The sequence below is a fragment of the Alistipes muris genome (assembly GCF_943193205.1).
In the GTDB taxonomy this organism is placed as follows: domain Bacteria; phylum Bacteroidota; class Bacteroidia; order Bacteroidales; family Rikenellaceae; genus Alistipes; species Alistipes muris.
Genome location: NZ_CALPDD010000006.1, coordinates 57,672 through 115,342 on the forward strand (window position 1 = coordinate 57,672; position 57,671 = coordinate 115,342).

The following is a 57,671-nucleotide window of genomic DNA, read 5'->3' on the forward strand; positions in this document are numbered from 1 at the left end:
CTGTCTTATGACCCTCTGTAATTTCGAGGTCGATTAGCCGTTGGATGTCGTCCTTGTCGATTGCTCGCTTGCGTGTTTTGGCCCACAAACTGCCTACTTGGAATAACGTGAACGGATTCTGTTTTACAGCGACCTTGCCCTCTTTAACTGCCTTGTTGTAGATGGCCTTGAAGATGGCGAACCTTGTAGCTATGCTGTTGTCCTTGTTGCCCCGTTGGCGCAGGTACAATTCCAACCCTTTCAGATAGTCGAGGTCGATAGCCTCTAATGCGGTTTTGACCGATTTGTAGCCATCCAACACTTGCAGGGCATATTTGTGTTTGGTGGCCGAGTTGATTTTGCCGAGCGATTCCAAACGCTCAATTTCTGCTTTGAAACCGTCCTCTATGGTAATCCCTGCATGGCGGCTCTTGTTGGTCTCGAAAAGCGTGTCGAATGTTATGGGAATATCCAACGCTTCCAACCACTGGATTTTCTTGTTGTATTCCTTGATTTTGGCTGTTATCTGAAACTGGATATTGTCCCTGTCGGGGCAGTCATCCGTTACTTTTTGAGCCTCTGCATTCCAATATTCATGGGCTATGGAGATGCCTAAACCAATGGTTTTCTTACGTCCGTCATGAAGAAATTGAATGCATAGGGGAGAATTGTTGTTTTTATAGATTACGTCTTTGCGTATTATTGCTTTGAATGTCATTGTGTTGCATCGATTTGATGCAGGGGGTTGGCAGACTTTTCTATGGGAAGTTCAATGGGAAGTTTATGGGAAGTCAGGGCTGTGAAAAGCCCGTTTCAACCCCTTTTTCCACCGTACAGAAACGAAAAAAGCCAGCAGTTACATTTCTGTAAGTTGCTGACTTTCAGAGCCGAAACCGAGATTTGAACTCGGGACCCCTTCATTACGAGTGAAGTGCTCTACCGCTGAGCTATTTCGGCCTTGGAAGACACGAGGTCTTCGGTTGGGATTGCAAATATCCGAAAAAAAAATATTTCTCGCAACAATTTGACCGAAAATATCGCTTTTGTTGCTATATTCGCGCTGAAACGGCCAGGCGTCCACCTGGCGAGTATAGCCGCAGACCGTTGCGCAACATGATTTTCAATATTCGCTACGATGCAGAAAGCATATCTCAATCCCACTCCCGACCAGACGTTCGAGGTCGTCGGCGAGGGGGCATATAATTTCGTCAGGGTCTTGGCGCACAGCCGCGAATTGCAGGCTTCGGGCGCTGTGGAGCAGGCTTGCGACGAGCGGTTCCAGGCGTTCCAGCGGCTGGCCGGGCTGATTCCCGACGACGAGGAGGTGATTCTGGAGTGGAACCACCGCAATTCGCGGGCGGCGCTCGAACTGGTCCACGCTTCGGCGGTCGATCATTTCCTTATCAACGATTTCGAGCTGTCGGCGGCACTGCTCGAAATGTTGCTCGACCTCGACCCCGAGGACCATCTGGAGGGGAGCGAGCTGCTCGCGTTCGATTATCTGGCGATGGACGAAACCGAATTGTTCGACGAGGTCATCAACGACCTTTCGGACAAGAGCGCCAGCCGGGAGCTGCTGTTGCTGTGGGCGGCATTCCGGCGTGACGGGCGGCTTCCGGAGGGTGAGCTGAAACGTTTCAAGACCCGTTTCGCGCCCTTTTTCGCCGAGTTCACGGCGGCGGAGCATCCGGCCGATGCCGCCTACCTGCGCGACATCGAGAGCGAGCGCCCCTCGTTGCAGGCGCAGGCCCGCGAGCTTTGGCTTCGGACCGAAAATTTGTGGGTGCTGTGGCCGCGGTTTATCGAAGCGTTGCAGTCGGCCGCGAAATAAGGACCTGCCAACCATAAAAAAGCACCCTGACAGCAGGGTGCTTTTTTGTTTGGGCGCCAGCCGCGTTTCTATTCTGCGCAGGCCGCGGTCGGTTCTGCGATTCCATCTGCCGTGGCGCGTTCTTCCATGCGTTTAATGCGAACGTCCAGGTCGGGGTGGGTCGAGAACAGCTGGTTGATTTTGCTGTTTTTCTGTGCGCCGGCTTCTTCCTGCATCGCTTTCAGACGCCGGAACGAGTAGGCCATGGCCCACGGGTTTTTGCCGCCTTTCTGAAGGAATTCATAGCCGTAGTCGTCGGCGTCGCGTTCCTGCTTCTGCGAGTAGGTCGCATTGGCAAGCGCTTCGCCTAAGTCGCCCAGCTGCGATTCGGAGAGCTGCGCCGCCTTGCCGCCGTTGGACGAAATGCCGTCGCGCAGGGCCGAAGCCAGCAGCGCGGTGCGGAATCCTTTCTTGGAATCGCGGTGGGCGATGTGGCCCACTTCATGGCCGATGACGCCCAGGAGTTCTTCGTCGGTCATGATGTCCATCAGCGACGAGAAGACGCGGATACTGCCGTCGGCGCAGGCGAACGCGTTGACGTCGATGACATAGTAGACCTTGAAGTTCAGCGCGATGCCGTCGGCGTCGGTCAGTCCTTCGGTCAGCCGGTTGAGCCGGAGCGTGTAGGGGTCGTCATCGGCGCAGACCGGGTTGTGTTCGTCCATCCAGTCGATATACTCCTTGACGTAGGCGGCCATCTGTTCGTCGGTCAGCGTGGCGGCCTGCGTTACCTTGGCGGCGCCGCTGATTGCTTTTTTCAGATTGAACTGCGCCTGTGCAGGCATCGCGGCGGCCAGGCACAGAAGTGCGGCCGCCCATTTTGCAAACGAATTTTTCATAACGTGTTTCTTGTGTTGAAATCGGAGTACAAAAGTAGTTATTTCCCGGGGATATGCAATTCGTCGTCGTCCTTGAAAAGGGTCGTTTTGAGCCTTTGATAGAGGAACGACAATAGCAGGAGCGTGACGCCCAGCAGGATAAAAACAACAATCCGGCCGAGCGTGGGCCATTGCCACAGGTCGTGCAGCACCAGTTTGAGCAGCACCAGTCCGAAGACGAAAAGCGAAAAGATGCGCAGAATTTTCTGGCGGCGGAGCATGCCCAGCCCCATCTGTACGCTTCCCGCCGTTATCAGTCCCAGCGAGAGTCCCGTACTGAAATTGCGGTCGATGCCCAGCAGCGTCAGCAGGCGGCAGAAGACGCTAATCCAGACCAGCGTGGCCATGATGTTGAGCACGATGGTGAAAGTTCTGCGCCGCGCCTCTTCCGTTGCGCCGCGGTAGAATCGGCATGCCATGTTCGTCAGCGAATAGATGACTGCCGCTACTGAGAGCCACGAGAATACGGCGCATGCTGTGCTGCTTTGGCCGGGCGTAGAGAACATAATCAACAGCAGCACGGCAATCCCGTTGGCTGTCAGATGAAGACGGGTGTTTTTCGCGGCCGGGAAATGTTCGCCCAGCAGCCGCAGAAGCCCGGAAATCGTCGCTACGCTCGTGAACAGCCATGCTTGCAGCCGCATGCCGCCCGAAAGATGGCGGAAGAATTCGACGTTCAGCATGAAATACAGCAGCCCTGCCGTGAGGACGACCCACACAACGTAGACGGCCGGATAGACCAGGAGCTTTGCCTGCCCGAATACCTCCCGTTTGCAGCGCATGAACCCAGCTCCGCAGGCGAACATCGCCACAGCGGACAGGGCGGTCAGAAATTCGCTGCTGCGGAAAATTCCGGCGTCGCTGTCGCCTGTGAGAAGTTGCGCCATAACATTCAGCGCTGTAGCTAAGTAGAGTGCAACGGCGCTTGCTTCGTAAATGCGGCGGCGCGTATGGACGTAAAGCCCGAGCGCCACGACCGTTTCAGCGGCCCAGCATAGGGTTGTGGTCTCGGCCCGGAACTGAATTGGGGCGGCCAGCGTAAGGAACAGGGCGGTCAGTCCCAGCAGCAGGTTTTGCAGATGCGGGAGTTGCCCGGAGTGCCGGCGGGTCAGCCGCAGGATGGCGACGTTCGCAGCCGCGATGGCCAGCGGTACGATGCCTGCGTAGCTTGCGGCGGATTTCATGTGGCCCAGGAACAGCAGTCCGAAGTGCAGGAACAGAAAATTGTTGAGGCTCACCAGCCCCGCCAATATCCAATAGAAGCGGCGGTTGTCGCGGGCTTGAATGACCGAGAGTATGGCCGCGGCAAAAAGTAGATAGAAAAGCGCCGCGAATCCCAGCATGTTGCGGGCGAAAGCCGGTTCGTCGAACGAATGGGCGGTGTATGCTACGAAGACGGCCAGAATCGCATAGGTCGCTGCGAACGAGATGACGGGCAGTTCCCACCACTTTTTGCGTAGCGAGAGCACGAACATGCCGCTGTGCAGAATCGTCAGATAGCCGAACAGCATCAGGTGGTTGCCGTTGCTGCTCGCCGTGATGAACGGCGCCACCAACCCGCCGGCCAAGGCGACTACGGCCAATTCGCGACGGTCGTAGCCCAGGGCGATGGCCGTCATCAGCAGGGTGGTGATTGTCAGTAACCCGAATGCCCAGCCCTGCGAAAAGAGTTCATAATAGTGGTAGGCTACGGCGACCGTCACATAGTATACCGCAAATGCTCCGCCCGCCAGCAGCGAGCCGAACCAGCGGTAGCGCTTTTGCAGCAGGGCGGCCAGAGCCAGCAGGGCGGAGCCGCTGGCGAAGCCCAGCCCGGTGCGCATCCTCTCGTCGAGCCAGTCGTTGTTGATGGCGTATTTGATGAAGAAGCCGATGCCGACAATCAGCACGAAGATGCCGATGGCGGCGAAAAGTTGGGTGCCGATGAACTTTTCGTAGTTTTTCCGGCGGCGGGGCGGGGTCTGTGCGCCCTTCCGCTCCGGAGCGTGCGAAAATTCCGGGCCGGGCGAAGATTCCGGGGCAGGCAGCAGCTCGGGCGACGGCTGCGGGGATTCCGCCAAGGCGGCGGTTTTTTCGGCTTCCCGATTGAGGGCCGGGCTCTCCGCCGTGCAGGCTTCGGCACTTGCGGCCGGGGACTGCGGTTGTTCCGGACGGGGGTCTTCGGTCGGCTGCGGAGACGCCTGCCTGTCGCGTTCGAGAAGTTGGTGCAGTCGGAATACTCTGGTTTCCAGGGAGCCCAGTTTGTTGAGGATAAGGATGCACAGCCCAGCAACAACGTAAAGCAGTATGTAGTCGAAAGTGTCCATAGGCAGACGGATTTGGTCGCCGGAAGTCTCTCCCCGGCGGGGTTATTCTCTCTTTTCGCGCACCAGTTCCTTGAAGCAGTGGCGGCAGATGGGTTCGTAGGTGTCCTGCGCACCCAGCATCACCTGCTTGTCGTCGCTCGTCAGACGGTGGGAGTGGTGGGCCAGGTTGCCGCAGCGGACACAGATGGCGTGCACCTTGGTGACATATTCGGCCGTGGCCATGAGCGCGGGCATCGGGCCGAACGGTTTGCCCGTGTAGTCCATGTCGAGCCCCGCGACGATGACCCGCACCCCGTTGTCGGCCAGCCGGCGGCATACTTCGACGATGCTTTCGTCGAAGAACTGCGCTTCGTCGATGCCCACCACGTCGACGCCCGCCGACATGAGCAGGATGTTCTGCGGCGAATCGACCGGGGTCGAGCGGATGGCGTTGGCGTCGTGCGAAACGACCTCTTCCTCCGAGTAGCGCACGTCGACGCGCGGTTTGAATATCTCGACCCGCTGGTGGGCGAACTGGGCCCGTTTCAGACGGCGGATCAGTTCTTCGGTCTTGCCCGAAAACATCGAGCCGCAGACCACTTCGATCCAGCCCTTGCGGCTGGCGTTTTCCAAAAACATTTCGGTAAGGTGAGAAAGGTGAAAAGTTACAGGTGCAAGGCGGTGTCGCGCGGGCCTCGGCCCGTTATTCTTCGATTCGTGTAATCTTGGCGCCCAAGGCGTTGAGACGCGTGTCGATTTCCTTGTAGCCGCGGTCTATCTGGTCGATGTTCTGAATCGTCGACGTCCCTTCGGCCGACATGGCGGCGATGAGCAGCGCCACGCCCGCGCGTATGTCGGGCGAGGTCATGCGCGTGGCCCGCAGGCGGATGCGGTGGTCGTGGCCGATGACCGTCGCACGGTGCGGGTCGCAGAGGATGATTTGCGCACCCATGTCTATCAGTTTGTCGACGAAGAACAGGCGGCTCTCGAACATCTTCTGGTGAATCAGCACCGAGCCTTTGGCCTGCGTCGCAACCACCAGGAATATCGACAGCAGGTCGGGCGTCAGTCCCGGCCACGGCGCATCGGCGATGTTCATGATCGAGCCGTCCAGAAAACTCTCGATGCTGTAATGGTCTTGCTGGGGTATGTAGATGTCGTCGTCGCGTTGTTCGAGCTGGATACCCAGGCGTTTGAACTGCGCCGGGATGATGCCCAAGTTGTCGTACGATACGTTCTTGATGGTCAGTTCCGAACGGTTCATGGCCGCCATGCCGATGAAGCTGCCCACTTCGATCATGTCGGGCAGCAGCGTGTGCTTCGTGCCGCCCAGCAGGTCGACGCCCTCGATGGTCAGCAGGTTCGAGGCGATGCCCGAAATGCGGGCTCCCATGCGGTTGAGCATCCGGCAGAGCTGTTGGATATAGGGTTCGCACGCGGCGTTGTAGATCGTCGTCGTGCCCCGTGCCATGACAGCCGCCATGATGATGTTGGCCGTTCCCGTCACCGACGCCTCGTCCAGCAGCATGTAGGTGCCTTTCAGATGGCGTCCTTCGACCGTGAAGAATTCTTCCGACGCATCGAAATCGAACTTGGCGCCCAGTTTCTGAAACCCGAGGAAGTGGGTGTCGAGCCTGCGGCGGCCGATTTTGTCGCCGCCGGGTTTGGGTATATAGCCCACACCGAAGCGCGCCAGCATCGGGCCTATCAGCATCACCGAGCCGCGCAGACGCGCACAGCGCTGGCGGTAGTCGTCGCTGCGGAGGTAGTCGAAGTCGATTTCCCGCGCCCGGAACGCATAGGTGTCGTCGGCAAGCCGGTCGACTTCCACGCCCATGTGCCGCAGCAGTTCGATCAGCTGCATGACGTCGAGAATCTGGGGTACGTTGTAGACCGTCACCCGCTCGGCGGTGAGCAGCGTGGCGCAGATGATTTGCAGCGCCTCGTTCTTGGCGCCCTGGGGGGTGATGCTTCCGCTCAGGCGGTGTCCGCCTTCGACTTTGAATACTGCCATAGTGGTGTAGTTTGGGGCCCGGCCGCACCGGAGCTGTTGCAAAGATACGAATAAATAAGGTAAAAGTTGAAAGATGAAACGTGAAAGGTATTTCCGTCTGCATGTTTAGAACAAAGCTAAAGCGACGAAAAGTCGGGCGATTTCGGGGCCTTTTGAAATATTTTCGCCGAAAATTTTTGCGAATCGCTTTTTTGTTGTACTTTTGCAATCCGTAAAAATGTCTGAAACGATAAAAATTAGATAGCTATGGCAATGAAGAGAACTTACCAGCCCTCGCGCCGGAAGAGAATCAACAAGCACGGTTTCCGCGCTCGTATGGCTACGGCGAACGGTCGCAAGGTGCTGGCAGCACGTCGTGCCAAGGGTCGCAAGAAGCTGACCGTATCGGACGAATCGACGTTCAAGTACGCTTAATTTTCCTCGGAGAGGAGAGTTTGCGGGCCGGCTGGAAAGCCGGCCTTTTTCGTGCGTGCCGTGGGGGCTGGGCCGGGTCTTTCCTGGGTCTCGTTGCTGGAAAACCGGCCTTTTTCGTGCGTGTTAGTGTGGCGGGGGATGCGCCGTGGCAAAAAAAATCCCGGGGAGAAAACCTCGGGAAGCAAGGGCCGTCCGGTTGGGCGGCTTATTCGTTGTCTTTGTAAAGGTCGATTTCGCCACGCTCGACCTTGCCGTACATGGCGGCCAGTTCGGCGATGACGGGCGACACAAGGTCTATCGTGTCGGCCACGGCGGGGCGGTCGCCCTGCCCCTTGATTCGGTAGAGCATCACCGCATACAGCGCCCGGAAGCAGAGTTCCGTGTCGCTCATCCCCGGATTGCCCACCACCGACCGCAGGCGCGGCAGTTCGCTTTCGAGCCGGGCGAAGGTCTTGCGGTAGTGCTCGCCGACCGGGAGTTTGAGTAGTTGCAGATGGAGGTCGTGCAGGTCCTGAATCAGATGCAGCGTGTGCTCCAGATGTCCTTTTTCCTCCTTGCCTTCCTGGCGCAGCAGCCCCGCAATGTCGAGGTACCACATCAGGAATGCGGGCTTCTGTTCCTCGGTCAGTTCGGTCCGCGGGGCAATCAGCTGCGAGTAAATCGCTTCGGGGCTGAATTGCAGGGCCCGCAGCAGGTCTTCTATCTGCCACAGATAGAGTATGTATTCGGCTATGTTCTCCCGCCGGCGGGCTTGTGCGATGTCCACTTGTTCTGAGGTTAAAAGTGAAAAGTGAAAAGTGAAGTGTTTTTCCGAGAACGCCGCATGCAAATGAATGTTTTTGCAACTGCTTTTTACCTTTCACCTTTTACTTGTCTCCTTGTTATTTAATCCACTTTTTCTCGGTCCGGTGCTTCAGAAAGTATTGCTGCGACTTGAGCAGGTTGCGCGACTGGAGCACCATGTTCTTGGTTTCGGTCAGAATCGTCAGATAGAGCATCGACGCCTTGGTGTTCGACTTGGCTTCGTTGATGCGCGTGAGTTCCGACTTGATGGCTTCGGCTATCGACTCGAAGAGCTGGTCGCGCAGCGAGAGCACCAGTTCGATGTCCGTGAAGTCGCCGTCGCGCAGCATCAGGTTGATACGGCGGTAGATTGCCTCCACGTCGTCGTTGATGGCCATCAGGTCACGGGTCTGTTCGACCGAAAGCCCTTCGTGGTTGTTGTCGATGTGCTCGAACGCCGGGCGCGTAATGTGGACCAGCGCCTTGGTCATCTCGTTCAGATAGTCCACCACCTGGACATAGTAGTGCGCCGTGTTGACGTCGCCGCTTTGCAGGCGTTTGAGCGTCGGCAGCAGCGCGTACTTGCGGTCGCGCGACTGGTAGAACAGGTCGTTCGATTCCTTGACCATGTCGCGCAGCACCTTGCGGTTTTCTTTCAGCACGGCTATCAGCGTGCGGTCGTAAATCTTCGTCGCGCTCTCCATCGTGCGGCCTACGTCACTGCGCAGTGTGGCTATGATGTCGTTGTTGGTTTCGGCTTTCGCTTCGGTTTCGCCGGGTTTGTTCTTTTTCGGGAAGCAGTTGCGGAACACTATCCAGCCGCACAGCACCGTCACCACGATGACGGTGACCGTCCCGCCGTAGATAAGCACCAGCCCCACGATGAACGAAATCAAGAATCCGCCCAGCGCCGTCACGAACCAGCCCGCAATGACCGTCATGACGCCCGAAATCCGGTATACGGCGCTTTCGCGGCCCCATGCACGGTCGGCCAGCGAGGAGCCCATCGCCACCATGAAGCAGACGTAGGTGGTCGAGAGCGGCAGTTTGAGCGACGTGGCCAGCGAAATCAGCAGGGCCGAGGTCGTCAGATTGACCGTCGCGCGAATCATGTCGTAGGGGGCTCCGCTGTGTTCGACGTCTTCGTACTCGAAGCGTTTGCCCACCGCCGCACGGACCTTGGCCGGTACGATGCGTTCGATGCCGTTGTTGATGTTCAGCGCTATGCGGACCAGCGTGCGCGAGAATACCGACGAGGCGTACTGTTCCTGCCCGTCGTCGCCCTGCGCCGAGAGCGAAAGTTCGGTCTGGGTCACACGCAGCACCGCTTCTTTCGATGCCCACAGCGCCACAATCATGATTATGCCTGCCATCAGCAGAATCGACAGGTTCGCCGGTACGTTTTCGGCCAGCGGTGTCATCAGCATCTGCGGGTCTCCGGTGGTTCGGGCGAACGAGTAGGCGTCGAATCCGGCTACCGGCACACCGATGAAGTTCACCAGGTCGTTGCCCGCAAAGGCCAGCGACAGGGCGAAGACGCCCGACAGAATCGTGATGCGCAGGATGTTGACCTTGAAGCGTTGGATGAAGAACAGCAGCAGCGAGCAGATGATCCAGCAGACGGTCAGCGACAGCAGCAGATGTTTTTCGATCAGTTGGACGAACGCATAGCCCGACAGCAACGACCGCAGTCCTTTGAAGACGGCGAAATAGACCACGGCCGTGAGCGAAATGCCGCACCACAGCGATCCGAAGCGCCGGAACAGGGTCGTATAGCGGAACGAGAAAATCAGTCGCGAAACGTACATCAGTATCGAGCCGCAGGTAAATGCGATGACCACCGAGAGCAGGATGGCCGACACCACGCCCATTGCGCGCGAGGAGTTGATGTATTCGCTCAGCGACCCGACGCCCACGGCCGGGTCGTTCGAGATTTTGTAGACCGATACGGCGACGGCCGAGCCCAGCAGGCAGAATATCAGCGACACGGTGGTCGACGTGGGCAGTCCCCACGAGTTGTAGAGCCCCAGCAGAATGACGTTGGCGAACATGACGCCTAAGTAGAGCATCATCACTTCGTGGAACGTGAAAAGTTGGGGGTTGAACATGCCGCTGCGGGCCACTTCCATCATGCCGCTCGACGTCACTACGCCGATGACGATTCCCACCGACGCCACCAGCAGGATGGTGCGCATCGAGGCGGCTTTGGAGCCGAGTGCCGAGTTGAGGAAGTTGACTGCGTCGTTGGTAACGCCGACGAAAAGACCGGAGACGGCAAGGATGCCCAGGATGCCGACAATGACGGTGTAGATTTCGCTCATGTTGAGGTTCGAGTGCAATTTCTGAACAAATGTAAGCCATTTTTCGGCACGTTTGCGTCTTTTGCGTCATTGTTAACGTTAATTTAATACAGACCCTCGGGAATGAAACGTTCGGGCCGTCCTGCCATGAGCAGGACGGCCCGATGCGAGAGTGGGAGAGCGGAGGGTTACGGTAACATTTCCTGGGTCGGAATGATGCTCTTGCGAACCAGCGGTCCGTAGTTGCCTTCGGCATCCACCGCTATGGCGTAGAACGTGCGTTCATTGCCTATCTTGCAATAGCCTTCGGCGGTCAGTGCGTCTTTGGTCACAGAGATGCCGGAGCCCGGAGAGGTGAGGGCCGTGATGATTTCCGTGTCGGTCAGAGGTTCGCCGCTGAATGCGTTGCAGGCTGCGCCGTCGATGCTGTTGAAATGGGTGACGTACCAGTGCGCCGCCTTATCGTTGACCTGGACTTTGGCTTCGAGCAGTACGTAGTTGACTGCATTGGGGTCGGGGTCGGGTCCCGTCACTTCGATGCTCAGGATTTCGATTTCGGCTTGGCCGCTCACGTTGTAGTCGCCCGTCGAGAAGGGTACGATTTTGGGCGCGGGCGTGGTGATGCCTCCCGCATAGCCGAATGCGAAGAAGATGTATTCGGTGTCGGCCAGCAGGGCGTTGGTGCGGTCGATGAGCTGCGTTCCTTCGAGCAGTGTCACGTTGCCGTTGGCCACTACGTATTCCATGAACCGCGTGTCGTCGCCCTCGAACTTGTCGTATTCCGCCTTGCGGATGCAGCCCGCCATGTAGGTCTTGTCCGGGTAGGAGGGGGTGACCTGGATTTTCACTCCGTTGATCGCCGTCTCCACAATGTCGACATCGAAAGTCATGTCGGTGATTTCGACCGGTGCCGTGTGGGCGATTTTATGGGCGACTTCCGTCGTGCGTTCGCCCAGGGCGCTTACACCGAAAGCCAGCACCGCATAGTCCGTGTCGGCTTGCAGGTCGCTCAGCTCCAGGTCTTTGAATGTGTGGAGGGTGCAGGGGCCCGTGCGCAGGGCGTCGTGGGCGCCCCAGTTGATTTCGTAGCTCTCGGCCCGTTGGATGAACTGCGAGGCGATTTCTTCGGGCGTGGATTCCTGGAGTGCGGCTCCGTCGATGAAGCCCAGGTAGTAGCGCGTGTTGTCGTTGTCGGGCGTTATCGAAATCTTGAATTCCACTTGTTTCACGTCGGTGAATTCGATTTCAAACTTGCAGGGGTCGACAACCTGGAACGCCGGGGTGGTGAACGTGTAGGTCTCCACGCCGGTGGTGGCTTTGCGTTCGGGGCTCACGCCGAAAGCATAGAGGGTGTATTCGGTCTGGGGTTTGAGTACGTTGATGCGGCGCGTGTCGGCGATGCGCGAAAGGATGTCGGTGAACGTGCCGTTCGGGTCGACATAGGCCTTGTAGTCGGGCAGTTGGTTTTCGACGAGGTCTTGCAGTTCGGCGGCAATCAGTTCTTCGGACGATTTGTAGTGGGCCTTGAAGTCGGCGCTCGACATGAGGTTCCACGTGAAATAGGCTCCTTCGTCCGGTGCCTTGTATTGGATGCGGAACGTCACGCCCGAGGAGGTCAGGTCGGCGGTCGAGACGCTGAAATGTTTTTCGTCGGTGCCGAATGCCGCCTGCGTCACGGTAAGCGATGCGCTGTTGGCACTTGCTTTGGAGAGCGTCACGTTGGTCGTGCGTTCGGCTCCTTCGTTGGGGTCGGCCGTGAAGGTCACGATGCCTTCTTGCGAACAGTCGAAGTCGTGCAGCCAGGCGTCATCGGCAGAGGCGGCAACAATTCCCCCCCCCTCCGCAGCGGGTACGATGCGATAGGCGATTTGCAGCGTGCCGCCCGCCGCAGGGGCGGCAATCGGCTGCGTGGTGATTTCGATGGCCGCAGCGGCCGGATTGTCGGTGGCGTCGTCCTTGCAGGAGACGGCTCCCGCAAGCAGTCCGATGCAGAGGCTCAGAAAGGGGAGGTAACGGTTTTTCATAGGTAAAAAGGTTTGAGTAAGATAAGAAAGCTGTCGGGACAAAGTTAGTAAAAAGCGTGTACGATATTCCCATTTCGTAAAATTTTTTAATAGTTGTAACAATCTGATTTATAATGCAGTAAATCTGCTTTCGATTAGTCGTTTCGGGCAATATTTTCGGTGTTAAACCGTAAGCGGTTCGGGCCATAAAAGGGGTATTCAATAGTTTTATTCGTCAGAAAATACGTTCTGAAAAGTTGCTTTTCTGAGAAATTCGGACACAATCCGGGTTGTTTCGGCCAAAAAAACACCTCTGCCGAACGGTTTTTCGGCAGAGGTGGAATCAAAAACAGCGTTGTCTGAAAGCCCCCGTTTCTGCAGGGCTTTCCCTACGCTCCGGCGGTTATTCTTCGTCGGTGTCGGTGTAGGCTTTGAGCAGTTTGTCCTGCACGTCGGCGGGGACCTGTTCGTAGCTGGCGAATTTCATCGTGTAGGTCGCCGAGCCCGAGGTCAGCGACGAAAGGGTGGTCGAGTAGCGGTAGAGTTCGGCCAAGGGTACCGCGGCGTTCAGGCGGTCGAATCCCTTGTCCGATTCCATGCCCATGATCATCGCACGGCGGTTTTGCAGGTCGCTCATCACGGCGCCCATGTATTCGCTCGGCACCAGCACCTCTACATTATATATCGGTTCCATGATTTTGGGCCCGGCGTTGCGGAACGCTTCCTTGAACGCGTTGCGGGCCGCCAGCTTGAACGAGATCTCGTTCGAGTCCACCGGGTGCATCTTGCCGTCGTAGATTACGACACGGATGTCGCGGGCGTAGGAGCCCGTCAGCGGGCCTTCGTCCATCTTCTCCATGATTCCTTTCAGGATCGCAGGCATGAAGCGTGCGTCGATGGCGCCGCCCACGATGGCCGAGTAGAATTGCAGTTTGCCGCCCCACGGCAGGTCGTATTCCTCCTTGGTCTTCACGTTCACCACCATGTCGCCCTTGCCCGGCACCTTGTAGTTCTTCGGTTCGGGCATCCCTTCGTAGTAGGGTTCGATAATCATGTGCACTTCGCCGAACTGGCCCGCGCCGCCCGACTGCTTTTTGTGGCGGTAGTCGGCCTGCGCCACCTTCGTGATGGTTTCGCGGTAGGGAATCTTCGGCGCGATGTATTCGTAGTCGAGCTTGTTCTCGGCGAGGATGCGCGAGCGCAGGATGTTCAGGTGGTGTTCGCCCTGGCCCTGGATGATGGTCTGCTTGAGTTCCTTGCTGTAGTCCACCAGGATGGTCGGGTCCTCGAACTTGGCGTCGTTCAGAATCTTGCCCAGCTTCTCCTCGTCGCTCTGTTCCTTGCATTTGAGCGCGGCGCGGTAGCGGGGTTCGGGGAATACGATGGGTTCCACCGCAGCCGGAGCGCCCGGCGCGGCCAGCGTGTCGTTGGTGCGCGTGCCTTTGAGCTTCACCGTGCAGCCGATGTCGCCCGCCGAGAGTTCCGTCACCTTGATGCGGTTCTTGCCTGCTACGGCAAAGAGCTGCGAGAGTTTTTCCTTGTTGCCCGTGCGGGAGTTCACCAGTTCGGTGCCCTCGGTGATGCGGCCGCGGACGACACGGAAGTAGGTGATTTCGCCGATGTGCTGTTCGATCTGGCTCTTGAAGACGAACGCCACGGTCGGTGCGTCGGCGTCGGCCGTGAGTTCTTCGCCCTCGGCCGAGAGGAACGCGGGGGCTTTCAGCGGGCCGGGCGCCACGTTGATGATGAATTCCATCAGTCGCTTGGTGCCGATGTCGCGCTTGCCGCTCGTGCAGAAGACGGGCATTACTTCGCGGCGCGACACGCCGATTTTCAGTCCCTGCCGGATGTCGTCCTGCGTCAGGGTCCCCTTGTCGAAGTAGAGTTCCATCAGCGCCTCGTCGTGTTCGGCGGCCATTTCGACCAGTTCCTTGTTGAGCGCCAGGGCCTTTTCCATCTCCTCGGCCGGGATGTCGAGTTCTTCGCGGTGGCCGTCGGTGTCCTTGAAGCGGTACATCTTCATCATCAGCACGTCGATGAACGAGTCGAAGCCGGGACCTTGGTTCACCGGATATTGCACGATGACGGGTTTCACGCGCGATGCCGCCTTGATCGACTCGAACGCCGCCTCGAAGTTGGCTTTGTCGTGGTCGAGCTGGTTGATGACGCCGATGACGGGTTTCTTGAGAATCCGGGCGTAGCGCGCCTGGATTTCGCTGCCCACTTCCCAGCCGTTGACGGCGCTGTACAGGAACACGCCTACGTCGCCTACCTTGAACGCCGAGAAGAGGTTGCCGCAGAAGTCGTCCGAGCCCGGGCAGTCGATGATGTTGAGCTTGCGCTCCATGAATTCCGTGAAAAGAATCGTCGAGTAGATCGAGCGCTTGTATTCGTGTTCGATGTCCGTGTTGTCCGAGAGGGTGTTGTTGGTTTCGACGCTGCCCCGGCGGTCGATGACTTTGCCTTCGTAGGCCATCGCTTCGGCCAGGGTGGTCTTGCCCGTGCCCGGGGCGCCGATCAGAACGATGTTCTTGATCTCTTTGGCTGCATAGTTTTTCATGTCAGGTATCGGTTTTAAGGTTTTCGGTTGGCAGGCAAAAGGTTTGCCGACTATAAATGTACAAATTTTTCGGCATAAACCAAAAAAAATCGCTCCTTTGCGAAGCGATTTTCAGGGTGGCGTGGCCGGTATGGGCGTCAGCGTCCGGCGGTCCGGACGGTCAGCGATTTCCAGCCGGGCGGCAGGAGGGTTTCGCGGCGTGCAAGGCCCTCGGGTGTGATCTCCAGTCCGCCGAATCCGAACAGCACGGTTTGCAGCATGCCGCCTGCTCCCGTCATGAAGCAGGGGTTGTCGCTCGTCGCCGTCTCGGCGAAGACCCCGAACGGCGGCCGCAGGTTCGGCCGATAGCAGCGGCGGAACATCTCCAGCGCTTTGTCCATCATGCCAAGCCGCGCGTATTGGACGGCGAATACCGAGTGGCTCATCGCCGGGCCGTTCGCCGGGTCGATTTTCGGTTCGTAGTAGCGCAGGTCGCGCAGCAGCGCCCGGCGGTCGGTGACGATGCCCAGCGGCCAGCCCAGCAGATTGGCGTCGGCCTGTTTGATTTGCTCGCCGTCGTAGTCGGCGTGTTCGCGCGTCGTCCCGTCGGGGAATCGCAGGATGCGCAGCCCCGCGGCCACTTCCGCCCACGCAGGGTCGGGCCGTTCGCCGCATGCCTCGGCCGCTTTGACCGCCGCTTCCAGCGCCCGGCGGGCCGCTCCGTTGGTAAAGGCGTTGTCCGTCACGCCGATGGCATATTCGTCGGCTCCCACTACGTTGCGGACCGAGTAGCTGCCGTCGGCGTTCTTCGTCGCGCGGTCGGCCCAGAATGCGGCGCATTCGCGCAGCAGGGGCCAGCCCTGCCGTTGCAGCCATTCGCGGTCCTGCGTGACGCAGTAATACTGCCAGGCCGCAATCGCCACGTCGGCCGTGATGTGGTGTTCCAGCGGTCCCGTCAGCGCGAAAGTCGGGGTCGATTCTTCGCCCCGGTCGTCGCTCTCCCACGGGAACATCGCGCCGCGGTATCCGTGGGCATAGGCCCGGCGGCGGGCCGCTTCGATGCGGTCGGTGCGGTAGTCGAGCATTTGCCGCGCCAGCTCGGGGTGCAGCACTAAGAGCGGCGGGAAAATCCAGGTTTCGGCGTCCCAGAAGATGTGGCCGCCGTAGCCCGCCGACGTCAGCCCCATCGGGGCGATGCTGCGGCGCGAGCCCTCGCGGACCGAGCCATAGAGGTTGAACAGCGCGAAGCGCACGGCGCGCTGGGCTTCGTCGTCGCCCTCTATGACGATGTCGCTTTGCCACAGCGCGTCCCATGCCCGTTCGTGGGCGGCAGCCAGTTCGTCGGCACCCTCCCGCGCGGCGTAGATCGCCTGCCGTTCCGATTCGTTCCACGGGTCGGCGAAGCCCTGCGTCGTGCAGACGATGCCCACCAGCGCGAACGAGGCCTTTTCTCCTCGCCGCAGGTCGGCTTCGAGCCGGTCGGCTTCCGGCTGGCTGAAGCCCTCGCCGCAAAGGAATACGGAGGTGGCCACCGTGCGGTCGGCGCCGTGATTGTAGCTCCCCTCCGTGCGCTGTACCTTGCGGCCCCCGTCCTCGCACCACACCGTGCGGTTTTCGCGCAGCGTGTCGGCGTAGAAGCCGGGAATCCGGTGGCGGTTGGTAATACGGACTTCCGTGTCGCGGAGCGCTTCGACCTCCGCTTCGGCCATGACGGCATAGGGCAGGCTGCGCAGGGCGCGGATGCGGTATTCGATGCGCACTTCGGGGGTGGTCAGCCGGGTCGTGTGGACGGCCCGGCGCAGGTCGATTTCCTGCTCCCATTCCAGCACGGGGCCTGCGGGCTCCATCGTGAGCCCCAGCGGACAGATGCCCTCAAGGATGCGGCTCACACCCTCGCGGCCGCCCCGTTCGCAGGCTCCGCCGCACAGCAGCGGCCCGACCCCGAACGGTTCGCGCCCGACCACCAGCCCCAGTTCGCCGTTGGCCATCGTCGCCGGAGCGTAGCGGGCCGTGTCGCGGGCACGGAGGGTCCACCCGTCGTCCTGCGCCGCGGCGCAAAACGGCAGGAGCCACAGAAGCAGGGTGCTAAAACGTTTTATATTATTCATTCTCAGGAATGAACGTTACGGCCTGTCCGCCGCGGGCGGCCATCGCTATTTCGAGCGTGTCGGCCGAGGTGACGGTGCGCCGTTCGATGCGGTAGTTCTCGGGATTCCGGGCCGAATCGGGCGCGTCGGCATAGATGGTCGCCGTGTAGGTTACCCCGTCTTCGAGGAACGAGAGCGGCTGTGCGAGCGTCCGGGCCTTGCCGTTGGTGCCCGCGCCGAGGAACCAGCGGTCGCCTGCGCGGCGTGCTAAAACGATATAATCGCCTATCTCGCCCTGCAAGGCCACCGAGCGGTCGCAGTCAGCGTCGAAGTCGCGGAAAAACCGGAAAGCCGGGTGTCCCTCGTAATTCTCGATGAAGTCGGCGGCCATTTGCAGCGGCGAATAGATGATGACCCAGTTGGCGATCTGCCGGGCCAGCGTGGTCTTGATGCAGCAGTGGGCGTTGGGGCCGTTCCACTCGATGCGCCCTTTGTCGGCCTTGGCCGTGGAGTAGTCGATGTCGAAGATGCCGGGGGTGTAGTCCATCGGACCCGCGAGCAGCCGCACGAAAGGCAGCGTCGAGAGGTACTCGGCCGAGTTGCCCTCGCTCCAGGCGTTCCACTCCATGCCGCGGGCCCCCTCGCGGGTCATCATGTTGGGCCACGTGCGGCGGATGCCCGTCTCCTTGATGGGCTCGTGGACGTCGAGCATGATGCCGTAGCGGGCCGCCGTCTCGACGACGCGCTGGTAGTGCTGCACGCCGTACTGCGAGTGGTGGAGGTAGCCGCCCTTGAAGCCGCCGGCATAACCCGTCTTGAGCGTATGCACGCCCAGTTCGGCATAGCGGGCGAAAGCGCGCTCCATCTGCTCCTCGAATTCGGGGATGTTGCCGCCCGTTTCGGCGTGCATCCACAGCTCGACCCCTTTTTCGCGGGCGTAGGCGGCGATGCGTTCTATGTCGAAATCGGCGTAGGGCTCGACATAGTCGAAGTGCTGGTTGCCGCCCCAGTTCTCCCAACCCTGGTTCCACCCCTCGAAAAGGACGCCCTGGATGTTGTTGGCCGCGGCGAAGTCGATGTGCCGCAGGGCGTTTTCGGTGGTGGCGCCGTGGCGCGGGCCCATGGTCCACACCTGCGTGCCGAGGTGCATGCCCCACCAGACGCCGACATACTTCTGCGGCTTGATCCACGAGGTGTCGGCTATCTTGGAGGGCTCGTTGAGGTTGAGAATCAGCGACGAGTTGATGAGGTCCACAGGCTTGTCGCCCAGCTGGACGGTGCGCCACGGAGTGGTGAAGCGTCCGGGGATGTAGGCCTTGACGCCGTTGGGCAGCGGTGCGAGGTCGGCTTTGAGCACTCCCTCGGCATCGCGCCGCAGCACCATCTCGGGATAATCGTAGAGCGCCGCTTCGTGGACCGAGCCGTAGGCGACCTTGCCGCTGCGGAACGTGAAAGGCGTGTTGGCGTCGCGGACCCCGGCGACAGGCTGCTCGCGGTACTGGAGCTCGTAGGTCTCGAAATTGCCGGGGATGGACCACGACATGGCCGTCTCCTCGTCGGCGAAGCGGAATTCGGTGAGCTCGTCCGTCACGGTGAGCGAATCGGGTGCGTTGAGTTCGTAGCGGAACGCCACGCCGTCGTCGTAGGCCCGGAACCGCAGGCAGAGTTCGGTGCGGTCGTCGGAGTTGTGCAGCTCGACGGTCATTTCGTTGTAGCGGTCGCGGTGGGTCTTGTTCTCGCCCCACGGCTGGCTCCACTCCCGGTCGCCGGAGGTGTGGTGCACGACCCCGAAGCGGAAGCCGGAGAAATCGCGTTCCTGCGCGGCGATGCCGAGGGCCGAGGGGCGGATGAGGGTGTCGCCGTCGCGCAGAACGGCGTAGGTCATCGTCGCGGCGTCGAACGCCACGCTGTTGCGCCCGTCGGGCGAGAGGAGGGTCGTGGAGGGGGTGCAGGCGCCCAGCAGGGCGGCCATGCTTCCCAAGGCAAAAAGTCGTTTCATCATTCGTTGGGTCGGTCGGTCATGTCGAAGAGGACGGTGGCGCCCTCCTTGAGCTGGGAATAATCGAGGAACGGTGCCGCTGCGGGCCGGCGGTCGACGGTCATGCGGCGGACATAGCGGTTGGCGGGCGAGTTGTTAGGTGCTTCGATGCGGATCGTCTTGCCGTTTTCGGGGCGGATGACCGCCTTGCGGAAGAGCGGCGAGCCGACGGCGTATTCATCCGCTCCGGGGCACACGGGATAGAACCCGAGCGCCGAGAAGACGTACCACGCCGAAGTCTGGCCGTTGTCTTCGTCGCCGCAGTAGCCGTCGGGCTTGGCGCTGTAGAGACGGTCCATCACCTCGCGCGTCCACCACTGCGCCTTGGCGGGCTGCCCGGCGTAGTCGTAGAGGTAGATCATGTGCTGCGCGGGCTGGTTGCCGTGGGCGTAGTTGCCCATGTTGGCCACCTGCATCTCGGTGATTTCGTGGATGCGGACGCCGTAGTAGCTGTCGTCGTAGATGGGCGGCACGACGAAGACCGAATCGAGCATTTTGCCGAATTCTTCCTTGCCGCCCATCGCGTCGGCCAGCCCCTCCACATCGTGGAAGACCGACCAGGTGTAGTGCCATGCGTTGCCTTCGGTGAAGGCGTCGCCCCACTTGTAGGGGCTGAACGGACGCTGGAAATCGCCGCTGCGGTTGCGGCCGCGCATGAGCTTGGTTTCGGCGTCGAAAACGTTGCGCCAGTTGTGCGACGCCTTTTCGAGCATGGCGGCGTCCTCGCCGTGTCCGAGCTGCCTGGCCACCTGCGCGATGCACCAGTCGTCGTAGGCGTATTCGAGCGTGCGGGCCACGTTTTCGTGGATGCCCGCGTTGTAGGGCACGTAGCCCAACGTGTTGTAATATTCATGACCGAGCCGGCCCGTGGAGCTGACCTCGGGGTGTACTTTCGTGCGGCCCGAAAGCATCGCTTCGTAGAGGGTGGCGATGTCTTCTTGGGGCGTGATGCCCTTGAGGATGGCATCCGAGACGACCGAAGCCGAATTGTTGCCCACCATGCAGCCGCGGTGGCCCGGCGAAGCCCATTCGGGCAGGAAGCCGCTTTCGCGGTAGGTGTTCGCAAGGCCCGCCTGCATCTTGGCGTTTTCGGCCGGATAGACGAGGTTCAGAAGCGGGAAAAGGCAGCGGAACGTGTCCCAGAACCCCGTGTCGGTGTACATGTAGCCGGGGAGCACCTGGCCGTTGTAGGGGCTGTAATGGATGGGACTGCCCTCGGCGTCGATTTCGTAGAACTTGCGGGGGAACAAGGTCGAGCGGTAGAGACACGAGTAGAACGTGCGGTACTGCTCCTCGGAGCCGCCCGAGACCTCGATGCGGCCCAGCACTTCGTCCCAACGCTCTTGTGCTTTGGCCTTGACGGTCTCGAAATCGGCGTCGCCGACCTCCGATTCGAGGTTGCGCAGCGCCTGTTCGGGCGAGATGAACGACGAAGCGACGCGCGCGGTCACCTGCTCGCCGCGCCGGGTGGCGAAGTAAACCGCCGCGAGGGCGTGGTCGCCCTTGGCCTCGGAACCTTTGAGCTCCTTTTTGCCGTTGAAGACGCGGAAAGCGCCGAATGGCTTGTCGAACCGTACCACGAAGTAATTGCGGAAATTATCGGGCACGCCGCCGCTGTTGCGGGTGGTGTAGCCCACGACGGTGCGGCCGTCGGGCATCACCTCGATGTGCGATCCGCGGTCGAACGCGTCGATGACGATGCCGGACTCCTCGCTTTCGGGGAACGTGAAACGCATGGCGGCGGCCCGGTCGGTCGGCGCGATTTCGGCCACGACGTCGTGGTCGGCGAGGTAGACCTTATAGTAATAGGGGCGGGCCTCCTCCGACTGGTGCGAGAACCAGCTGCGGCGCGAAGTCTCGCCGACCTTGTCGCGGCCGCGCACGGGCATCAGCGAAAACTGCCCGTAGTCGTTGATCCACGGCGAGGGCTGGTGGGTCTGCTTGAAACCGCAGATGATGTGGGCGCCGTAGGTATAGGTCCAGCCGTCGCCCATGGTGCCGGTCTGGGGAGTCCAGAAGTTCATGCCCCACGGGAGGGCTACGGCGGGGTAGGTGTTGCCCGTGGAGAGCGAATAGTCGGACTGCGAACCCACGAGCGTGGAGACGTACTCCGAGGGGCGGAGCGCCGGTTCGGGAGCCAGCCGGGCGTAGCAGCTGCAACAGAGGGCCGCAAGGGCGAGAAGCGTTATTTTTTTCATGGTTTTCAGTTTTTTGTTTTCGGGCAAGCAGCCCGCACGGCTCTTCGAGCCGCAATGACTATATTATCGAATTCAGCAAATCGAGTTTCCCGTCGTTGACCAGCTTGAGTATCAGCTCGCCGAACAGGGTGTTCTGCCAGGCGAACCAAGGCCGTGTGAAGTTCGCCGCGTCGTGGCGCGAGAACGATTCGTGCATGAAACCCGTTCCGGCGTCGGTGGTCATAAGTTGTATGATGCAGTCGCGGATCTCGGCGTCGTCGGCCGAGGTGAAGGCCCGCATCATGATGCTCATGGGCCAGATCATTTCGACCCCGATGTGCGGACCGCCGATTCCCTCGCCTGCGGGACCCTGCCAAAAATAAGGATTTTCGCGGCTCCAGACAAACCGGCGGGTGTTTTCGTAAATCGGGTCGGTGCGCTCCGTGTCGCCCAGGTAGGGCATGGCCAGCAGCGAGGGCACGTTGGCGTCGTCCATGAGCTGCACGCCGCCGAAGCCGTCGACCTCGAACGCGTAGATTTTGCCGAACTCGGGATGCTCCACGACGGCATGCCGCTGCAAGGCGGCGGCCACCTCGTCGGCCAGGGCGGTGCACTCGCCGGCCAGCGCAGGCTCGTTATTGACCGTCCGCAGGATTTCGGCCGCCTTGCGCAATGACGTGACGGCCATGAAATTCGACGGGACGAGGAAGCCGAAAGTCGTGGCGTCGTCCGAGGGGCGGAACGCGCTGGCGATCAATCCTACGGGCTTCACCGGATTGCCGCGCCCCACGTGGCAGCGGGTGTCGAGCTGGCGGTCGGTGACGCGCAGGAAGATGTAATCGCCGGGCCCCTCCTTCATCTGCTGCTCCTTGAGGGTGGCGAGGACGGCCTGCATCGCTTCGACCCACTCGGCGCCGAAGACGGAGGTGTCGCCCGTGGTTTTCCAGTAATGGTGGGCCAGCCGGATGGGGTAGCAATGCGAATCTATCTCCCATTTGCGCTCGAAAACCCACGGCGACTGCTCGTTGCCGGGGTAGCCGACGTCCTCGCCGCGGCCCGTCGGGCCGTCGTTGAACGCATTGGCGTAGGGGTCGATGGCGATGAGCTTGAACTGGCGGCGGATAAGCCCGGCAATCATTTTCTGCAAGGCCGGGTCGCTGCCGCACAGCTGCACGTAGGGCCACACCTGCGCTCCCGAATCGCGGAGCCACATGGCCGGGATGTCGCCCGTATAGACGTAGGTGTCGGGCGTGCCGTTTTTGTCTTCGCGGTAGTGCACCGTGGTGTCGAGCGTGTTGGGGAAGCAGTTGGCGAACATCCAGCGCAGACGCTCGTTGGTCAGCAGGGCGCAGACGCGCTCGATTTCGGCCTCCACCGCTTCCGACTTGAAAAGCCGCTTTGCGGGTGCGGGCCGCTGGTCGGCGTAGGCCTCGGGCTCGTCGGCGCAATACCACACCTTGGGCTCGGAACCCATCTCGAACCGCAGCTCGCCGCCCTCGATGACGTCGGCATGGGCGATATAAGGCTTGGTGTAGGGACGGCCGTTGAACCAGACGCGCCGGATGTACTTGTTTTCGGCCGAATTGTTCTCGGCGACGATGGTGAAGGTGCCGCCCGGAACGTCGATCTCGGCCTTGTCGAACAAGGGCGAACCGAACCAGTAGCGGCCGCCTGCGGGCTCGGCCTCGTAGATGCCCAGCGCCGAGAGAATGTACCAGGCCGACATCTGGCCGACGTCCTCGTTGCCCGAAAGACCGTCGGGCTCGGCGTGGTAGAGCGTTGTGAGCACCTCGCGCACCTTGTCGGCCGTTTTCCACGGCTGCCCGAGCATGGTGTAGAGGTAGAGCGTGGCGTGCGAAGGCTCGTTGCCGTGGGCGTACTGGCCGATCATGCCCGAAATGTCGGGCGAAGTCTCGGCCCCCTCGACGATGGAGGAGACGGTGAAGAGCGAATCGAGCTTTTCGAGCATGCGCCCGCGGCTGCCGAAACAGCCTTGCAGACCCTCGACGTCGTGCGGCGCGAGCCACGCATACTGCCAGGCGTTGCCCTCGCAGTAGTCGTCGGCGCGGTGAGTCGAAGCGAACGGGTTGAACGGCGTGCGCCAGCGGCCGCGGCTGTCGCGGCCCCGCATGAACCCGGTCGAGGGGTCGAAATAATGGCGGTAGGAGTGGCTGCGGTCGGTGAAATAACGAGCGTCGGCGCTCTTGCCCAAGGCTTCGGCAGCCCGGGCGGCAGCGCCGTCGGCCACGGCGTACTCCATGTCGTAGGCGACCGCCTCGTTGAAGAGGTTGCAGGGGATGTAACCGTACTTCATGCGCAGCCCGTTGCCGCGGTCGGGGTTCATGGCGGTTTTTTTGATTGCGTCGAAAGCCCGTTCGCGGTCGATGCCGGGCAGGTCCTTGACGATGGCGTCGGCCACGACGACGATGCCGGGATTGCCGACCATGCAATCGGTCTCGTTACCCCACAGATGCCATACGGGCAGACGCCCCTGTTCGTCGGCGATGGCGAGCATCGTCCGCACGATGTCGGTCATGCGCCCGGATTGTGTGAGGGTCAGCAGGGGCATCTTGGCGCGGTAGGTGTCCCACAGCGAGAAAATCGTGTAGGTCGTATACCCCGGGTCGGCGTGCACGGCGCCGTCGGCTCCGCGATAATCGCCGTTGGTGTCGCAGAAAGCGGCCGGAGCCGTCATGGTGTGGTAAAGGGCTGTGTAGAAAATCTTGCGGGCCGTGGTGTCGGCGGTCTCGATTCGGATTTTCTTGAGCTCGTCGTTCCATTGCTCGGCCGCCTGCTTCGCGGTCTCGTCGAAGCCCCAGCCGGGAAGCTCGGCGACGAGGTTTTCACGGGCTCCCTCGACGCTCACGGGCGACAGGGCGACCTTGACCAGCACCTGCTCGCCCTCGTCGGTGCGGAACGATGCGCGGGCATAGTGCTCGCCGACCTGCTCGAACGTGAACGGCTTGGAGAACTCGGCCATGAAGTAGACTTTCTGGTCCTTGGCCCACCCGGAGGAGTGGCGCCAGCCCGTGAGGGTGCGGTCGCTCTCGGCCTCGATATGGGTCTGGGTGGCCTTGTCCCAGCAACCGCCGTTTTCGAGGTCGAAGACGATGGCGGCGGCATCGGAGGCGGGGAACGTGTAGCGGTGGAAACCCACGCGGGAAGTGGCTGTGAGCTCTGCTAAAACGTTATAACGCGTCAGCGGGACGGAGTAATAGCCCGGGCGGACGACCTCGCGCGAACGGTCGGCGTAGGACCACATGCCCGACGCGGGGTCCTCCTCCATGCCGCGGGCGTAGCAGGTTTCGAGGCCCGTGACGGGCATGACGGTGATGTCGAACAAATCGCCGATGCCGGTGCCGGAGAGGTGGGTGTGCGAGAACCCAATGACGGTCGAATCGCTCTGGTGGTAACCCGAAGTCCAGTCCCACTCCTGCGGGATGCTGGTGGGGCCCAACTGCACCATGCCGAACGGAACGTTGGCCCCGACGAAGACGTGGCCGTGGCCGCCCGTGCCGATATGGGGGTCGACGAAGCGGGTGAAGTCGTCGCCGGACGGCGGGGCCTGGCGGGTGCAGGCCGCCGAAAGCAAGGCGGCGCAAAGGAAGAGAAGGTGTTGGGATTTCATAGCTTTATTTTACGGTTATTTCGTCGATGAAGAACCAGCAGGGGCATCCCACGCCGTAATGCCACGGCGGACAGACGTTGGTGCCCTCCACTTCGATGCGGATGTAACGGGCGCGCACGGGGCCGTCGGCCGCCACGGTCACGGGGACGAACTTGACGGGGACGTCGCGGTCCTCGGCCAGTTCGGTCCGGCCGAGCGGCCGCCAGGCGCGTTTGTCGTCCGAGACGGCGCAGGTCATGGCGCGGGGCAGCAGAATCCATGCGCCGAGCTGGTGGAGGAAATCGGCGGTGACGGCCGAGAACTCCTGCCCGCTTCCGAGGTCGAGGATGAAGGCGCCGTCCTGTCCCTCCCATCCGGTCCAGCCGTCGGCGAACGAAGCACCGCCGAAAAGACCGTCGGTGAGGGTTTCCTCGCCCAAGGCACGGTATTTCCCGGCGGGCGGGACGATCCATTCGATGTGCGCGCCGAAGGCCTTGCTGCGGTCGGCAGATAAATAACGTTGGCGGTAGAGCTTGCAGTATTCCTGCGGCGAATTGTTGCGCTCGTTGAGGGTTTCGACGCCGAAATCGGTGACGTAACGCTCGAAAGTCCCGAGCTTGCGGAGAACGGCCGCGGTATCTCTGTCGCGCTCGGTGCGGAGGATTTCCAACTCGGAATAGAGCAGCGGCAGCCGTGCCAACCGCACGCGGCGCAGCAAGGCCGAATCGGCGGCGACGGCAGCTTCGGCCCGGTCGAAAAGCTCGTTGTAGCGCTGCCGGCAGGCGGCGTTGAACATGCCGTCTTTGTGCGAAACGGGCGAATCGTAAATCCAAAGCGGGATGCCCGAACCGAAGAGGGCTTCTTCGAGGTGCTTTTCGTATTGATAGAGACAGGGTGCGGCGGCGCCGTAATACCCGTTCATGAAACGCTGCATGAGCGAATCGGCGTCCTGCGCGGGGTCCCACATGAGCTTGGCGACGACGTAGGAACGCAGCTCGGAGAAGTCGCCGCCGTAGGAACCGCCGATTTGCGAGAAGTGCATCCGGGCGCCGTGACGCCGGAAAAGGCGGATGTTGGGGGCGAGCACGGGGAAGTTGGGGAACGGCTCGACCATGTTGTCGAAGTTGATGCCGTAGTCCCAGATGAAAAGGTTGTCGGTCAGCGCGGACCAACCCTCCAGCGCGGCGACGAACTCGCGGCCCGTGGCGGTTTCGGCGAGGGGCGCTTCGCGGTGGCTGCCGATGCTGCACAACATGATGTTGACGTTCGAGAGGGGCCGCGCATGGCGGGGCGGCTGCATGGTGAAAAGGTAGGCCAGCGTGGAAAACCGCTTGTCGGGGAAACGCTCGGCCAACTTGTTCAGAAACCGGATGTAATTGCCCGAGGGAGCCCCCTCCTCGATGTTGACCCGCTCGCACGCTTCGCAGCGGCAGTAGGTGCGGTCGCTGTCGTTCTGACTGACGGAAATCATGTTCCGGCCGGGGTTGGCGCGGAAAATCGAATCGATGCGGGCGGCGACGGTCTCGAACAGCGCGGGATTCGACAGACACCACTGGCTGGCGCGGCCGGGCCGCCGCTCGCCGTGGATGAACGAATAGTATTCGGGGTGCTCGGCACCGTAGCGTTCGGCGGGCAGGAGACGGTCGAAAGTGTGGACCCACAGATTGCCCGCGAAGATGTCGGAGGGCTCTTCGAGCCGCAGGAAAAAGCGGTAGACCGAATCCTGCGCCATGCCGTAAGCCTGGCTCTGACGATAGCGGAACGCGGGATTGTCGGCCGTGTCGAGCCGGGGCAGAACGATGTCGGGGCGCCGGTCGAGGGTGTAGACGCTGGCGGCGAAGTAGTCCATGCCCAAATAGCGCTCCAAGAGCGAGACGACGCCGTAGACGGAACCGCTGCCGCCGCCGCTCGAAATGCGCAGCGTGCCGTCGGACCCGGTCCGCAGGCGGAAGCCGTCGTCGGAAAGACCCAGCGTGTCGGAAGCGCCTAACAGGATGTCGCCCTTGCGGATTTTCACGCCTTGCACGATGGGCAGCTCCGCGCCGGATGCTTCGCGGACGAACCGCTGCAACAGCAGGGCGGCGGTCCGGTCGGTGCTGTTTCCGGCAGCGACGACGATGCGGGCGGCGGGCTTGCCGCGGCGGGTGAGCACGGTCTGTCCGTCCGCTTCGGCGCAAAGCCCGGCGAAGAGCAACAGCAGGAGGGTTCGGAACAAGCGCATGGGTCAGAATTCAAAGGTGAGTCTGCGGCCGCGAAGCAGTTCGTCGTGGCCGATGCGGTATTGGGTCAGGGGCTTGCCGCCGAGGCTCATGCGGCGGATATATTCCCCGTCGCCGTGCTTTTCGATGGTGAGCGTACCCTGCGGGGTGTCGATTTCGGCCCGGTCGAAAACGGGCGCGGTGAGCGTATAGAACGGCTCGCCGGGACAATCGGGATAGAACCCCAACATGGAAAAGACGGCCCACGCCGACATGGTGCCCGTGTCGTCGTTACCGGGGATGCCGTCGGGCCTGGCGGTGAAATACTTGTCCAACAGCCGCCGCGTTTCGCGCTGGGTGCGCCACTCCTCGCCGCGGAAGCGGCTGAAAAGGTAGGCGTAGGCGATGTCAGGCTCGTTGGCCGGGTCGTACAGACCCTCGTCGAAGACCCGCTGCAACTTGTCGACGAACTTCCGGCGCCCGCCCATGAGCTTGGCCAACCCCTCGACGTCGTGGGGCACAAAGAACGTATAGTTCCAGGCCGAACCCTCGTGGAAACCCGGGACGGCCTCGAAGTTCTCGCCCTGCCGCGGGTCGAAGGGGCTCAAAAACGAACCGTCGGGGTTGAGCGGCCGCAGGGTGCCCGATTCGGGCGAATAATAATGCTTCCACCCGGCGGCGCGGCGGCGCAGCCCGTCGGCGAACTCCCGCTCGCCCCGCTCGTCGGCGAGCCATGCCAGCGCATGGTCGGCAACGTAATACTCCAAAGCGTGCGACACGGAATTGTCGCCCGAATTGTCGCCGGCGAAGAACCCCAGCGGAATATAGCCCTTTTCGACGTAGGGGTCGATGTCGGGCCGCATGGGATTCTGCGCGCCGGGGGTCGTGGCCGAACGCTTCATGGCCGCGTAGGCCGCGTTGATGTCGAAGCCGCGCAGCCCCTTGCGCCAGGAATCGACGATGACCGGAATGGCCGGGTCGCCCTCCATGGTGAAAGTCTCGCGGCCGTAGAGCTCCCATTTGGGCAGCCAGCCCCACTCTTGGGACATGGCGACCATCGAACGGAGCATCTCGGTCTGCCGCTCGGGATAAACGAGCGTGAGGAGCTGGTGGACGTTGCGGTAGGTGTCCCACAACGAAAAGACCGTATAACGGTCGCCGTCGGCGATGCCCGTCTGGCCGGAACGCTCCATGAGGGGATACTCGCCGTTGACGTCGCTGAGCAGATTGGGGTGGACAAGGGTATGATAAAGTGCCGTATAGAAGACCGTGCGCTGCTCCGGCGTGCCGCCCTCGACGCGGATACGCGAGAGGTCGCGGTTCCAACGGTCGCGGGCCTGGCGGCGAATCGTATCGAACGCGGTACCGGCCGGCTGTTCGGTGTCGAGGTTGCGGCGTGCGTTGTCGATGCTGACGTATGAAATACCCATACGGACCTCGACCTGCTCGCCGGCATCGAGACCGTCGAACGAGAACCAGTAACCCACGTCGTCGCCCGAGAGCTCGCGGCCGTAGTCGGTATAGAGCTTATAACGGCCGTTGTCGGGGGTCCACTCGGCCTCGACGCCCGTCATGGGCCGCTGCTTCTTCCAATAACCCGACTGCGACGGGGTTTTGGAGACGCGCAGGACGAAGTAGACGGGGAAAACTTTCTGGGGATTGTAACAAAAGGTCCCGAGGAGCTTGGAACCCTCGATTTCGGTGGCGCTGACGCGCCGGACCGTGGCGCCGGACTCGTTGGTGAGCCCCTCGCCCAAATTGAGCAGAATATGGCCTTGTCCGCCGGGAAAGGTGTAGCGCTCGGCCGAAGTGCGCGGTGTGGCTGTAACTTCGGCGCGGATGCCGTACTTGGCGAGCGTGGCGGCGTAGTAACCCGGCGAAGCGGTCTCGTCGGAACAGGCCGAACCGTAGTGCTTGTAGTCGACGTCGAGCTCTCCGGCGGTGGCCATGGTGAGCAAGGCCCCCATTTCGGGGCAGCCCACGCCGCTCAAAACCCCGTGGGCGAACCCGGTGAAGAACTTGTTATGGAACTCGTAGGGCGTCGACCACCACCGTGCATCCTTGTCGTAGAGGTTCGTATCGGACCCCATGACGTTGAACGGCACGACGGCCATCATCCCGTGGGGCGTGACCGCTCCCGGATTGCAGGTGCCGAAATTGGTGGTGCCGATAAAGGGGTCGACGCAATCGGCCGAAGACTGCGCGGCGGCGGAAGCGAGACCGAGGGTCAGCAGGACGGCGAAAAACGGGTGCTTCATGGAAGGGCGCTTTCGATGTTCTTGAAATAACGGTAGGTGGCGACGCGCAGCTCGTCGGCCGCAGCCTCGTCGCAGGCGACGATGCCCGAGGGGTGGGTCTGGAGCGCCGAAATGGTCCACTGGTGGTTGTAGGAACCCTCGATGCCGTGACGCACGGCCCGTGCCTTTTTATGACCTGTGGCGAGGATCACGACCTCGCGCGCGGCGAGGATGGTCCCGACGCCGACGGTGAGGGCCCGGGTGGGGACGAGCGAAGTATCGCCGCCGAAGAACCGTGCGTTGACGGCGATGGTGTCGGGAGTGAGGGTCTTGACGCGGGTGCGGGACGAGAGCGACGAGAAAGGCTCGTTGAACGCGATGTGCCCGTCCTCGCCGACGCCGCCCAAAAAGAGGTCGATGCCCCCCGCGGCGGCGATGGCCGCCTCGTAATCGGCGCACTCTTGGGCGAGGTCTGGAGCGTTGCCGTTGAGGATATGGATGTTCTCGGGCCGGATGTCGATGTGGGAGAAGAAATTATGCCGCATGAACGAATGGTAGCTTTCGGGATGCTCCTCGGGGAGCCCGACGTACTCGTCCATGTTGAACGTGACAACGTTGCGGAACGACACCTCGCCTGCCTTGTGGCGGCGGACAAGCTCCTTGTAAGTCTCCAACGGGGTGGACCCGGTGGGAAGCCCCAAGACGAACGGAGCGTCGGAGCACTGCGCCTTGGCCCTGATGCGGCCGATGATGTATTCGGCGGCCCAACGGGCGACCTGGGCGGGATTTTCCTGGATGATCAAACGCATTTCTTGAAGTGAAAGGTGAAAAGTGAAAAGTGAAAGGTGAATTTTGCGATTAAGCGAGGGCAAAATCAAGCCCCGCAGGGGGTTAAATAAGGTCAGAACATTTTGACGAAGACTTCGATGGCCTGGTACTCGGCCATGCCGAGAGCGTCGTATAACTGGGCGGTATGCTGCGTGCGCTCCTCGGCCCGCTGCCAGAACTCGCGCGTATCGCTGCCGGGGAAAGGCATGATGTCCTTCTGCGAGAGGTGGCGGTAGATGGCGTGGCGCTTCATGAGCATCTCGTCGGGCGAGAGCGGCACGGCCATGTCGACCATGCCGAGGTCCCATTCGAGCCAAGCACCGCGGTAGAGCCACAAATGGCACTCGCGGAGCCAGTCGTCGCTGCGGACGACATCGAGGGCTTCGAGGACGGCCTCGGTGCAGATGCGGTGGGTGCCGTGGGGATCGGCCAGGTCGCCGGCGGCGTAAATCTGGTGGGGCCGGACCCTGCGCAACAGGTCGACGATGAGGGCGATGTCGCGCTCGGCGAGGCTGCCCTTTTTGATACCGCCCGTCTCGTAGAACGGCATGTTGAGGAAATGGGCGTTGGTATCGGGGTTCAGCCCGAACGAACGCACGGCGGCGCGGGCCTCGGCGCGGCGGATGGCCCCCTTGATGTCGAGCAGGGCCCGCGGCTCGGGCTCGCCCTTGCGCTTGGAAGCGATGATGCGCTCGGCCTCGGCGAAACGGTCGCCGAAACCCAACTCGCGCGAAGTATCGATATTCTGCAACACGACGTCGTCGTGGACGGCGACGTTGCCGGAAGTCTGGTAAGCGACGTGGACGTCGTGGCCCTGCTGCACGAGCCGGATGAAAGTACCGCCCATGGAAATGACGTCGTCGTCGGGGTGGGGCGAGAAGATGATGACGCGCTTGGGGAACGGAGCCGAAGGCGCCGGACGCGTGGTGTCGTCGGCGTCGGGCTTGCCGCCGGGCCACCCGGTGATGGTGTGCTGGAGGTCGTTGAAGACGTCGATGTTGATGCGGTCGTAGGAACGGCCCTGCTCCAACAACTCGCCGAGGGAATTCTCGATGTAATCGTCGTAAGTGAGCTTGAGGATGGGCTTGCCGACGACGCCGCACAACCAAACGACGGCTTTGCGCGTGAAACGCGGGGTCCACTTGCAGGGACCGACGAGCCACGGCCGCTGCTTGCGGGTGAGCTCCTGCGCGGCGCACTCGTCGATGACGACCTCGATACGCGGGTGCGACTGGAGGTAGGAAGCGGGGATGCGGGGCGTGACCTCGCCCTCGACGACCTTGCGGATGGCGTCGGCCTTCTCCTCGCCCCAAGCCAGCAGAACGATACGCTCGGCCTGCATGATGGTGCGGATACCCATGGTAATGGCCATCTTGGGAGTCTCGTCGAGGGTGAAGAACGCCCTGGACTCGACCTTGCGCGTTTCGTGGGAGAGCTGCACCAACCGGGTGCGCGACTTGATGTAGGTGCCCGGCTCGTTGAACCCGACCTGCCCGTTGCGGTTGATGCCGAGAATCATCAGGTCGATTTTGCGGATGGAAGCCTCGTAGGCGGCGCAATAATCGGAAATCCGCTCCTCGGGGACGGAACCGTCGGGCAGATGGACGTTGTCGGGGAGGATGTCGATGCGGTCGATGAACTCCCTGCGGATGCGGTAATTGCGGCTTTGCTGCTCGTCGGCCCCGATGGGGTAGAACTCGTCGAGACTGAAGACGGCGACGTTGGCGAAGCTGACCTCGCCGGCCTCGTACCGCCGGACCAGCTCGCGGTAGAGGGCCAGGGGGGTCTGCCCGGTGGTCAGCCCCAGGACGAACGGCTCGGGCTCGTCGCAGAAATCGGACGAAGCGGGCCGCTTCTCGTAGTCGGCGATGGCCCGCACGATGCGGTCGGCGACGTAACGCACGCCGTCGGTCTCGGAGGGGAAGACCTGCGTGCTGATCTTCTCGTAACGGTGGATGATGTCCTGGAGGGCCGTCTTCTCGATGGCCCCGCCGTCTTCGGGCAGAGAATACTTGTTGCTCATGGTGCTGCTATAATGTCAGTTTTCGTCCAGCCGGCTCAACGCATAGGCGTAGGCACCGACGGAAATGGCCTTGCTGGCGCCGAGCTTGGAAATCATGACGCCCGTGCGCTTCTGGGGGTCGTAGGCCACGTAACGGTCCGAACCGTAGACCTTCAGGGGGCGCATGTCGCCCTTGGCGAAAGCGTCGAACTCGGTCGGGTCGTCGAGGTCGTAGACCTGCATCTGGACGCGGTCGAGCTCGTTGCCGTTGAGCTGGTGCATCTTGGAACGCAGCTCCTGCAAGAGCGAGGGCATGATCCATTTGCGGGCCGCCGTGATGCCGCCGCCGATGACGATCAGTCCGTCGGTGAGGGTGACGGCCGTGGCCATGGCGTCGCCTGCGATTTCGCCGAACTCGGCGAACGCCTTTTTGGCCGCCTCGGCGTCGCCGGGGCGCGTGCCGTCGGCGATTTCGCAGATGTCCTTGGGCTCCAGCCCGTGGTCGGGGCAGCCGGAGAGCTCGCCGTAGACGCGCTTGACGGCCCGGATGGCGGCGCCGTCCTCGCAGATGATGCCGGGCATCTTCTTGTGGCGCAGGCAGAAAGTCTCGACGCACGAATTGTCGCCGCGGTTGAGCTGCCCGCCGACCACCATACCGACACCCAATCCCGTGCCGAAAGTGTAGCCCAGCAGATTGCGGTAACGCTTGGCGCTGCCGGCCTTTTCGAGCCGGGCGTTCACCTCGGGCAGGGCCCCGCCGAGGGCCTCGCCGTAAGCGAAGAGATCGCCGTCGTTGTTGATGAAGACGGGGATGCCGAACTGCATTTCGAGGAACGGCCCCAAAGCCACGCCGTCGCGGAACGAGGGGAAATTGGGGAGGTAACCTCCGATGATGCCGTTGGGGTAGTCGGCCGGACCGGGGAAGGCGAAGCTGATGGCCACGGGCTTCTCGTCGAGCCGGGCGATGACTTCGAGGAAACCCCGGACCATGGTTTCGAGGCACTTGTCCAGATCGTGCGCCTGCGAGGGGTAGGTGATGGGCTCGACGATGAACTCGTTGGCCCGCATGGCACCGAAAACGAGGTTGGTGCCTCCGGCGTCGAGGGTGACGACGATGCGGTTGTCGTGGGAATACATAAGGCTCAGAGGATGTTGGTGCGACGCGTGAATTCGATGATTTCGGGGATGCGGCCGAAAGCCAGTCCTACGACCGTGTCGGCGCAGCCGTAGTAGACGGCCAGCCGCCCGGTGGCGGGGTCGTGGAGCGTGGCGCAGGGGAACGCGACGTTGGGCACGTCGCCCATGCACTCGTAGCTCTCGCGCGGAGAAAGCAGGTAGGCGCCGCTGCGGGCGATGACTTTCCAGGGCTGGTCGAGGTCGAGCAGGGCCGAACCGAACGCGTAGACGAAGCCGTTGCAGGTGCCGTGGACGCCATGATAGAGCAGCAGCCACCCCTCGGACGTCTCGATGGGCACGGGGCCTGCGCCGATTTTGGTGCACTGCCAGGCGCTTTTCTCGAACGGCGCGGGCTTCATGACGAGCCGGTGGCGTCCCCAGAACTCCATGTCGGGCGACTCGGAGTAGAAGATGTCGCCGAACGGCGTGTGGCCCGTGTCGCTCGGACGCGAAAGCATGGCGTAGCGGCCGCCGATTTTGCGGGGGAAGAGCACGCCGTTGCGGTTGTAGGGCAGAAAGGCGTTTTCGAGCTGGTGGAACGTCTGGAAATCGTCGGTCCAGGCGACGCCGATAGTGGGGTCGCCATGATAGCCGTTGCACCAGGTGACGTAGTATTTGTCCTCGATTTTGACGACGCGCGGGTCGTAGCCGTAGACCCAGGTGCCGACCTCGGGATCGGCCCCCTCCAGGCGGATGTCCTCTTCGAGGATGTCCCATTTGAGCCCGTCGGCCGAGAATCCGACGTGGAGCCGCATGCGGATGTTGGTGTCGTCGCAGCGGAAGACCCCGGCGTAGTTGTACTTGCCCTTCTTGAAAGGCACGACGGCCGAATTGAAGATGGAATTGGACGTGGCGAGCAGGTCGCGCGGGATGATGGGGTTGGCCGAGCAGCGCCACATGATTTCGCGCGAAGCGGCGGGACGCTCCTCCCACGGCATATCGGGAAGCGGGTTCCCCATGATTTTGAGGTTGTTCATCGTTTTATTCGGTTTTTAGTTGACAATAATTTCATCGGTAAAGAGCCAGCCCCCGGGAAAACCCTGGGAACGGGCGCGGCAGCGCACGTAACGTCCGGTCGTTTCGCCATGCCACGCGAACGTGCGGTAGGCGGGGCGGTGGCAGTCGGACGGGAGGCTGTTGGGGAGGGCCGCCAGCGTCCGGAAGTCGCTGTTGTCGTCGGAGACGGAAAACTCCACCTGCGCGGGCAGCCAAATCCACGCCGAATGCCACTGGATGAAGTCGGCCGCTATGGAACGGAGCGGCCGGACCCGGCCCAAGTCGACGGTGACTTCCATGTCGGTGTCGCGGAACCCCTGCCAGCGGGTGCCGTAGCTCCACGGACCGCGCAGCCCGTCGGTGAGTGCCGCGGCGCCGTCGGCGGGATAATCGGGATGCCACGGATAAGTATAATGGACCGGACAGCCGACGGCAAGGTGCCGGACGGGAGCCAGCGATTCGGTCCGCTCGCCGAACTCGGCCCGCAGGTCGAACGTATGGTATCCCTGGCGGCGTGCCCGGTCGCAGAACCGGAGCGCCCGGCGGCGGAAATCGGCGTAATCCTTGGTTTCGGGAGCGCTCCACGCCACCTCGGCGAGGGCGAACATGCGCGGATAGAGCATATATTCGGCCTGCGAGGGGGTGGGGATGTACTCGGTCCACAGATTGGCCTGCACGCCGATGATATGTTCCCGGCCGGACAGAGCGGCCGGGGCGGGGTCGTAGGAATAGACTTTGGCGAGGGGCAGATAGCCGGTGAAGGCCTGCGGCTCCCGCTCGGGATTGTCCTGGAAGCCGTCGAAATAACAATGCGACCCGGGACACATGACGACGTCGTGCCCGAGTGCGGCGGCCCGGCGTCCGCCCTCCTCGCCGCGCCACGACATGATCACCGCGCCGGGCATGGGCCCGCTGTCGAGGATTTCATCCCAGCCGACGAGCTTCCGCCCGCGGGCTTCGAGGAAACGGCCGATGCGCCGGATGGCGTAGGCCTGCAACGCTTGGGCGGAACCGAGACCCTCGCGCTCCATCCGGGCCCGGCACTTCGAACACGAAGCCCAGGCCTGCCCGGAAACCTCGTCGCCGCCGATATGGATGTACTCGGAGGGAAAGAGCTCCGTCACCTCGGAGAGCACGTTCTCCAAAAAGGCGAATGTCTCCTCGCTACCGAGACAGAACTCGCCGCTGACATAAGGTTTGCCTGCGCACGACAATTCGGGACAGACGGCCAGCACTTCCTCACTGTGGCCGGGCATCTCGATTTCGGGGATGACCGTAATGTGGAGCGAATCGGCGCATGCCAAGACCTCGCGGATGTCGTCTTTGGTGTAATAACCGCCGTAAGCACCCGGGGCGGAAGCCGTGGAGTAATGACGGTTCCCGGCCTGCCAAGCCTGCCACGTGGGCTCGCGGCGCCATGCGGCCACCTCGGTCAGCAGGGGATAGCGGTCGATGGCGATGCGCCACCCGGCGCCGTCGGTCAGATGCCAGTGCAGGCGGTTGAGCTTGAGCGAAGCCATCATGCGCAGCTGCTTCTTGACGAACTCTTTGCCGAAGAAGTGGCGCGAGACGTCGAGGTGCATGCCCCGGTAGGCGAAGCGCGGCGAATCGGCGATTTGCAGGGCGGGGATGCGCGCGCCGTGGCGGTCGTACAACTGCAACAGCGACTGGATGCCGTAGAACAATCCGGCTTCGCCGCGCGACCGGACGACGATACGGTCGGGCCGGACCTCCAACGTATAACCCTCGTCGGAGAGGGGCAGCGAAGCGTCGTCCGACAACTCCAGCCGGAGGGTGGCGGCCGTGTCGCACCTATGGCACGGGAGGGAGGAGGAAGACAAATAATCTGTCAAGGCATTGGCCACCGTCTCCGGAGCCTCGACCGCCACGGCGAACGGGACCCCGGCGCGGAAAAACCCGCCCTCGGACTGCACCGAAAGCGGCCGGGGAATCACCGTACACTCCTGCTCACCGCTGCACGAAAGGCAGAGGAGAACAAGCAGCGCGGGGAGGATGGTTCGGAGACGGTTCATTGCAGCCCTCCTAATTATGTTCGTCGTTATGCGGGAACGGGACGAAGCGCGTCATGAGGAACACCGGGACGGTGGCGAGCATGACGACGAGGAAGAAAATCCGATACCCGGACAAATCGCTCAGAAAACCGGAGACCATGCCTGTGAGCATGACCGATAGGTTCATGATACCCGAAGCGAACGCATAGTGCGCCATGCGGTAAGGCCCCGGGGCGACCTGCTGCATCATGTAGAGCGTGAGCCCGACGAATCCGAAACCGTAACCGAAGTACTCGACGACGATACCGCCGCCCACGAGCCACATGGACTGCGGCTGGAACCACGCCAACAAGGCGTAGACGGCGAACGGGAGGTTGAAGATGCAGACCAGCGAAAAGAGCGCGCGCCGCAGGCCGCGGGCGGCGATGTAATAACCTGCCAGAAGCGACCCCAGGAGGAAAGCCCCCGCGCCGAACGACCCGTAGTAAAGGCCGATCTGCTGGTTGGTGAGGCCGAGCCCGCCGTCGGCGACGGGCGTCTTGAGAAAGAGCGGGACGATTTTCATGACCAGCCCCTCGCCCAATCGGTAGAGGATGATGAACGCGATGCAGCAGCCGATGCCTTTCTTGGCGAAGAAATCGCGGACGACGTTGCGCAGCTCGGTCAACCCCTCGCGGAGGGAATGGCTGCCCTGTGCAGCGACATGCCCCTGCGGGAGAATCCGCAGGTGCCACATCCCGGCCAACAACATCAGAGCGCCGAGGATGCAGAGGACGACGGTCCAGGCCGACCGGTAAGCGGCGGTTTCGGCCGCGCCGCCGATGGCGAAACGCTCGAAGAGCCACCCGGCGAACCAGACGAGCCCCCCTGTGGCGACGAGCTTGGCGAGGTTGTAGAACGCCCCCTGCCAGCCGATGTATTTGGCCTGGTCGGCGGACGAGAGGACCGACATGTAGAGCCCGTCGGCGGCGATGTCGTGCGTGGCGCCGCTGAAAGCGACGACGGCGAACAAGGCGACGGTGACGGCGAAGAACGCGGGCAGGTGGAGCGCCAGCGCGGCGAACCCGAACAAGAGCCCGGAGACGAGCTGGGTGGCGACGACGAAGAACTTCTGGCTGCGGAACAACTCAAGGAACGGGCTCCACAGAAACTTGATGGTCCACGGCCACATGATGAGCGAAGTCCAGAAGGCGATTTGCGCGTCGGAGACGCCCATGTCCTTGAACAACACGGCCGAAACCATGTTGAGGACCACGAAAGGAAGACCCATCGCGAAGTAGAGCGAGGGAACCCAGCACAAGGGCCGAAGCGGAGAGGATGCAGTTGGTTTCAAGGCACAAAAATAATAGGAATACTCGATCAGCGAATATCCGAAGCCTTTGCAACCCTATTTGACCCTCCCGTGAAGAGAGGGGACCGATGACATGGGACAAAGCTACTAAATTCCTGCGAATCCGCCAAGCCCGACGGAAAATAAAACCGAAACCGACGGAAAGATTCGGATTATTTGCAGAAAAAGATTTAATTTTGTCAAGGAAAGCTATGACAACGACGGAGACACAACCGGCGGCGACCGCCTCGGAATTCGGGAAAATCTATCTCGAATACCGCTCCGTATTCATTCAGCGGGCCTGCCGCTATGTACGCGACGAACACATTGCGTCGGACATCGTGGCGGACAGCTTCATGGCTTTCTGGGAAAACCGCTTCGCGCTGCCTGCCGACACGAACGTGCCGGCCTATGTATATGCGACGGTGCGGAACCGCTGTCTGAACCACCTGCGCAACCAGTCGCTGCGCCTGCGCATCGAACAGAAGATGCACTCGGACCAATGCCGGCTGGTCGACGCCGACATAGCGTCGCTGACGGCCTGCGACCCGGACAAACTTTTCGAGGACGAAATATTTGAAATCCTGCGCGATACGATGTCCAAACTTCCGGCCCGCACGCGTCAGATTTACCTGCGCAGCCGCCTGGACGACCGCAGCTACGAGGAAATCGCCCGCGAACTGGGCATCTCGGTTTCGCTGGTCGACAAGGAAATAAGCCGCTCGCTGCATGAACTGCGGCATGCGCTGAAAGACTATGTCAAACTGGCTATTCCGCTGATATACTACCTGTTGCGTTATTAAGGAAGTTTACGAAATTTCTGAATAAATTTTTTATTAAAAAAGCGCCCCTTTTCTTTACGGAGAAGGGGCGCTCATGTGTTATGTAATAAACGACAAACTAAAAAGGTTATGGAAGATAGGTTATTATTCAAATTCTTAAAAAACGAGACCTCCGCAAAGGAGGTCCGGGAAGTGCTCGACTGGCTGGATGAATCGCCTGCCAACCGGGAATATCTGAATGCGCTGGACGAAGCCGACTTCGCCCTGCAAATCTGGCAAACGAAACTCCGCAGGGAAAGACTGGAACCCGCGGCGCCGAAACGCGCGCCGATGAGCCTAAGACTGCGCGGAGCGGTGCGCTGGGCGTCGGCCGTGGCGGCGGTGCTGGTCATGGGGCTGGCGAGCGGGTATCTGCTGACGGAATACAACCTGTCGCGGGCCCCGGAAGTGACCTTCGTGTCGACCAACGGCCAATCGACGCTTCACCTGATGGACGGAACCCGCGTGTGGCTGACCCCGGGGAGCTCGGTGAGCTACCCGACGCGCTTCGGCCGCAAACACCGCACCGTGAGCCTGAAAGGCGAAGCGATGTTCGAGGTGGCGCCCGATGCGCAATGTCCGTTCCTGGTGAAGACATTCGCCTGCACGGCCCGGGTGCTGGGCACCCGCTTCGACATAGTGGCCGACGAGGAGAACAACGAATTTTCGGCCGCGCTGCTGAACGGCCGGCTGCAAGTGACGCACAACGAAACGCGCGGAAGCGTGGTGATGAACCCGCTGGAAATCGTCCGGCTGAACAACGGCCTGCTGGTGAAAGACAAACTGGAGGATGTGGACAACTACCTCTGGACCGAGGGAATCATCAACCTGCGGGGCCTGAAGTTCGAGGAGATAGTCCGCAAACTGGAAGCGAACTTCCATGTACGCTTCGTTGTGGAACGAGACCGGATGCCGTCGGTGAGCTTCGGCTGGGGCAAAGTGGCCGTGTCGTCGGGCATCGAACACGCGCTGGAAGTACTCCGCTACGGCTCCGACTTTGAATACGACTACGACCGCAACGCGGGCGTGGTGACCATCCGCTGACGAAAACACCGCCTAAAAATAGAACATATGTCGAACCTCAACCCGATTGCCTATGACAAAAGCCACTGCACCCCTGTAAGGATCAATGACACGGACCCGCAAAAAAAGTGACCTGCAAGAAGCTGCAACTTCTTGCAGGCCGGGGTCTAAAAAGAAAACGGATTTCTAATTAAACCAAACAACAAAGTTATGAATAACAAGCTTATTCAGCAAATCAGATGCCTGATTACGCTTTTGTTCATGCTGTGCCTGTCGCTGTCGCCCGGAAAGGCTTACAGCCAGGACGCTGCAACCGTGACGCTCTCGCTCGAAAACGTGGAGATGCGGGTTGCGATGAACGAAATCGAAAAGCAAACCAAATTCCTCTTCGTTTCGCCGGAGAACATCGACCTGAGCCGCCTGGTGAGCGTGAAGGTCGAGAACCGGCCCCTGCGCGAAGCGCTGGAGCAGATGACCGCCAAGACCGACATCGCATGGCAGATCAAGGCTCCGAGCATTTTCCTTTCCGAAAAGAAACCCGAGGCGCCTGTTACGGTAACCGGCAAAGTCAGCGATGCGGCCGGCATGCCCGTGGTAGGCGCTTCGGTTGTGGTCCGGGGAACCAACGCCGGTGTGAGCACGGGAGCCGACGGCTCTTTCTCGCTGCTTGTACCCCCCCCCGCCCAACAGAGACAGCTGGAAATCAACTTCCTGGGCTATGAACCTGTGGTGGTTGCCGTAGGCGGCCGCACGGTCTTCGACATCACGCTGTCGGAATCGGCCTCGGAAATCGAACAGGTGGTTGTGACGGCGCTGGGCATCAAACGCTCCGAGAAGGCACTGAGCTACAACGTACAGCAGGTCAACTCGGAAGACATTCTGGCCGTGAAGGACGCCAACTTCATCAACTCGCTGACGGGTAAGGTGGCCGGTCTGACGATCAACACCTCCTCGTCGGGCGTGGGCGGCGCCTCGAAAGTGGTGCTGCGCGGTAACAAGTCGATTTCGCAGTCGTCCAACGCGCTTTATGTGATCGACGGTATCCCGATGTACAACTTCGGCGGGGGCGGCGGTACGGAATTCGATTCGCGCGGTGCGACCGAATCCATTGCCGACATCAACCCCGAAGACATCGAAAGCATGTCGGTGCTGAACGGAGCCGCCGCAGCCGCACTCTACGGCTCGGAAGCTGCGAACGGCGCAATCATGATCACGACCAAGAAAGGCCAGTCGGGCGCGCTGAAAGTGACCCTTTCGAGCAACACCGAATTCCTCGCTCCGTTCACGCTTCCGGAATTCCAGAGCCGCTACGGCACGGGTCTGAGCGGCAGCCGCTACAACTCGGGCGTCTACAGCTGGGGCGAAAAACTCGCACCTGCGGCGCAGTACGGATACACGCCCAAGGACTTCTTCGAGACGGGCCACGTATACACCAACTCGGTGACCGTGTCGGGCGGCACGGACCGCAACCAGACCTATTTTTCGGCCGCATCGGTCAACTCGGACGGAATCATCCCGAACAACGAATACGAACGCTACAACTTCACGTTCCGCAACACGTCGTATTTTCTGAAGGACAAACTGCGTCTGGACGCTTCGGCCAGCTATATCTATCAGAAAGACCAGAACATGACCAACCAGGGCGTGTACTCCAACCCGCTGGTTCCGGCCTACCTGTTCCCGCGCGGCGAAAACTTCGAGATATACAAGGTTTTCGAGCGCTTCAACCCGGGAACCAAGCTGATGGAACAATTCTGGTCGGCGGACATGGAGGGCGGCGACCTGCGCATGCAGAACCCCTACTGGATTGCCTACCGCAACCTGCGCAACACGGACAAGAAACGCTACATGCTGTCGTTTGCGGCCAGCTATGACATCCTGCCGTGGCTGAGCGTTTCGGGCCGTGTACGTCTGGACAACGCCAACTCGCTCTACACGCAGAAACTCTTTGCGACGTCGAACGCGACGATTACCGACGGCGGCAAGAACGGCCACTATACGGAAGCCCGCACCTACGACACGCAGACTTATGCCGACGCGATTCTGAACATCAACAAGACCTTCGGCGAAGACTGGTCGCTGAACGCCAACATCGGCGGTTCGATCAACAACATCAAGACCGACGAACTTTCGTACCGCGGTCCGATTCAGGAGAACGGCCTGCCGAACATCTTCAACGTTTTCGACCTGGACGATTCCAAGAAACGCGCCGAGAAATCGGGCTGGCACGACCAGACGCAGTCGGTCTTCGCTTCGGTGGAAGTGGGGTGGAAGCAGATGCTCTATCTGACCGTCACGGGCCGCAACGACTGGGCTTCGCAGATTGCCGGCTCGTCGTCGTCGTCGTTCTTCTATCCGTCGGTCGGCCTTTCGTGGGTGCCCACTTCGCTCTGGGACCTGGGCGACGCGCTGACCTATCTGAAAGTCCGCGGCTCGATCGCTTCGGTGGGTCTTCCGTTCCCGCGCCATCTGATGACCCCGACCTACGAATACGATGCGACGAACCGGGTGTGGAAAGACAAGACGCACTATCCTATCGGCGACCTGAAACCCGAACGCACCAAGACCTATGAAGTGGGTGTGGACGCGCGGCTGTGGAAGCATGTCAGCCTGAGCGCATCGTGGTACTGGGCCGACACCTACAACCAGACTTTCGACCCCTCGCTGCCGCCCTCGTCGTCGTATACGACCATCTATCTGCAGACGGGCCATGTGCGCAACATGGGTGTCGAACTCTCGCTGGGCTACTCGAACCAGTGGCGCGACTTCGGCTGGTCGACGAACGCGACCTTCTCGTGGAACAAGAACGAAATCATCGACCTGGCGGCCGATGCGCTGAACCCCGTGACGGGCGAACCGCTCGGGCTGGAAGCCCTCGACATCAAGGGTCTGGGCAAGGCGAAGTACATCCTCAAGCAAGGCGGAACGCTGGGCGACCTCTACACGACGTCGAACCTGCGCTACAATGACAACGGCTTTGTGGAAGTGGACAGCGGCGGCAACCTGATTCTGACCGACAACGGCGACGAAATCTACTTAGGCTCCGTGTTCCCGAAATACAACCTTGCATGGCGCAACGATTTCCGCTGGAAAGGGCTGAATCTGTCGCTTCTTTTCTCGGGCCGCATCGGCGGCATCTGCTACTCGGCCACGCAGGCCAACATGGACCTCTACGGCGTATCGGAGGCTTCGGCGGCTGCCCGCGATGCCGGCGGCGTGGTGGTCAACGGCCGTCAGACGATCAGCGCCCAGCGCTGGTACCAGGCCATCGGCTCGCAGTCGGGACTTCCGCAGTACTACACCTATTCGGCGACGAACTTCCGCCTGCAGGAACTTTCGCTGGGCTACACGCTGCCCCGCAAGTGGTTCCGCAACAAGATGGGCCTGACGGTTTCGTTCGTGGGCCGCAACCTGTGGATGATTTACTGCAAGGCTCCGTTCGACCCCGAAGCGGTCGCTTCGACAGGCATGAGCTACCAGGGCATCGACTACTTCATGATGCCGTCGCTGCGCAGCCTGGGCTTCAACGTCAAATTTGAATTTTAATCCTTGAACAGCATGAAAAAGACAATCGAATACATGCAGCTGTGGCTGCTTGCGGGAATGCTGCTCGCCGTAGGCTGTACGGCCGATTTCGAGGACCTGAACCGCAATCCCAACCAGGTCACCGACAGCCAGATGGACGTCATGAACTATAAGACCGGCACCAAGGTCAAGGCCTTGCAGAGCCTGGTGGTTCCCGTCCAGGAGCACATGTACCAGTTCAACGAGTCGCTCGTGGGCGGTCCGTTCGGCGGCTATATCGGCGCTACGGTCGACACGTGGCGCACCAAGTTCGAGACCTTCAACCCCTCGGCCGACTGGCGCAAATGGCCTTTCGCCAACGTCATCACGGAGACTTACACCCCCTACCGCGGTATCGTCAACGGTACGGAGGACGAGGTGGCCATCGCCTTCGCCAAACTGCTGCGCGTGGCCATCATGCACCGCGTGACCGACAGCTACGGCCCGATTCCCTATTCCAACCTGGAGAACAACGAGACCATCACGGTCGAGTACGACGCGCAGAAAGACGTCTACGCCAAGATGTTCGAGGAACTCGACGAGGCTATCGCGGCTTTCACGGCCAACATCACCCTCGCGGCCGATGCGTGGAACCGCTACGACGCTGTCTACTACGGCAACATTCCCCAGTGGATCAAGTACGCCAATTCGCTCAAGCTGCGTATGGCCATGCGCCTGTCGTATGTCGACGAAGCTACGGCCCGCGCCAAGGCTGCCGAGGCCATCGCAGGGGGTGTCATCCTCGCCAACGCCGACAACGCGGCCATGCACGCTGCCGAGAACCGCACGACGTTGATTTACAACGATTGGGCCGACCACCGCGTGGGTGCCGACATCATCTGCTACATGACCGGTTACAAAGACCCGCGTTTGGAGAAGATGTTCCTGCCCAACGACACCGGCAAGTTCTACGGCATCCGCATCGGCATCGACGCCACCAGCAAGTCGACGGCCGTCGCCAAGTATTGCAACATGATCGTCAAGAGCGACACGCCCTACATGTGGTTCTGCGCCGCCGAGGCCGCGTTCCTGCGCGCCGAGTACGAGTTGCGGTGGGGCAGTGCCGAGGTCGCCGAGCAGCTCTACGAGGAGGCCGTGCGCCTGTCGTTCGAGGAGCGCGGGGCTTCCGGTGCCGACGATTATCTGGCCAACACCGAAGCCAAGCCGTCGCCCTATTCCGACCCTCTCAGCTGGCACAGCGTTTCGGGCCGTCAGAGCGACATCACCATCGCCTGGGAGACGCCCGCCGAGGATGCTTCCGATGCCGACATCGCAGCCATCGCCGAGCGTAATCTGGAGCGTCTCATCACCCAGAAGTGGATCGCCATCTTCCCGTTGGGCACCGAGGCTTGGTGCGAGTACCGCCGCACGGGTTATCCGCGGTTGTTGCCCGCTGTCGAGGACAAGTCGGGCGGCACGGTCGACATCAAGCACGGTGCGCGCCGTCTGCCTTACCCCATCGAGGAGTACCAGCGCAACAACGCCAATCTCCAGGCCGCCATTCAGACCCTCGATTCCGAGACCCAGGGTGCGCGCAGGGGCGACGGCATGGGTACCCGCGTTTGGTGGGATTGCAAACCTTATAACAAATAAACCATCATGAAAAACTTCAGAATCTTATCGTTGTTCGCGGTTCTTCTCTGCGCGGCCTTCGTTTCGTGCAGCGACTGGACCGAGACCGAGAGCGTCGGGACCACCGTTCGCCAGCCTTGGGAGCAGGACCCCGCCCTTTGGGAGGAGTATACCGCTGCTTTGCGGGCCTACAAGCAGTCGGAGCACTTCATCGTCTGCGCCCGTTTGTTCAATTCGCCCGACGTGGCTTTCAGCGAGCAGGATTTCATGCGCTGCCTGCCCGATTCGCTCGATTTCGTCATGCTCGAAAATGCGGCCAATTTCTCCGATTTCGACCGCGAGGACATGCCTGTTATGCGGCAGAAGGGCACCAGGGTCCTCTACCGCGTCGATTGCGCTGCCTTGGGGGCCGATTTGGCCGACGAGGCTAAGTTGGGTGCTTTGCTCGACAGGGCCGTCGCTGTCGTCCGCACGGAGGGTCTCGATGGGTTTTCGTTCACCACCGACCCGTTGGCTCCCGCCGCTTCGGCCGCTATCGTCGCTAAGCTCGCCGGGGCCGTCTCCGAGGGCCAGCTCCTCGTCTTCGAGGGCAATCCCCTTTCGCTCACGGCCGACGACCGCGCCCGCGTCGATTACGTCGTGCTCAACACCGAGCGCACGCAGCACGTCCAGGAGGTCCGCCTCATGGCGCTCAACGCCACCGGATTCGCCGGAATCGAGCCCGGGCGCCTGTTGTTGGCCGCCGACATCAAGGGCCCGCTCTACAACGAGGACCGTGTCGAGTTCTCGGCTGCCGACGAGATGCCGCGCCGTGTCATCGAGTTCGGCCCCCTGGGCGGCGTCTCGATGGTCAACATCGGCCCCGATTACTACAATTCCGACATGAATTTCCGCATGATCCGCCGTGCTATCCAAACGTTGAATCCTGCCAAATAACACATCTTATGAAACCTTTGTTCAGATTCTTTGCGTTCGTTGCCGCCGTCGCTTTCGTCGCGTGCGACAACTTCGACCAGAGCGCCACGAAGTTCGACAACGTCGTCTTCCTCGATGTCTCCAAGACTTCGGAGGTGCAGCCCACTACGTTCAACAACATGACGCCCGTTCTGGAGCGTTCGTTGCAGGCTAATTTGGCGTTTCCCGTCGCGTCCGATACCGAGGTGTCCCTCGCTGTCGACCCGTCGCTCGTCGCTGCTTACAACGCGCGGTTCCGGACCGATTGGCCCATGCTCGACAGCAAGTTCTACGAGCTTTCGGCCGACCGGGTCGTCATTCCCGCCGGCAAGACCGTTTCCGACGTCGTCACGCTGCGGCTCCACGACCTCATGGGCCAGGGCGAGCAGCAGGAGGGTGCCTTGCCCATCAACGAGACCTACCTCTTGCCCGTGCGTATCGCCCGTTCGTCCATGGCCGTGTTGGGTGGTTCGGATGTCGCTTATTACGTCGTCAAGCGTTCGTCGGCCATCACCGTCGCTGCACAGCTCACCGACAATTGGATCGAGTTCCCCTCGCTCGATAAGTATTCGCCCAACAGTATGATTTTCAACGGGCTTACGGCCGTCACTTACGAGGCGTTGGTCTATTTCGACGAGTTCGCCAAGCAGAATCCCCAGGGCGCTCCCGTCAGCATTTCGTCCCTCATGGGCGTCGAGCAGTATCTCCTTCTGCGCGTCGGCGACACCAACTTCGAGCGTCAGCAGTTGCAGTTCGACGGTTCGGGCAGCGGCGCCGGGTTCGGTAAGTTCCCCGGCAGCGACGTCACCAAGAACCTCGAGCCCGGCCGTTGGTACCACATCGCCTGCACCTACGACCAGGCCGCCCGCACCGTGCGCATCTTCGTCGACGGGCAGATTCAGAGCGAGGCCGTCGGCGTCGGTGTCTCGACCCAGAGCGAGGAGAACCGCATCAACCTCGCCATGCGCGCCCTCTACAATCTGTGGGACACGGCTTCCGAGGCCGACAAACCGCAGTACGAGGACAAGAAGTACAATACGTTGGCCGCCGCTTACCAGTTCTTCATCGGGCGTTCCTACGACGATTACCGCCCCCTGAACGGCAAGATCGCCGAAGCGCGCGTGTGGTCCGTGGCCCGTACGCCCGAGCAGATTTGGGAGTGCATGTACGACGTCGAGAACCCCAAGGACGACCCTACGCTCATCGGCTACTGGAAATTCAACGAAAACAAAGGTAACACCATCAAGGATTATTCAAAATACGGCAACGACGGCGTCGCCAAGTACGACATCGTTTGGCCGGCAGGCATCGAAATTCCCGAAATCAACAAGACGGAGGAATAAATTATGAAAACCAATTACATCCAGTCCCTTTTCGCCGCATTCTTGTGCGCGGCGGCGTGCGCGGGCTTCACCGCGTGCGAATCCGATACCATCGAAACTTCGGGCGGCAAGAAGCCCGACCAGGAGGCTTTGCAGAACGTCTACGGCAAGTTGCGCAGTGGTGCCACGGCTGGCAATACGGTCAGCGTCCTGCTCGCCGAGGGCGAGGGTTCGGGCATCAGCACCTTCTATTTCCAGCAGACCAAGCCCGCCGCCGATGCCGTCACGCTCGCCGCCCGTGGCGATGCTTCGCTCGCCGACGCTTACAACGAGGCCGAGGAGACCGAGCGGACCGTGCTTCCCGCCCAGAACTACGAGTTTCCCGACGGGGCGTCGCTCGACCTTTCCAAGGATACGCAGCGTTCCGTCTACAAGCGCATCCGCTTCCTCGCTTCCGGGCTCACCCCCGGTGAATACGTCCTTCCGCTCACCGTCGCCGAGGAGGGTATGCCCGACGACGCCAAAACGCTCTACTATAATATAACGGTCCGTCAGCCCCAGATCGGCGATACCGAACTCCACAAGGGCGACGACCTCTTTTTCGTCTTCTACATCAACACCGACCAATACCAGCCCCTGCTCGTGGACGAATACTTCATGCAAAAAGAAGTGCAAAAAGAGCAATACGGCGGTCAGTCGTGGTATAACCTCATCGGCAACATCATCAACTTGCGGACCGTGCGGCTCGACCGCGAGGCCGAATCGGGCCGCGCCATCCTCAGTCTGGGCGACGACATGACCTATGTGCTCGGACAGGCCGTCAAATACATCCGTCCCTTGCAGGACAAGGGGCGCAAAGTCTGCATCAGCATCGAGGGCGCCGGCTCGGGGCTGGGCTTCTGCAACCTCACCGACGCACAGATCGCCGACTTCACGGCGCAGGTCAAGACCGTTATCGACTCCTACCAGCTCGACGGCATCAACCTTTGGGACCGCAATTCCGGTTACGGCAAGGAGGGGATGCCTGCCATGAATACCACCTCCTATCCCAAACTCATCAAGTCCCTGCGCGAAGCGCTGGGCACCGAAAAACTGCTTACCGTCACGGTTTACGACCGTCCGACGGAAACTTTCCACGACGTGGACGCCTGCGGCGGTATCGCCGTCGGCGATTATATCGACTATGCCTGGTCGGGCTACAATTCCAACAAGGAAGCTCCCCAGCTGCTCGACCCGTGGCACCCCACCGAGACCTATGTTTCGGCCTATACTCAGAAACCGATTGCGAACCTTCCGGCGGAACGGTTCGGCTGCATAAATTTCCCCTTCTACCCGGAAGCGGAATCCGAAGAAGAAGCCATGATGCAAGACCCCGCCGAGGTCTTGTCTGAGTGGGTTGAAACTGAATACAAACCTAATAATATAATGGTGTTCGCCGATTTGCGCACCAATCTTCAAGACGGCTATGAGGGTATTTGGGATGGTGCGTTTAGTACATATTGTGATTGTATGGATATAAACAGTCGCACTTATCAGGGTCGTCGCAACGGTCTTAGCTATAACTTCGACCTGAACCGCGGGCTCGGAAATTATCCCGAAAAAGGCGGATATGGTAAGTGGCTGAAAGACTGGAAGTAACGAATCATTCAAACAAAGAAAGGAGGAAGCCTATGAAAAAATAACGAAGAAAAATTTGCAGAGATGAAATTTTATTGCTAATTTTATCTCAGCAATAGAAAACAAGGTTGATCAGCCTAACAAAAATTCATTATTTTAATTTTTTCACTAACCTTTTTCAACTACTATGAAACGCAATTTATTTTTTGCAGCAACCATGCTGCTCGCAGCGGCCGTATCGTGCCAGAAAGCCGAACCGCTTGCAGAAACCGATGCTGCCAATGCAGCCCTGACGCGTGCTTACGACATGACGCCCAAGATTACTATCTATGTGGAGACCAACGACGTCAACCCGCTCAACGCTGGCGACTACCTCCTTTCCGACGGTACGCCCTATGCCAGCATCGTGGAGCTCTTCGCGTCGAACATCCATGCGGAGACCGTCGGCGGCATCGTGCGTCCGACGCTCTATCTCAACGACAAGATGACCAACCTGCTCGAGAACGGCGGTACGGAGAAGTACATCAAGCCCCTGCAGGACAAGGGTATCAAGGTGCTGCTCACCGTGCTGGGCGACTGGGCCGGTATCGGCCTGGCCAACATGAACGACACGCAGGCCGAGCAGTTCGCCAAGATTCTGGCCTACGCTGTTGAGAAGTACGGGCTGGACGGTATCGGTTTCGACGATGAGTATGCCAACTATTCGACGGCTCTTGTTCGCGGTTCGTTCGGCAACATCATCACCAAACTGCGCGGTCTGATGCCCGCTGACAAGCTCATTACGGTATTCCAGTATGGTAACTGCGGCGCATCGCAAATCGACGCTGCTGCCGGTGCGCTTATCGACTATGTGTATACCAATTTCTCGCCGTATAATACGGGTATCGGTGTTGCCGGTGTGACCAAGACGCATTATGCTCCGATTGCCATTAACTTGGGTTCTTACTATACGACGAGTGCAATTAATAATTATGGCGATAATGCCTATAAGGCAGAACAAAATGGTTACGGTGCTATCATGCACTTCAACCTGCGCACGAAGTCTGACCGTGACCCGCTGAAGTTGTTCAACGCTATCGCCGACGGTGCTTACGGCGAAACCGTAACCTGCGAAAACGGTAACCGTCCGCAGGATTGGACTTTCGTCCCCGGTGGTTTCACTATCTCCATCGACGACGTTCAGTAGTCTGTCCCTCTTTTTTCACGGCCCGGTCTCCCCGGGCCGTTTTTGTTTGTCTTCGCCCCGTCACACCGCCCTCGCGCGTCGTTTCTCGCCGCCGCCCCGTTCCCTGCCCCCCCCCTGCCCCTTTCTGTCATTCTGAGCATCGCGAAGAATCTGTTTTTCCGCCCGCCCGTCGCCCCGCCCTGCTCGTCCTTTTTCCGCCCCTCTCGCCGCTTTTCTTTGTTTTGCCGTTGCTTTCCTCGTCTCATATCCGTTCCGCGTTATTTTGCCCCTTTCTGTGCTTTTTGCCGCATTCTCGCTTGACCCCTTGCCCGTTCACTCCTTGCGCGCCCGCCAACCCGACCCCTCCCCGTCGCACCGTCCAGCCCCTCCTTGTCATTCTGAGGAGGGCCCTGGCCCACCGAAGAACCCCCCCCCTGCGCCGTACCCCCCCCCTGCGTTGTTTCCGCGCCGCACTCCCGCCACACACACCTCGGCCGGCCGCCACCCCCCCCCAGCGGACGCTCGCAGCCCCTGCGTCCTGGCCCCTGCCTGTGACACCCCCCCCCAAAAACGTTTTTTTTGAGGGTATTTCGGCCTTGTTTTTGTCGGAAATTCCTCTTATACTTGTCGTGCCGACCTCTCTACAAAACATATATTTTTACAAATATATATTGTCATACAATAACTATTTGTATGCAAGAAAACATTGCACGCCTTGGAGGGGCTTCTCGCGGGGGTGGAGGGGTGTTTTCGCGCGAGCCCTTTTTCAAGGGTCCGCGAGGGCTCCGAAACGGCTTTTTGTGGGGGTCTTCAGCGCGCCGGAATGGCCGGAATGGCCGGAATGACCGGACGGGTGGGCGAGGACGGGTGGCGGGGCGCAGAAAGGCGAGAGGGCGGAAAACAGATTCTTCGGTGGGCCGGGGTGCAGAAACGGGGAGGGAAACAGATTCTTCGGTGGGCCGGGGCCCTCCTCAGAATGACAGAAAGGGGCTCAGAATGACGGGGAGGAGGGCTCAAAATGACAGAGAGGGGCGGGGATGGCAGGAGAGCAGAACGGCATGCGGCCAGGTGGCAGGAGGTAAAAATAACGTGAGGGAGAAGCACGCAAAGGCTGGAAGCCGCTCGGAGAGACGAAGACAGCCCGGGGTAAGACCCGGGCTGCACATACGCAAAACCGCCTTGGGCGGCTATCTGCTGCCGACGATTTCTTCCAACTCGTCGACGGTGACGGGGATTCGGCGGTCGCCGATGAACCGGCATCCGCCGTTGGTGACGAGCAGGTCGTCCTCGATGCGGACGCCGCCGAAATTACGGAGGCTTTCGAGCATGTCGTAATCGACGATGCCCCGGTAGAGCCGTTCGGTGCGGCACTTGTCGATGAGCGCGGGGATGAAGTAGAGCCCGGGCTCGTCGGTCATGACGCTGCCGGGACGGAGCTTCCAGGCGGCGCGATAGATACACGTACCCGATGCGGCGGCACGCCCGGCGATGGAGGCGAAGTCGAACGACCGCTCGCCCATGGCCTCGCAGTCGTGGACGTCGAGCCCGAGCCCGTGGCCGAGCCCGTGGGGCATGAAGAGGGTCATGGCGCCCGCGGCGACGGCGTCTTCGGCCGAACCCTTGAGCAGACCGATGCCCGCGAGCCCCTCGGCGAGCTTGAGGTAGGCGGCGCGGTGGATGTCGGAATACATCATCCCGGCGTGGACGATGGCGGCGACGTGGTCGTGGGCTTCGAGGACGATCTGATAGATTTCGCGCTGGATGGGCGTGAAACGCCCGCTGACGGGGTAAGTGCGCGTGTGGTCCGAACAATAATTGTCGAGCCCCTCGCCGCCCGCGTCGCAGAGGAGCAGGCGCCCGGCTTCCAACACGCCGTCGGACCGGAGGTTGTGGAGCGTCTCGCCGTGCTGCGAGACGATGGAGGGGAACGACACGCCGAGCCCGGCCGACTTGGCGACGCCCTCGATGGCACCCGCTATCTGCCGCTCGACGACGCCCGGACGGCACATCCGCATGGCGAGGGTGTGCATGTCGTAACCGATGCGGAAAGCACGCTCGAGGGCCTCGATTTCCTCGGGGCTCTTGACCTCGCGCATCTCGGCGACGGCGAACATGAGGTCGACGGACTTGTAATCGTGGAGCAACGCGGGGGCGATGCCGAGCAAGCCGGAGAGCTGCAACCGGGTTTCGCCGCGGTAAGGGGGCAGGAAGTGGATGCGCCGACCGAGGGCGACAGCCTTGCGGAGGCGCTGTTCGAGCTCGGCGAGGGGATAGGTATGGGCGACCCCGACCTGGGCGCCCAACTCGCTGAGCGACGGCTGCGGCCCGGTCCAGATGATGTCGTCGACGGTGAAGTCGTCGCCGAAGAGCATGTCGTCGCCCGAATCGGTGTCGAGGAGCCCGACCAACGCGGGAGCGTTCAACCCGAAGAAGTAGAGGAACGACGAATCCTGCCGGAAATAATAAGCGTTGTTGGGATAATTGTTGGGCGAGGGGAGGTTGCCCGGCAGGAGGACGAGCCCCCCGCCGATGCGGGCGCGCAGCTCGGCGCGCCGTGCGGAATAGGTCTGAGCGGAAAACATGGCTGAGAACGTTAGATGACGATGTTGATGATTTTGCCGGGGACGACGATGACCTTTTTGGGCGCCTTGCCGTCGAGCCACTTCTGAGCTTCGGGGAGCGTGACGACGTCGGCCTGGATGTCGGCGGGCGCGGCGGAGGCGGGGTACTCCTTCTTGAAACGGAGCTTGCCGTTGATGGAAACGGGGTACTCGAAAGCGCTCAACGCGAGGTATTTCTCGTCGAACTCGGGGCAGGCGGCGTCGCAGACCGACCCGCTGTGGCCGAGGACCTCCCACAACTCCTCGGCGATGTGCGGCGCGAACGGCGCGAGCAGGACGACGAGGGGTTCGAGGACGGCGCGCTTGGAACAGTCGCCCAACTCGTTGAGACAAATCATGAAAGCGGCGACGGAGGTGTTGAACGAGAAATTCTCGATGTCGTCGGTGACTTTCTTGATGGTCTTGTGGAGCGTGCGGAGCTCCTTGTCGGTGGCGGGCTCGTCGGAGAGCAGCAGACGGCCGTCGCGGTCGAAGAAGAGCCGCCAGAACCGCCGCAGGAACTTGTGGACGCCGTCGATGCCGTTGGTGTCCCACGGCTTGGACTGCTCCAGGGGCCCGAGGAACATTTCGTACATGCGCAACGTGTCGGCGCCGTAGTTGTCGACGATGTAATCGGGATTGACGACGTTGTACATCGACTTGGACATCTTCTCGACGGCCCACCCGCAGACGTACTTGCCGTCCTCGAGGATGAACTCGGCGTCGCGGAAGTCGGGCATCCAGCGGCGGAACGCTTCGGTGTCGAGGATGTCGTTCTTGACGATGTTGACGTCGACGTGGATTTCCTGCGTGTCGTACTGGTCTTTGAGCCCGAGCGAGACGAACTTGTTGGTCCCGACGACGCGATAGACGAAGTTGGAGCGGCCCTGGATCATGCCCTGGTTGACGAGCTTGCGGAACGGCTCCTCCTCGCATACGCGGCCGAGGTCGTAGAGGAACATGTTCCAGAAACGCGAATACATCAGGTGGCCCGTGGCGTGCTCGATGCCGCCGACGTAGAGGTCGACCGAACGCCAGTAATCGTTGGCTTCGCGGCCCACGAGCGCGCTGTCGTTGTGCGGGTCCATGTAACGCAGGTAGTAGGCCGACGACCCGGCGAATCCGGGCATGGTAGAGAGCTCGTAGGGGCAGCCCTCGGGGGTGCACCAGCCCTTGACGCGCGCCAGCGGCGGCTCGCCCTCGGCCGTGGGGCCGAAGTTCTCGATGGGGGGCAGCTCCAACGGGAGTTTGTCGGCGGCGAGGGGATAGGCCACATCGTCCTTGTAATAGACGGGAAACGGCTCGCCCCAGTAACGCTGGCGCGAGAAGATGGCGTCGCGCAGGCGGTAATTGACCAGCCGCTTGCCCAGGCCGCGGCGCTCGACCTCGTCGAACATCAGAGGAATGGCCTCCTTGACATCCTTGCCGTTGAGGAAATCGGAGTTGATCATCCGGCCCTCCTTGGCGTCGTAGGATTCCTTTTCGAGGTCGCCGCCCTCGACCACCGGCACGATGTCGAGCCCGAAGTGGCGGGCGAAAGCGTAGTCGCGCGAATCGTGGGCCGGGACGGCCATGATGGCCCCCGTGCCGTAACCGGCGAGCACGTAATCGGAAATATAGATGGGAATGGCCTTGCCGGTGAACGGATTGACGGCGAAGGAACCCGTCGCCACGCCGCTGACGCGTCGCGTTTCGGCGATGCGCTCGCGCTCGGACCGCTTCTTGGCCTGGGCGATGTACTCCTCGACGGCGGCGCGGTTCTCGGGCGTGGTGAGCTCGCCGACCCACTCGTGCTCGGGAGCGATGACCATGAACGTGACGCCGAAGATGGTGTCGGGGCGCGTGGTGAAGATTTCGAGCTTGCGGTCCGAACCCTCGATGTCGAAGAAGACCTGCGCGCCGACCGAACGGCCGATCCAGTTACGCTGGATTTCCTTGAGCGAATCGCTCCAGGCGAGCTTGTCGAGACCGTCGAGCATACGCTGGGCGTAGGCCGTGACGCGGAGCAGCCACTGCTTCATGCGCTTCTGCTCGACGGGGAAGCCGCCGCGGACCGAAAGCCCGTCGCGCACCTCGTCGTTGGCGAGCACGGTGCCCAGCTGCGGACACCAGTTGACCATCGTGTCGGCGCGGTAGGCGAGCCGATAGTTCTGCAAAACCTGCTCTTTCTCGGCTTCGCTCTTGGCGTTCCACTCGTCGGCCGTGAAGCGCATCTCGACGGTGCAGGCGGCGTTGAGCCCCTCGTTGCCGTATTTGGAAAAGGCTTCGACGAGCTCTGCGATGGGCCGTGCCTGCTGTGTGTCGTTGCAGTAGTAGTGGCTGTACATTTCGAGGAACGCCCACTGCGTCCACTTGTAGTAGGCCGGGTCGCAGGTGCGCACCTCGCGGTCCCAGTCGAACGAAAAACCGATTTTGTCGAGCTGCTCGCGGTAGCGGGCGATGTTGCGCTCGGTCGTGACGGCGGGGTGCTGCCCGGTCTGGATGGCGTACTGCTCGGCGGGCAGGCCGAATGCGTCGTAACCCATGGGGTGCAGCACGTTGAATCCCTTGAGCCGCTTGTAGCGCGAATAGATGTCCGAGGCGATGTAGCCCAGCGGATGGCCGACGTGGAGCCCGGCCCCCGAGGGGTAGGGGAACATGTCGAGGACGTAGAACTTGGGACGCGCGGGGTCGGCGGCGACGCGGTAGGTGCCGCGCTCTTTCCAGCGCTGCTGCCATTTGGCTTCGATCTGTCTGAAATCGTATTCCATTGTATCGGTAGGATTATATTATGCTCAATGTCCGACAAAAATACGGAAAACTTTCGGAATAAGAGCAATCCGGGCCATATTTCGCGATTTGGGGTTCTTCGGCGGGGCGCGAATCCGGAGGGCTTCTGCGGGTGTGGCCATGCGCAGAACGGCAGAGGATGTTCGTTGGGTTCAATCGTTTTGTTTTCAATCAATTGCATGTTTTATAATAATCCGAGATTATTCTTTTGTAAATTCTATAAATAAAAAGAATAACAAAAATCGCGAAAAGCCCGGAAATCGGCGCAAAAAGATGCGCCTATATATTGTATTTCAAAAAAAATGCGTACCTTTGCAGTCCATTTTGGACAATGGAAATAGAGTTTAACCACTTAAAGGACAGTTTAAGAAATGCCAACTATTCAACAGTTAGTGAGAAACGGCCGTCTGGCGCTGGAGGACAAATCGAAGTCTCCCGCACTGGCCGCGTGTCCCCAGCGTCGCGGCGTGTGCACCCGTGTGTACACCACGACCCCCAAGAAGCCTAACTCGGCTATGCGCAAGGTGGCACGTGTGCGTCTGACCAACGGCAAGGAAGTCAACGCCTACATCCCGGGCGAAGGCCACAACCTCCAGGAGCACTCGATCGTGCTGGTACGCGGCGGTCGTGTGAAGGACCTCCCCGGTGTGCGCTATCACCTGGTGCGCGGTGCACTCGACTCGGCCGGTGTGGACGGTCGCCGTCAGCGCCGCTCGAAGTACGGAGCCAAACGGCCCAAGGCCGCGGCGAAATAAACCCGCGGACGGAGCAACAACTCAACCTTAGGTTTCCGGAGGGCGCGGCCCGAAGACGGAACCGACACAAGAAAACACAACATTTCAAATAGCAATGAGAAAAGCTAAGCCAAAAAAGCGAATTCTACTTCCGGATCCGAAGTTCGGCGACGTGGCAGTGACCCGTTTCGTGAACAACCTTATGCTGGATGGTAAGAAGAGTATTGCCTACACCATTTTTTACGATGCCCTGGAGCTCGTAGGCAAGAAGATGAAGGATGCTGATAAATCTCCGCTGGAAATCTGGAAACAGGCTCTGGAGAACATCACGCCCCAAGTCGAAGTGAAATCGAAGCGTATCGGTGGCGCGACGTTCCAGGTTCCCATGGAGGTTCGTCCGGAGCGCAAGATTTCTATTTCCATGAAAAACCTTGTCCTCTTTTCCCGCAAGCGCGCCGGCAAGACGATGGCAGAGAAGCTTTCCGCCGAAATAGCGGATGCCTACAACCAGCAGGGTGCCGCCTTCAAACGCAAGGAGGAGATGCACCGCATGGCCGAGGCCAACAAGGCGTTCGCACATTTCAGATTCTAAAAAGGAGACCCGAAGATGGCAACCAGAGATTTACACTATACGCGTAATATCGGCATCATGGCCCACATCGACGCCGGTAAGACCACGACATCGGAGCGTATCCTTTTCTACACGGGCAAGACCCACAAAATCGGGGAGGTGCACGAGGGCGGCGCTACCATGGACTGGATGGTCCAGGAGCAGGAGCGCGGTATCACCATCACCTCGGCCGCTACGACTGCATTCTGGCAGTACAAGGACAAGCAGTATCAGATCAACCTGATCGACACCCCGGGTCACGTGGACTTCACCGTCGAGGTGGAGCGTTCGCTGCGTGTGCTGGACGGTGCCGTGGCTACGTTCTGCGCCGTCGGCGGTGTGGAGCCCCAGTCGGAGACCGTATGGCGCCAAGCCGACAAGTACAACGTGCCCCGTATCGGCTACGTCAACAAGATGGACCGCACGGGTGCCGACTTCCTTGCCGTCTGCTCGCAGATCAAGGAGCACTTCGGTGCTACGGCTCTGCCCGTCGTGCTGCCTATCGGTGCTGAAGACAAGTTCGAGGGTCTGGTAGACCTTATATATAATAACGCGATCTACTACTACGACGACAAGACCGTCCGTGACAACTTCGAGCTCAAGGAGATTCCCGATTCGATGAAGGCCGAGGCTGCCGAATGGCGTGCCAAGCTCATCGAAGAGGTCGCTTCGACGGACGATGCGCTGATGGAGAAGTTCTTCGAGGACCCCGATTCGATCACGCCGGAGGAGCTGCTGGTGGCTATCCGCAAGGCGACGATTTCGATGCAGATCGTTCCGATGCTCTGCGGCTCGTCGTTCCACAACAAGGGTGTGCAGAAGCTGCTCGACTATGTAATCGCATTCCTTCCCTCGCCGATGGACGTGCCCGCAGTGACGGGTATGAACCCCAAGACCGAGGCCGAGGAGGTCCGCAACGCTACGGAGGACGACCCGTTCTGCGGTCTGGCTTTCAAGATTGCCACCGACCCCTTCGTAGGCCGTCTGGCTTTCGTGCGTGTTTACTCGGGTAAGCTCGATGCCGGTTCCTACGTACTGAACGCACGCAGCGGCAAGCGCGAGCGCATCAGCCGTATCTACCAGATGCACGCCAACAAGCAGAACCCGCTGGAGACCGTAGGTGCCGGCGACATCTGCGCAGCCGTAGGTTTCAAGGAAATCCGCACG

At 60.9% G+C, this 57,671-nt stretch carries 36 protein-coding genes and 1 tRNA gene (2 of these 37 cut by a window edge); 13 read left to right on the forward strand and 24 right to left on the reverse strand.

Going from position 1 to position 57,671, the window contains the following annotated elements:
* Both NFR47_RS04730 and NFR47_RS04735 read right to left on the reverse strand, forming a co-directional pair.
* On the reverse strand, positions 1-697 hold the 5' portion of the coding sequence (locus tag NFR47_RS04730; protein WP_251214436.1) for a site-specific integrase. Its footprint begins 515 nt before the window's first position; only the first 697 of its 1,212 coding nucleotides appear in the window; it begins with the start codon at positions 695-697; its stop codon lies off the left edge, out of view.
* A gap of 167 nt (positions 698-864) precedes the next feature.
* Positions 865-936, reverse strand: a tRNA-Thr gene (locus NFR47_RS04735).
* Between the two features lie 178 nt (positions 937-1,114).
* On the opposite strand from NFR47_RS04735, the gene NFR47_RS04740 reads away from it, so the two are divergent.
* Positions 1,115-1,810 carry a tetratricopeptide repeat protein gene (locus NFR47_RS04740; protein WP_251214437.1) on the forward strand — a complete coding sequence of 232 codons (696 nt, stop codon included), beginning with the start codon at positions 1,115-1,117 and terminating at the stop codon, positions 1,808-1,810.
* 68 nt (positions 1,811-1,878) lie between these two features.
* On the opposite strand, the gene NFR47_RS04745 is transcribed toward NFR47_RS04740, so the two are convergent.
* The 4 genes from NFR47_RS04745 to murA all read right to left on the reverse strand — a co-directional run bounded on the left by NFR47_RS04745 (position 1,879) and on the right by murA (position 7,026).
* A complete protein-coding gene (locus NFR47_RS04745) occupies positions 1,879-2,688 on the reverse strand; it encodes a M48 family metallopeptidase (protein ID WP_251214438.1) in 810 nt (269 codons plus the stop codon).
* 38 nt (positions 2,689-2,726) lie between these two features.
* A complete protein-coding gene (locus NFR47_RS04750) occupies positions 2,727-5,033 on the reverse strand; it encodes a DUF2339 domain-containing protein (RefSeq protein ID WP_251214439.1) in 2,307 nt (768 codons plus the stop codon).
* Between the two features lie 42 nt (positions 5,034-5,075).
* Positions 5,076-5,651, reverse strand: coding sequence for a thymidine kinase (locus NFR47_RS04755; protein ID WP_251214440.1), 576 nt, complete (start codon positions 5,649-5,651; stop codon positions 5,076-5,078).
* A gap of 64 nt (positions 5,652-5,715) precedes the next feature.
* Positions 5,716-7,026: a UDP-N-acetylglucosamine 1-carboxyvinyltransferase gene (gene murA / locus NFR47_RS04760; RefSeq protein ID WP_251214441.1), complete on the reverse strand. Its 1,311-nt coding sequence runs from the start codon at positions 7,024-7,026 to the stop codon at positions 5,716-5,718.
* Positions 7,027-7,278: 252 nt separating this feature from the next.
* On the opposite strand from murA, the gene rpmH reads away from it, so the two are divergent.
* The gene (gene rpmH, locus NFR47_RS04765; RefSeq protein ID WP_010261331.1) at positions 7,279-7,440 is read left to right on the forward strand and encodes a 50S ribosomal protein L34; all 162 of its coding nucleotides are present in this window, start codon (positions 7,279-7,281) and stop codon (positions 7,438-7,440) included.
* A 205-nt stretch (positions 7,441-7,645) separates the two neighbouring features.
* On the opposite strand, the gene NFR47_RS04770 is transcribed toward rpmH, so the two are convergent.
* From NFR47_RS04770 to NFR47_RS04845, 16 genes are all read right to left on the reverse strand, one after another.
* Positions 7,646-8,206 (reverse strand): DUF4924 family protein, encoded by a 561-nt coding sequence (locus NFR47_RS04770; protein WP_251214442.1) that lies wholly within the window; start codon positions 8,204-8,206, stop codon positions 7,646-7,648.
* A gap of 115 nt (positions 8,207-8,321) precedes the next feature.
* Complete coding sequence (locus tag NFR47_RS04775; RefSeq protein WP_251214443.1) at positions 8,322-10,544, reverse strand: inorganic phosphate transporter; 2,223 nt, start codon at positions 10,542-10,544, stop codon at positions 8,322-8,324.
* A 167-nt stretch (positions 10,545-10,711) separates the two neighbouring features.
* Positions 10,712-12,547 (reverse strand): BACON domain-containing protein, encoded by a 1,836-nt coding sequence (locus NFR47_RS04780; RefSeq protein WP_251214444.1) that lies wholly within the window; start codon positions 12,545-12,547, stop codon positions 10,712-10,714.
* A 382-nt stretch (positions 12,548-12,929) separates the two neighbouring features.
* A complete protein-coding gene (locus NFR47_RS04785; protein WP_251214445.1) occupies positions 12,930-15,086 on the reverse strand; it encodes an elongation factor G in 2,157 nt (718 codons plus the stop codon).
* Positions 15,087-15,223: 137 nt separating this feature from the next.
* Positions 15,224-17,173 (reverse strand): glycoside hydrolase family 65 protein, encoded by a 1,950-nt coding sequence (locus NFR47_RS04790; RefSeq protein ID WP_251214446.1) that lies wholly within the window; start codon positions 17,171-17,173, stop codon positions 15,224-15,226.
* Positions 17,166-19,151, reverse strand: a complete 1,986-nt coding sequence (locus NFR47_RS04795; protein ID WP_251214447.1) for a glycoside hydrolase family 97 protein — start codon at positions 19,149-19,151, stop codon at positions 17,166-17,168. The genes NFR47_RS04790 and NFR47_RS04795 overlap by 8 nt, the downstream gene beginning before the upstream one ends.
* Complete coding sequence (locus tag NFR47_RS04800) at positions 19,151-21,388, reverse strand: GH92 family glycosyl hydrolase (protein ID WP_251214448.1); 2,238 nt, start codon at positions 21,386-21,388, stop codon at positions 19,151-19,153. Before NFR47_RS04800 ends, NFR47_RS04795 begins: the two co-directional genes overlap by 1 nt.
* A gap of 58 nt (positions 21,389-21,446) precedes the next feature.
* Entirely contained in the window at positions 21,447-24,995 is a 3,549-nt protein-coding gene (locus tag NFR47_RS04805) for a GH92 family glycosyl hydrolase (protein WP_251214449.1), read from the reverse strand.
* Positions 24,996-24,999: 4 nt separating this feature from the next.
* On the reverse strand, positions 25,000-27,195 hold the full coding sequence (locus tag NFR47_RS04810) for a DUF4838 domain-containing protein (protein ID WP_251214450.1): 2,196 nt from the start codon (positions 27,193-27,195) through the stop codon (positions 25,000-25,002).
* A gap of 3 nt (positions 27,196-27,198) precedes the next feature.
* Positions 27,199-29,430 carry a GH92 family glycosyl hydrolase gene (locus tag NFR47_RS04815; RefSeq protein ID WP_251214451.1) on the reverse strand — a complete coding sequence of 744 codons (2,232 nt, stop codon included), beginning with the start codon at positions 29,428-29,430 and terminating at the stop codon, positions 27,199-27,201.
* The gene (gene nagB / locus NFR47_RS04820) at positions 29,427-30,218 is read right to left on the reverse strand and encodes a glucosamine-6-phosphate deaminase (RefSeq protein ID WP_251214452.1); all 792 of its coding nucleotides are present in this window, start codon (positions 30,216-30,218) and stop codon (positions 29,427-29,429) included. The genes NFR47_RS04815 and nagB overlap by 4 nt, the downstream gene beginning before the upstream one ends.
* A gap of 92 nt (positions 30,219-30,310) precedes the next feature.
* Positions 30,311-32,260 (reverse strand): PIG-L family deacetylase, encoded by a 1,950-nt coding sequence (locus NFR47_RS04825; RefSeq protein WP_251214453.1) that lies wholly within the window; start codon positions 32,258-32,260, stop codon positions 30,311-30,313.
* Between the two features lie 15 nt (positions 32,261-32,275).
* Positions 32,276-33,376 carry an ROK family protein gene (locus tag NFR47_RS04830; RefSeq protein WP_251214454.1) on the reverse strand — a complete coding sequence of 367 codons (1,101 nt, stop codon included), beginning with the start codon at positions 33,374-33,376 and terminating at the stop codon, positions 32,276-32,278.
* 5 nt (positions 33,377-33,381) lie between these two features.
* Positions 33,382-34,392: a glycoside hydrolase family 130 protein gene (locus tag NFR47_RS04835; protein WP_251214455.1), complete on the reverse strand. Its 1,011-nt coding sequence runs from the start codon at positions 34,390-34,392 to the stop codon at positions 33,382-33,384.
* A gap of 15 nt (positions 34,393-34,407) precedes the next feature.
* Positions 34,408-36,444, reverse strand: coding sequence for a glycoside hydrolase family 20 protein (locus NFR47_RS04840; RefSeq protein WP_251214456.1), 2,037 nt, complete (start codon positions 36,442-36,444; stop codon positions 34,408-34,410).
* Positions 36,445-36,454: 10 nt separating this feature from the next.
* Positions 36,455-37,693 carry an MFS transporter gene (locus NFR47_RS04845; protein ID WP_251214498.1) on the reverse strand — a complete coding sequence of 413 codons (1,239 nt, stop codon included), beginning with the start codon at positions 37,691-37,693 and terminating at the stop codon, positions 36,455-36,457.
* Positions 37,694-37,965: 272 nt separating this feature from the next.
* Between NFR47_RS04845 and NFR47_RS04850 the strand changes: the two genes are divergently transcribed.
* The 8 genes from NFR47_RS04850 to NFR47_RS04885 all read left to right on the forward strand — a co-directional run bounded on the left by NFR47_RS04850 (position 37,966) and on the right by NFR47_RS04885 (position 49,812).
* Positions 37,966-38,556 (forward strand): RNA polymerase sigma-70 factor, encoded by a 591-nt coding sequence (locus NFR47_RS04850; RefSeq protein ID WP_251214457.1) that lies wholly within the window; start codon positions 37,966-37,968, stop codon positions 38,554-38,556.
* 108 nt (positions 38,557-38,664) lie between these two features.
* Complete coding sequence (locus NFR47_RS04855; protein ID WP_251214458.1) at positions 38,665-39,618, forward strand: FecR family protein; 954 nt, start codon at positions 38,665-38,667, stop codon at positions 39,616-39,618.
* 189 nt (positions 39,619-39,807) lie between these two features.
* A complete protein-coding gene (locus tag NFR47_RS04860; RefSeq protein ID WP_251214459.1) occupies positions 39,808-43,143 on the forward strand; it encodes a TonB-dependent receptor in 3,336 nt (1,111 codons plus the stop codon).
* A gap of 12 nt (positions 43,144-43,155) precedes the next feature.
* Positions 43,156-44,754 (forward strand): SusD/RagB family nutrient-binding outer membrane lipoprotein, encoded by a 1,599-nt coding sequence (locus tag NFR47_RS04865; RefSeq protein ID WP_251214460.1) that lies wholly within the window; start codon positions 43,156-43,158, stop codon positions 44,752-44,754.
* Between the two features lie 6 nt (positions 44,755-44,760).
* A complete protein-coding gene (locus NFR47_RS04870; protein ID WP_251214461.1) occupies positions 44,761-45,669 on the forward strand; it encodes a glycoside hydrolase family 18 in 909 nt (302 codons plus the stop codon).
* Between the two features lie 8 nt (positions 45,670-45,677).
* Positions 45,678-47,030 carry a DUF1735 and LamG domain-containing protein gene (locus tag NFR47_RS04875; RefSeq protein WP_251214462.1) on the forward strand — a complete coding sequence of 451 codons (1,353 nt, stop codon included), beginning with the start codon at positions 45,678-45,680 and terminating at the stop codon, positions 47,028-47,030.
* Positions 47,031-47,033: 3 nt separating this feature from the next.
* The gene (locus NFR47_RS04880) at positions 47,034-48,647 is read left to right on the forward strand and encodes a BT_3987 domain-containing protein (protein WP_251214463.1); all 1,614 of its coding nucleotides are present in this window, start codon (positions 47,034-47,036) and stop codon (positions 48,645-48,647) included.
* Between the two features lie 166 nt (positions 48,648-48,813).
* The gene (locus tag NFR47_RS04885; RefSeq protein ID WP_251214464.1) at positions 48,814-49,812 is read left to right on the forward strand and encodes a glycoside hydrolase family 18 protein; all 999 of its coding nucleotides are present in this window, start codon (positions 48,814-48,816) and stop codon (positions 49,810-49,812) included.
* A 1,166-nt stretch (positions 49,813-50,978) separates the two neighbouring features.
* Here NFR47_RS04885 and NFR47_RS04890 read toward each other — a convergent pair.
* Both NFR47_RS04890 and leuS read right to left on the reverse strand, forming a co-directional pair.
* Complete coding sequence (locus tag NFR47_RS04890; RefSeq protein ID WP_251214465.1) at positions 50,979-52,373, reverse strand: aminopeptidase P family protein; 1,395 nt, start codon at positions 52,371-52,373, stop codon at positions 50,979-50,981.
* Positions 52,374-52,384: 11 nt separating this feature from the next.
* Positions 52,385-55,141 carry a leucine--tRNA ligase gene (gene leuS, locus NFR47_RS04895; RefSeq protein WP_251214466.1) on the reverse strand — a complete coding sequence of 919 codons (2,757 nt, stop codon included), beginning with the start codon at positions 55,139-55,141 and terminating at the stop codon, positions 52,385-52,387.
* 390 nt (positions 55,142-55,531) lie between these two features.
* Here leuS and rpsL point away from each other — a divergent pair, with 390 nt between their 5' ends.
* The 3 genes from rpsL to fusA form a co-directional block, all read left to right on the forward strand.
* Entirely contained in the window at positions 55,532-55,915 is a 384-nt protein-coding gene (gene rpsL / locus NFR47_RS04900) for a 30S ribosomal protein S12 (RefSeq protein ID WP_251214467.1), read from the forward strand.
* Between the two features lie 94 nt (positions 55,916-56,009).
* On the forward strand, positions 56,010-56,486 hold the full coding sequence (rpsG, locus tag NFR47_RS04905; protein WP_251214468.1) for a 30S ribosomal protein S7: 477 nt from the start codon (positions 56,010-56,012) through the stop codon (positions 56,484-56,486).
* A 15-nt stretch (positions 56,487-56,501) separates the two neighbouring features.
* A protein-coding gene (fusA, locus tag NFR47_RS04910; protein WP_251214469.1) for an elongation factor G crosses the window boundary here: on the forward strand, positions 56,502-57,671 show its 5' portion. The gene runs 945 nt beyond the window's last position; the window shows 1,170 of its 2,115 coding nt (coding positions 1-1,170); the start codon lies at positions 56,502-56,504; its stop codon lies off the right edge, out of view.

Coding starts and splice junctions, on each gene's coding strand:
- rpmH (WP_010261331.1), top strand. CDS start 7,279: ATGAAGAGAACTTACCAGCCCTCGCGCCGGAAGAGAATCAACAAGCAC.
- NFR47_RS04785 (WP_251214445.1), bottom strand. CDS start 15,086: ATGAAAAACTATGCAGCCAAAGAGATCAAGAACATCGTTCTGATCGGC.
- NFR47_RS04750 (WP_251214439.1), bottom strand. CDS start 5,033: ATGGACACTTTCGACTACATACTGCTTTACGTTGTTGCTGGGCTGTGC.
- NFR47_RS04855 (WP_251214458.1), top strand. CDS start 38,665: ATGGAAGATAGGTTATTATTCAAATTCTTAAAAAACGAGACCTCCGCA.
- leuS (WP_251214466.1), bottom strand. CDS start 55,141: ATGGAATACGATTTCAGACAGATCGAAGCCAAATGGCAGCAGCGCTGG.
- murA (WP_251214441.1), bottom strand. CDS start 7,026: ATGGCAGTATTCAAAGTCGAAGGCGGACACCGCCTGAGCGGAAGCATC.
- nagB (WP_251214452.1), bottom strand. CDS start 30,218: ATGCGTTTGATCATCCAGGAAAATCCCGCCCAGGTCGCCCGTTGGGCC.
- NFR47_RS04815 (WP_251214451.1), bottom strand. CDS start 29,430: ATGAAGCACCCGTTTTTCGCCGTCCTGCTGACCCTCGGTCTCGCTTCC.
- NFR47_RS04745 (WP_251214438.1), bottom strand. CDS start 2,688: ATGAAAAATTCGTTTGCAAAATGGGCGGCCGCACTTCTGTGCCTGGCC.
- NFR47_RS04740 (WP_251214437.1), top strand. CDS start 1,115: ATGCAGAAAGCATATCTCAATCCCACTCCCGACCAGACGTTCGAGGTC.
- NFR47_RS04795 (WP_251214447.1), bottom strand. CDS start 19,151: ATGAAACGACTTTTTGCCTTGGGAAGCATGGCCGCCCTGCTGGGCGCC.
- NFR47_RS04865 (WP_251214460.1), top strand. CDS start 43,156: ATGAAAAAGACAATCGAATACATGCAGCTGTGGCTGCTTGCGGGAATG.
- NFR47_RS04885 (WP_251214464.1), top strand. CDS start 48,814: ATGAAACGCAATTTATTTTTTGCAGCAACCATGCTGCTCGCAGCGGCC.
- NFR47_RS04880 (WP_251214463.1), top strand. CDS start 47,034: ATGAAAACCAATTACATCCAGTCCCTTTTCGCCGCATTCTTGTGCGCG.
- rpsL (WP_251214467.1), top strand. CDS start 55,532: ATGCCAACTATTCAACAGTTAGTGAGAAACGGCCGTCTGGCGCTGGAG.
- NFR47_RS04755 (WP_251214440.1), bottom strand. CDS start 5,651: ATGTTTTTGGAAAACGCCAGCCGCAAGGGCTGGATCGAAGTGGTCTGC.
- NFR47_RS04830 (WP_251214454.1), bottom strand. CDS start 33,376: ATGTATTCCCACGACAACCGCATCGTCGTCACCCTCGACGCCGGAGGC.
- NFR47_RS04805 (WP_251214449.1), bottom strand. CDS start 24,995: ATGAAATCCCAACACCTTCTCTTCCTTTGCGCCGCCTTGCTTTCGGCG.
- NFR47_RS04835 (WP_251214455.1), bottom strand. CDS start 34,392: ATGAACAACCTCAAAATCATGGGGAACCCGCTTCCCGATATGCCGTGG.
- NFR47_RS04800 (WP_251214448.1), bottom strand. CDS start 21,388: ATGAAAAAAATAACGCTTCTCGCCCTTGCGGCCCTCTGTTGCAGCTGC.
- NFR47_RS04790 (WP_251214446.1), bottom strand. CDS start 17,173: ATGAATAATATAAAACGTTTTAGCACCCTGCTTCTGTGGCTCCTGCCG.
- NFR47_RS04810 (WP_251214450.1), bottom strand. CDS start 27,195: ATGCGCTTGTTCCGAACCCTCCTGCTGTTGCTCTTCGCCGGGCTTTGC.
- rpsG (WP_251214468.1), top strand. CDS start 56,010: ATGAGAAAAGCTAAGCCAAAAAAGCGAATTCTACTTCCGGATCCGAAG.
- NFR47_RS04840 (WP_251214456.1), bottom strand. CDS start 36,444: ATGAACCGTCTCCGAACCATCCTCCCCGCGCTGCTTGTTCTCCTCTGC.
- NFR47_RS04850 (WP_251214457.1), top strand. CDS start 37,966: ATGACAACGACGGAGACACAACCGGCGGCGACCGCCTCGGAATTCGGG.
- NFR47_RS04875 (WP_251214462.1), top strand. CDS start 45,678: ATGAAACCTTTGTTCAGATTCTTTGCGTTCGTTGCCGCCGTCGCTTTC.
- NFR47_RS04870 (WP_251214461.1), top strand. CDS start 44,761: ATGAAAAACTTCAGAATCTTATCGTTGTTCGCGGTTCTTCTCTGCGCG.
- NFR47_RS04890 (WP_251214465.1), bottom strand. CDS start 52,373: ATGTTTTCCGCTCAGACCTATTCCGCACGGCGCGCCGAGCTGCGCGCC.
- NFR47_RS04775 (WP_251214443.1), bottom strand. CDS start 10,544: ATGAGCGAAATCTACACCGTCATTGTCGGCATCCTGGGCATCCTTGCC.
- NFR47_RS04845 (WP_251214498.1), bottom strand. CDS start 37,693: ATGGGTCTTCCTTTCGTGGTCCTCAACATGGTTTCGGCCGTGTTGTTC.
- NFR47_RS04860 (WP_251214459.1), top strand. CDS start 39,808: ATGAATAACAAGCTTATTCAGCAAATCAGATGCCTGATTACGCTTTTG.
- NFR47_RS04780 (WP_251214444.1), bottom strand. CDS start 12,547: ATGAAAAACCGTTACCTCCCCTTTCTGAGCCTCTGCATCGGACTGCTT.
- NFR47_RS04825 (WP_251214453.1), bottom strand. CDS start 32,260: ATGAGCAACAAGTATTCTCTGCCCGAAGACGGCGGGGCCATCGAGAAG.